The following is a 48,255-nucleotide window of genomic DNA, read 5'->3' as shown; positions in this document are numbered from 1 at the left end:
CCCGAACACGACCGTTAAGCCCTCCAGCGCCGATGGTACTTGGACCGAAGGGTCCTGGGAGAGTAGGACGCCGCCAAGCAACGATAAGAAGCACTACCGATTACAAGTCGGTGGTGCTTTTTTGTATACAATTTTAAGCGCGAATATAGATGCGTGGTGCTGTGAAGAGTATAAACAAGTGCTTGGAGAAGGATGAAATTATCTCCAAAAACGGGCTGAAATGTTGGGTTTGTGCGCGTTGAATAGACAGGGGTGTGCGCTGGGGAGTCGACAGTAGATTTGCTTGCGGTTGTCCTTGACAGCCTATAGGCCCTTTGCTAAACTTGGCATAATATATTTTCGTAAGTGGCTCTAAAGCGCCAAAGGTTGCTTTGACGGAGCTGCTTTTCGTGCTATTACGTCGCAGACGTTTTTTCTTTGGATTCGGGACAAACCGCTTCATCCAGGGGCTCCTGATCTTGCAAGAGAAACAGCCGGGATATGGCCCGACAATCCATTAGACTAAAGGAGGATAATTCACGGTGTGGGAGAGTAAATTTGACAAAGAGGGCTTAACGTTTGATGATGTGCTTCTGGTTCCCCGTAAATCGGAGGTATTGCCTAAAGAGGTAAGTGTGTCCACTCGCTTAAGCGATAAGGTGAAGCTCAATATTCCGTTGATTAGCGCAGGGATGGATACGGTAACTGAGTCGGCGTTGGCTATTGCCATCGCTCGCGAAGGTGGTCTTGGCATCATTCATAAAAACATGCCCATCGAACAACAGGCTGAGGAAGTGGATCGTGTCAAACGTTCGGAGAGCGGTGTAATTACTAATCCTTTCTCTCTGACTCCGGACCATTTGGTATCGGATGCTGAAGAAGTGATGAGTAAATTCCGTATTTCCGGGGTTCCCATTGTGAATGAAGAGCATAAGCTTGTAGGTATTTTGACGAATCGTGATTTGCGGTTTGTGCATGACTATAGTATTAAAATCAGTGAAGTGATGACGCGTGATGACCTGGTTACTGCTCCGGTAGGAACGACTTTGCAGGAAGCGGAAGGCATCTTACAGAAGCATAAGATTGAGAAGCTTCCGTTGGTGGATCAACAAGGCATTCTGAAAGGCCTTATTACTATCAAGGATATTGAGAAAGCCATTCAATTCCCAAATGCAGCGAAGGATGCTCAAGGGCGCCTGCTGGTGGGAGCTGCGGTGGGGATCTCCAAGGATACATTTGATCGTACCGATGCTCTTGTCAAGGCGGGCGTAGACGTTATTACTGTGGATTCGGCGCATGGTCATCACATCAACATCCTTGAAGCAGTAGCTGAACTTCGCAAACGGTATCCTGAACTGACTATCATCGCGGGTAACGTGGCGACAGGCGAGGCCACAAGAGCATTGATTGAAGCTGGTGCATCGGTAGTCAAGGTTGGTATCGGACCAGGCTCGATTTGTACCACGCGTGTTATTGCTGGAATCGGCGTACCACAAATTACGGCAGTTTATGATTGCGCGACTGTAGCCCGTGAATACGGTATTCCCATTATTGCGGATGGCGGCATCAAGTATTCCGGTGAAATCACGAAGTCGGTTGCTGCCGGGGCACATGCGGTGATGTTGGGCAGCTTGTTTGCCGGTACGGAAGAAAGCCCAGGGGAGACGGAAATCTACCAAGGACGTCGCTACAAAGTGTACAGAGGCATGGGCTCCATGGGGGCTATGAAGCAAGGCAGTAAGGATCGCTACTTCCAGGATGATGATAAGAAGCTGGTTCCGGAAGGCATTGAAGGACGCGTTGCTTACAAAGGTCCTATTTCCGACACCATTCATCAGATGATCGGCGGCTTGCGTGCAGGTATGGGGTATTGCGGAACCGGAACATTGGACGAGCTTCGCAATGATACCCAGTTCATCCGTATCACTGGGGCTGGCTTGCGTGAAAGCCATCCGCATGACGTGCAAATCACGAAGGAAGCACCAAACTATTCACTGTAATTAGACCGGTCCATAATTTTCCACATAGAGCAGGGTGAAAATCACCCTGCTTGTCTTTTTTTGCAGATACCCCTGTGATAGAATAGATAAAGCAAATGAAAGAATACGAGGGGAGCTTTAAGGGCATTGAAACTCAAATCATTGAAATCTAAATCTATTACAACCAAGAAGCACTTCCTGCGCAAGAGCGTGGCTTCCGTACTGCTTCTGAACTTGCTATGTTCTTCTCTCGTACCGGCGCTGGCGCTGGCGGAAGGCGAGCAGACCGAAACTGGAGCGAATCAAGCGACAACCACGGAGCAGGCTTCAACGCAGAATGCAGCAGCCATTCCTTCAGTGGAGTCACTGAATCTGGAAGTGAAATCTGCCATCTTGATGGAGGTCTCCTCTGGACAAGTATTATTAAACGTTAATGCGGATCAGCCGTTTCCTCCGGCTAGCATGACCAAAATGATGACGGAATATATTGTTGCCGATCTCGTGAAGCAAGGAAAATTCAGTTGGGACGATGTAGTTACGGTAGGTGAAAATGCAGCCAAAACTATCGGTTCCCGGATTTTTCTTGCCGAAGGAGACCAACATACGATAAGAGAGCTATATATTGCCATGGCGGTGGGATCAGCGAATGATGCAACGGTTGCTTTAGCTGAGTATGTCGCTGGCTCTGAGCAAGCTTTTATTAAGATGATGAACGATGAAGCTAAGCGTATGGGGATGAAAACGGCCCATTTTGCCAACTCTACAGGCCTAGATATTGCGGATATGCCGGAGAAATTCCGTACGCCTGGGGATCAGGAGACGGTGCTGTCTGCGCTTGATGCAGCAATTTTGGCACGTTATATTGTAACCGATCATCCTGATTTTGCCGAGTTTACAGCACTTCAGACTTATCAATTCCGACCGCGTGATAAATCACCAATTATCAATTATAACTGGATGCTGGAAGCGAACAAGAATGTAACAAACTTCAAGCAGTTCGCTTATGAAGGTTTGGATGGCTTAAAGACGGGCCATACCAGCAATGCGGGCAATAATTTTACCGGTACGGCAATACGTGATGGAGTACGAATGATTAGCGTTGTGATGGGGACAGCTACGGATAAGGCTCGTTTTGTCGAAACCCGTAAAGTGCTCGATTATGGCTTCAATCATTTTGAAACCAAGCAAATTGTAGCGGCCAAGACAACGGTGGTTGGCACTGAGACCGTAACCGTTAAGAAAGCGAAGAATACGGCGATTCCGGTTGTAACCGATCAGGCGATCAGCTTTGTCGTGCCGAAGGGTGTGGATACCAGCGCAGTGGAAGCTCAGGTGACGCTGGTGGATGAAGGGGAACTTGTAGCTCCGTTACAGCAAGGTACGAAGGTAGGAACTGTAAAATACACCTTCAAAGCCCCAGGTATGGATCAGGAACTGGAGAAGACAGTCAATCTGATTACAGTGGAGGACGCGGAGAAGGCTGGCTGGTTTAAGCTGATGATGCGGGCCATCGGAGAATTTTTCAGTGATATGTTCAATGGAATCAAGAATTTGTTCTAAATAAAAAGGAAATCTAAAATATTCCGATCACGAAGGGCTTCAAGTAGGATTGAATCCCTAGTAAAAGGGTTGTATATTTAGGGCGAATATTGTAAAATAGTAAGTTAGATTATTATCGGGGGGATTGGACATGGAAACAGGAACATCGCGTGTAAAAAGAGGTATGGCTGAAATGCAAAAGGGTGGCGTTATTATGGACGTCATGAATGCCGAACAGGCTAAGATTGCTGAAGCGGCTGGAGCTACCGCCGTTATGGCACTGGAGCGCGTTCCTTCCGATATTCGGGCAGCCGGTGGCGTGGCCCGTATGGCAGACCCTACGATCGTTGAAGAGGTGATGAAGGTCGTCTCCATTCCCGTCATGGCTAAGGCACGGATCGGTCATTATGTGGAAGCGAAAGTTCTGGAATCCCTTGGGGTAGACTATCTGGATGAAAGTGAAGTGCTGACTCCGGCAGACGAAGTCTTCCATATTGATAAACGTGAATTTACAGTACCGTTCGTCTGTGGAGCGAAGGATTTGGGCGAGGCTCTGCGCCGGATTGGCGAAGGGGCTTCCATGCTTCGTACGAAGGGCGAACCGGGAACCGGGAATATTGTCGAAGCGGTACGCCATATGCGCTTGATTAACAGCCAAATTCGTAAGGTGCAAAACTTGTCCAAAGATGAATTGTATGCCGAAGCGAAAAATCTGGGCGTAGCCTACGATCTGTTGCTTGAGGTGCATGAGAATGGCAAGCTGCCAGTGGTTAACTTTGCTGCAGGTGGTGTAGCTACACCGGCTGACGCTGCTTTGATGATGCATTTAGGAGCTGACGGTGTATTCGTGGGCTCTGGTATTTTCAAATCGGATAGCCCTGAGAAGTTTGCCCGTGCTATTGTGGAAGCAACAACTCATTACACAGATTACAAGCTGATTGCCGAAGTGTCCAAGAACCTGGGTACTCCGATGAAGGGCATTGAGATTTCCAAGCTGTCCCCGGCAGAGCGTATGTCGGATCGCGGCTGGTAATTCCTGAACAGCTTTTATTAGTTATCCATAGTAAATAAGGATACTCACCCCGGCCGTTGTTGACCAATGGCCGGGGTACATATAGTTTAGGCTGCGAGAGAAAGAAGGTTTGTCATGAGAGTAGGAGTGTTGGCGCTGCAAGGCGCTGTTGCCGAGCATGTGCGTAGCTTGGAGAAGGCCGGGGTAGAAGGTGTCGCGGTCAAGCATACGCAGGAACTGGCCGAAGTGGATGGCTTGATCATCCCTGGCGGGGAGAGCACCACCATCGGCAAACTGATGCGCAAGTATGATTTTATTCAGGCCATTCAAGCTTTTTCGGAGCAGGGCAAGCCCGTATTTGGTACCTGTGCAGGTCTGATTGTGATGGCGAAGGAAATCGAGAGTGGTGAAGAAGCTCATCTCGGGTTAATGGATATCAAGGTATCCCGTAACGCCTTTGGACGCCAGAAGGAGAGCTTTGAGACGGATCTTGAGGTAAAAGGACTGGAGGCTCCGCTTCGTGCCGTATTCATCCGTGCGCCGTTAATTACGGCTGTGGGAGAAGGGGTAGAAGTATTGTCCGTTTACAAGGATGAGATCGTTACGGCCCGTCAGGGGCATTTGCTAGTGTCGTCGTTCCATCCGGAGCTGACGGATGATTATTCGCTGCATACGTATTTTGTAGAGATGGTCAAGCAAGCCAAGCAGCCGTAAGCAGACCTTGACTCCTTTGATGGGTTAAGGTTTTATCTGTTTATACGGCGTTTCTATATTCCATAGCAGCCTTTCCGTCCGGAGAGTCTTCCAAAGAGAAGGTCGGCAGGTCTGTGCAGGGATGATTCTAGGAGGGACTACTCATGTTAGATGTGAAAGTAATGAGAAATGATTATGCCAGAGTGGAAGATGCGCTGAAGCGCCGGGGGAAATCGCTGGATTTGATCGAAGGTTTTCCGCGGTTGGATGAGAAACGCCGCGAGTTGCTTCAAGAGAACGAGGCTTTGAAGAACCGCCGGAACACAGTATCGGCGGAAGTGGCCCAGCGGAAGAAGAACAAGGAGGATGCGGACGAACTGATCTTGGAGATGCGCCAGGTCGGCGACCGCATTAAAGAGCTGGATGAGGAAGTTCGGGCATTGGAAGCGGATATTGAGGAACTGATGATGTCCATTCCGAATATTCCGCATGAAAGTGTACCTGTAGGCGCCTCTGAGGAAGACAACGTGGAAGTGCGCCGGTGGAGTGAGCCTAAGTCCTACAGCTTTGCTCCGAAGGCTCATTGGGATGTAGCGGCTGATCTGGGGATCCTGGATTTTGAAGCAGCAGCCAAGGTAACCGGGTCCAGATTTACCTTTTACAAAGGATTAGGGGCCCGCTTGGAGCGTGCGCTCATTAACTTTATGATGGACTTGCACAGCAATGAACACGGCTATGAAGAGATGTTGCCACCATATATCGTCAATCGCGACAGTCTGTATGGAACGGGGCAGCTTCCTAAATTTGAGGAAGACTTGTTCAAGTTATCCGGTGGCAGCGAGTATTACCTCATTCCGACGGCTGAGGTGCCGGTGACCAACTATCACCGTGACGAGATTCTGAACGCGGAGGATTTGCCGCGCAAATATGTGGCCTATAGTTCTTGCTTCCGGTCGGAAGCCGGAGCGGCTGGGCGTGATACCCGCGGGCTGATTCGCCAGCATCAATTCAATAAGGTAGAAATGATTAAAGTCGTTCATCCGGATCATTCGTATGAAGAGTTGGAGTTGATGACGGCCAACGCCGAACGAGTGCTGCAATTGCTTAACCTGCCGTATCGGGTGCTGGCCTTGTGCACTGGTGATATGAGCTTTACATCGGCTAAAACCTACGATCTGGAAGTATGGCTGCCGGAAAGTGGAGTTTACCGCGAAATTTCTTCGTGCTCTAACGTTGAGGACTTCCAGGCGCGTCGGGCCAATATCCGATTCCGTCCAGAGCCGAAGGCTAAGCCGGAATTTGTGCACACGCTCAACGGTTCAGGATTGGCTGTAGGACGAACTGTAGCTGCTATTCTGGAGAACTACCAGCAAGAAGATGGCAGCGTGGAAATTCCGGAACTGCTGCGTCCATACATGGGTAATATTGATAAAATCACTAAGAGAAAATAACTTGCACAATTAGTGCTTTGTGTGGTAGAATCTGATTTGTTACGCTAATCGGATTCACCTTTGGAGAGGTACCGAAGTGGTCATAACGGGGCGGTCTTGAAAACCGTTAGGGTGCAAGCCCACGTGGGTTCGAATCCCACCCTCTCCGCCATATATCGTCGAACCAGAGAGCAGAGATGCTCTCTTTTTTTATGCATAATGACGGCTATTCCATCACACATTAAGCCTGCGTATGAACAAATACCGAGATGTCCATCATTTGTATAAGAAGAGAGGATGAATCTGTTATGACCAAACCCCAGACGTATCAGACGGCCGGCTCCGAGAACGAATCAGACCGCAAGCGTGAGCGGCACGAGGAGAAGAATGGGCAAGAACCGCTGTCAGGCTCCAAGAAAGTAAAAAATAAAAACCATGTTGATCACCATAATCCGCAAGGATAATCTGGTGCTTCATCCGGCAACCCTCAGCTCTTGGCTGGGGGTTTTGGTGTGATTGCGTCGCCCACCGCTCTATGCGTTGCTCATAGCGTTGAATATAGAATTCACAAGACAGGAAGCGGATAAAATGTCATAATAAAGATAGGTGTCTCTCAGAGAGTGAAAGGATCGTGATGCTTATGAACGTAGTGAATCCCAGCCATGTTACGGACTACGACACCGCGACGCAGGTTCGTCAACATAAACAACGCTCCGTGCGGAGTGTATTGTTCAGAACATTGTTTATTGTCATCGGAGCCGTGATTGTTTCGGTTGCATTGGAGCTATTTCTGGTTCCTAACAAAATTACCGATGGCGGTATAACCGGTGTATCCGTCATGACCTCCTATTTATTAGAGTTGCCACTAGGGATTTTTCTCTTTCTATTCAACCTTCCGTTCTTAATTGTCGGCTATAAACAAATTGGCAAGACGTTTGCCATATCCACATTGATAGGTATTACGATTATGTCCTTAGGCACGGCGTTATTGCATCCGGTGGAGCCTTTTGTCACGGATACGTTATTGGCTTTTGTCTTTGGTGGTATTTTGCTGGGCTTGGGGACAGGGCTAGTGATTCGATTTGGCGGATCCCTGGATGGTACAGAGATTGTGGCTATCCTCATTTCCCGGAAAACCCCCTTCTCCGTGGGCGAAGTGATTATGTTCTTCAACTTTTTCATTCTGTTAGGTGCAGGCTTTGTCTTTGGATGGGAACGAGCTTTGTTCTCGCTTCTTGCTTATTTTATCGCCTATAAGACGATTGATATCGTCGTGGATGGATTGGATGAATCCAAATCTGTCTGGATTATCAGCGACCAAATTGACGAAATCGGGGATGCGATCCTGAGTCGTTTGGGCCGTGGAGTTACTTACTTATCAGGCGAAGGGGGCTTCTCGGGGGACCCGAAGAGAGTCATCTTCTGCGTGATTACCCGCTTGGAGGAAGCCAAGCTCAAGGAAATCGTCAATCATTATGACGAGCATGCATTTATGGCAGTCGGAAATATCCATGATGTTAAGGGTGGGCGTTTCAAGAAAAAAGCAATTCATTAACAAGCTGAAACGCAAATCCCAAATGACATGTAACTATAGAAAAGAAGCCCGTAGGAGGGTTTATGTTCAAGAGAAGCGTAATCATTACTTTGCTATTTGCGTTTGCGCTGGTACTTATCGTACCTGGCTGTACCGGTCAAAAGGCGCCCAAGGATACTTTAAGCTTGGCTGTCAGCAAGATGCTGGAGGCGGACTCCTATGTAGCGGAGAGCCGAATTGAAATCTTGAGTATGGAGCTAGGCTCGGAGACCGCTGAAGAAGCGGAAATTTCAGAATCACCAGAATCGTCAGCGATGAGTGCCTTGCTGCCGTGGCTAAAAGACGCTGACATCCATATTCGTCAGGTTTACCATAAGGAGCCGGCCCAATCTGAAGCAGTGCTGGAGATCAAGCTTCAGGGCAAGGTAGCTACTACGGTAACGCTCCCCCTGGTGATCACTCCGGACAAGCTGTATGTACAGTTGCCAAGCACGCCGTTGCTTCCGATGCCGGAAGAGCTTGTGGGGCAGTTTGTGGTCTTGGATTTCAAGGAGCTCGCCCAGCGAAGTGACCAAGCAGCCACAGGTTTACCGGAAGTAAATGGCGAGGAAGTACAGCAACTGGGTTCTTCGTTCATAACGGCCTTGTTGGCTGGCTATGATGGGGATACCTATTTCAGATACGTTGAGGTAGAGCAAGCTACACTACCTGAAGAGGTGCCGGCGAAGCAAGTAGTACAGTTTGCCGTCTCCAATGATCAGGTGCAGCAAGCGCGCGAGGTTCTTAAGGGACAAGTCTTGCCGGAAGTACAAAGTAATTGGAAGCAGCAGGGCTATCCCTTCTTCCCTAACCATTTGGCAGATGGGATGGCAATTCATCAACTAACGATTCAGACCGCTATAGACGAACAGAATTATCCTGTGTACACTACGATGGACGTAGACCTTACCTTGGACATTCCAAGCGCCCAGGAGAGCGCACAGATGACCTTGAGAGTGACACGCCAGTATAGTGAGATCAATGAGCAGCCGGTATTTGAAACCGACATCCCCACAAATACAATGGGTACAGCGGAATGGCTGGAAGCTATGCGTAGCTTTGGCTATTAGACACCATCGACCACTCCAGCTATTGGACATAGCTCGAAGCGAGTAAGCTAACATTATAAAACCTCCAGCCTTATGTTTTTCAATAGGGCTGGAGGTTTATATGTTTTAGTAGAGGGTTTATTTGCTGCGCAGCCTCCGGAAGAAGGTTGTCAGCAAGGAAGCACACTCCTCCTGCATAATGCCGTGAGTGACTTCGGTACGATGGTTAAAGCGCGGTTCCTGCAACAGGTTCATCAATGTCCCTGCGCAGCCTGCCTTGGGGTCAGGTGCCCCATAGATAATATGGGGAACACGGCACTGGACTATGGCTCCGGCACACATAGGACAGGGTTCTAGCGTAACATAAAGACGGCAATGGAGCAGTCGCCAAGCCCCGAAGTGATTACTGGCTTCGCGAATGGCAATCATTTCTGCGTGGGCGGTGCCGTCCCGGGAGCTCTCCCGTAGATTATGCCCACGTCCCACAATCTCGTCACCCCAGACGACAATGGCGCCGATGGGGACCTCCCCAATGGCTTCAGCTTGACGAGCTTCCTCGATGGCTTCAGCCATCCAATGCTCATGAGAGTGAATGGAGGCGGGAGGCTCGGGAATGAGGGGGGATGAGAATGGCATGCTTTAATTCAACTCCTTCAAATTCGGTGATATCCTCATATTTTGTGCAACGAACAAGTATTCGTTGTTAACATGTTGTTAATAACATTGTGCATAAGTGCTGCAATATCCCCAATTTTACTCACATATTATTCAAAGCGATTGTTAATATGTTAATACTTTGTGGATAAATCAACTTGATGCGATTGTGTACAATGACTAACTTTTACTTATTGTAAGAAAGTAATCTGGGGATTTCAATGTCTTTGCAAAACATTACATAACAGGTATGATGAGAGTAGACAGCCCTGGATTCCCATATATATCCACATTTATCTTGGAGGTGGGAAGCCACATGACCATTAAGACTAAGCTCGCTTTAATTATATCTTGTTTTTCCCTGATTATCTTGTCTTTAAATATTGTGCTTAGCTTCTTATTGACCCGTGATAATCTGCATAAAGACAGTGAGGACAATATGATGCTTACGGCCAATCATATAGCGATTGCTGTCGAGCAGAGCCGATCAGTTTACAATTATGTGAAATTGACGCTTGGCGATAAGATGAGTGAGGATATGATTGAGCCTGTCCTGCAAATGACCAGCCCGGAGCGTATTTGGGAGAGATCGCTCACGCGAAATAAGGACCTGCTGGAGATTACCGGAATTGACCCGGGATACACGGATGATAGACGCTGGCTGTTCGGTACATACAACTATAAGAATGATCAGGTAGTGGAAGAGGCAGTCAAAGAGGCAATTGCTCAGAACCGTAGCGTGCTCTATAACACATGGATTGACGGCAAGCATGTACTAGAGAGCTACGTGCCTATTATGGCCAGCATGCAAGAACCCTACGTCATCCGGGTTGTATCAAGTTATGACCCCATTGCAGCGGTAATTACAGAGCAGATTGTGAGCCAGATTCTCGTTTCACTTGGATTACTGGGGTTGTTGATTTTGGCCAGTTATTGGCTGTCCGGCGGGCTAATTCGCCCGATTCGCCATATTCTTGATCAGGTGAATGTCCTTTCCGCTGGCCAATTCGAAAATCGCCTGAAGGTTGGCCGCCGTGATGAACTTGGTTTGTTGGCACACAAGATCAACTCCATGGCCGACAATCTGGGGGAGTATACGGCAGAGCTGAAGCGGAAGAACGAAGAGAATCGCTCCATGAAAGAATACTTGGAATCCATCATCAGTCAGACGGCCGATGCGATTCACGTTACAGATGTGAAGGGGAGAGTGTTGCAGGTTAACTCCGCTTTTGAGAGCCTGTATGGTTGGACCAGCGAGGAAATCGTTGGTTCTGTGCTGAACTTTATCCCATCCTCAGAGCAGGATGGCCGTCCGGTCTGGCAGCATGAAGCGGAAGTGATCAGCCGGTCGGCTTCTGTTCTGGCAGAGACGGTGCGTCTTCGCAAGGACGGAAGCTTGGTTGAGGTGAGCATCAGCGTGTCGCCGGTCTTTGACCAGGAGGGCGAAATTACGGCGTTAATCACCATTTCCCGCGATATGACGGAGCATAACAGAATGGATGAATTGCTGCGCCGCTCGGAGAAGCTTACAACCGTAGGACAGCTTGCGGCGGGAGTTGCGCATGAGATTCGTAATCCTCTAACAACGCTGCGAGGCTTTTTGCAAATGCAACAACGAACTGGGGCAATTAATGTCATGCATACTGACGTGATGTTATCGGAACTCGATCGTATTAATTTGATTGTTAGTGAGTTCCTAATTTTGGCCAAGCCTCAAGCTGTGCAATTTCAAATCAAGGATGTTCGTTTTACCGTGGGTGATGTCACCTCCTTACTCGACAGCGAAGCTCATCTGCGTAATATTGAATTTGATGTACTTTTCTCTCCGAGTCCAATTCTGGTACACTGTGAAGAGAATCAATTGAAGCAGGTGTTTATCAATATCCTGAAGAATGCCATGGAGGCTATGCCGAAAGGCGGGAAGATTATTCTTGATTTGGAGATTGAGGGACAACATGCCATACTGCGGGTCATTGATGAGGGCGAGGGGATTGCCAAGGAGCGGCTTCATAAGCTGGGCGAGCCTTTCTATACGAATAAGGAAAAAGGGACCGGACTTGGACTTATGATCAGCCATCGTATCATAGAGGGACATCGTGGAACGATGGTGATTGAGAGTGAGCTAGGTGAAGGGACCGTTGTTACGATTACGTTGCCGCTGGCACAGCAAGCGGGGCGGGAGGAAAATGAAGTGCAGGCTGATCTCGTCTAATCAGGCGGTTGGCTTAATGAGGAAAGATTAAGAGAGGTTACATATGCGAATTAATAAATTTATCAGCGAGACGGGATTTTGCTCCCGCAGAGAGGCCGATAAGCTTGTGGAGTCCGGCCAGGTGACGATTAATGGAGTTCAGGCCTTGCTTGGTAGCCAAGCGGAGCCAGGAGACGATGTACGGGTGAACGGCCGGCCGATTCAGTCGCAGCGCACCCAGCATGTCTATATCGCGTTAAACAAGCCAGTTGGCGTCACAAGTACGACAGAACGGCATATCAAAGGCAATATTGTAGACTTTGTAGGGCATGAAGAGCGTATCTTCCCCATTGGGAGGCTAGACAAGGATTCCGAGGGGCTGATCCTGCTTACTAGCGACGGGGATATCGTGAACAAAATCCTGCGTTCCGAGGGCAAGCATGAGAAGGAGTATATTGTGACGGTGGACAAGCCGATTACCCCCAGTTTTACCCGAGCTATGAGTGAAGGCGTAAAAATTCTTGGGGAGAAGACCTTGCCTTGTCAGGTAACACGAGTGACCGAGCGAACGTTTCGCATTGTACTGACCGAGGGGAAGAATCGACAAATTCGCCGGATGTGCAGTGCTTTGGGATACGGAGTCCGCAAGCTGCAACGCGTGCGTATTATGAATATTCGTCTCGGTCAACAAAAGATTGGCAGTTGGCGGGAGCTAACGGAACAGGAGAAGCAGGAACTAGGGGATGCCTTGAACTACAATTTAAACTAAGAAGGAACCTGTCATAACCACGCTTCTGTGGGTGACAGGTTCCTTCTTCATATTATCGCTTGGTTTCATTGATTAATGAGCTGCAGTTACGCCTAACTGCTGGCTGTTGTCCGAATACTTCCGGATGATGGATACTTCCACCCGACGATTCTGTGCTCGTCCAGTCGCCGTATCGTTCTCGGCCACAGGATGATATTCGCCATAACCGATGGCACTGAATTTCTTAGGATCCAGATGTTCATTGAACAGCAGAATCTTCATGAAGTTCAAGGCACGGACAGAGCTCAAATCCCAGTTGGACGGGAACTGATACGTGTTAATGGGTACATTGTCGGTATGTCCCGAGACGATAACTTCATAATCGGGGAATTCCTGTAACATGACAGAGATCGCCTTGGCCAACATCCGGGCTTCAGGCTTCACTTCCGCTTCTCCCGAGGGGAACAGAGCATTATCGCTAATTGTAATCATAAGCTGAGATTGATTGAGGTTTGTATCCAAATCCTCCGTCAATCCATTTTGCTGAATATAATTGTCCAGTTGTTGCTTAAGCTCCTCCAGATTTTGCTGTTCCTGGCGTTTCAGCTCATCTTGTCTGGCAATTAAGTCAGAAGAGGACTTTGGCAAGTCAGTCTCACTGTTTGAGGTGTTCAAATTGCTGATCATTGCGTTCTCATTCAGGATGCCGACTCCACCGGTGAACACCCCATTGAACGCCTCGCTCATCTCCTGGAACTTCTGGGCATCGATATTACTCATGCCGAACAGAACGATAAAGAGGGCCAGCAATAACGTCATCAAGTCAGAATAGGGCAGCAGCCAGCTTTCGTCGGCATGCTCTTCATGGTCTTGATGCTTATTCTTTTTGCTCACCTTCACCCGCCCCCTTTTCTAGGATTTTTGCACGTTCGGAAGGGGTTAAGAACACGGCCAGCTTCTGCTGGATCGCGATGGTGGATACGCCGGATTGAATGGACAGCAGACCTTCTACCATCATTAGCTTCACTTCCATCTCTTGTTTGGAGAGACGTTTTAATTTGTTGGAGATAGGATGCCACAGTACATAACCGGTAAAGATACCGAAGACAGTAGCAATAAATGCGCCAGCGATGGCATGAGACAATTTATCAATATCGCTCATATCAGCCAAGGCGGCAATCAAGCCAACTACGGCCCCGAGTACCCCGAGGGTTGGTGCATACATCCCTGCCTGGGAGAACATCAAGGCACCCGCCTTATGACGTTCTTCTGTAGCGGCAATATCCTCCGTCAAGACATCCTGGACGAACTCCTGATCATTACCGTCAATGATCATCCGCATACCACCACGCAGGAAGTCGTCGTTAATTTCATCTACTTTGGCTTCAAGAGCAAGCAAGCCCTCGCGGCGGGTAATCGTAGCCCATTCCATGAACAGGGTAATCAATTCGCCTTTGCTAATCATTTTAGGTTTGACAACCGTCAGCTTGATTAGCTTCGGGAATTTCTTCAACTCCGACATGGGGAAGCCCACGAACAGGGTTGCCGCCGTCCCGACAAATATAATGACAAAAGCCGCGGGATTTTGAACCAGGGATTCGACAGGCGCGCCTTTTAGAAACATCCCCAAAATAAGAGCGACGAATCCGAGAATAAGACCAATAATTGTTGAAATTTCCATTGTACACCTCGTCCTTGAGATAAATTGATTCCTTTCCTTGCCCCTCCCGCATCCTTGCGGAATAGGCGGGTCACGCCACTTGAAACGATGTATCTACTTTATCGACAGAATTCCCTTTTTTTTTAAGTGGTTTTTTCCGGTATAATAGGAATACAGTCTAAATAGAGAGGTTGGAAGGGAGGATATAGCAGTGGGAGTAAAGCATGGCAGAGATTATGAATATATTTTGGCTGATTTGATGAAAGCGGTTAGCCAGATTAGTGATAGCTATCTTTTTTTCGAGATGGAGCCCTCCGAGTGGGATAGCTTGTCTGACGCGGATCGGGAAGAAGTACAAGAAGCACTGGCGGAAGATCTGTTCTTCGCCTTGGGAACTGAGCCGATGATCGAAGTTGGCAGTGCCATCGTTATTTATGATCCGGAAGGACATCGAATCAACTTCTTGTTGGGAGAAGCTGAGTTGACCTCGGTTACGCTAATTTGAAGAAATGCTTGAAATCAGTGGACAGGTCTTTGTATTGTCCATATAGGTACGCATGAAGCTGTGAGGTTGGGAATACAATAGATGAAGAGCGAAGCCGGGACAGACCAAGAGGAATCCTGGTGCGCAGGGAACAGGCTTACATACAGGAGTTCTTGAAGAGAACGGGGAGGAAGAAATATGCCGTTTACACCGCAAGAAGTAGAAGCGCATTTGGAGAAGCTGGAAGGCTGGGAGCTTGAGGAAGGAAGATGGATTTTCCGTAAATATACATTCTCCAGCTTTATGAAGGGGATTGCCTTTGTGGATGAGGTTGCGGCCATTTCCGAGGCCTTCAATCACCATCCTTTTATTACGATCGATTACAAGACGGTTACGCTTCGATTGACCTCATGGGAAGACGGGGGCATCACCGCCGTTGATATTAAGGAAGCGCAGCAATACAATGAGGCCTTCGAGAAGATGTCCTGATTCCAAAGCAAACACCCCCACCTTGGTGCAAATGTCATTAAGATGAGCTTAACTTAATGGCACTACACCTTGGTGGGGGTGTTTTGTCTATCTGTTATTTCTTCTCCGCAAGCCACATGGCTACGTTTGCAATCTCTTCATCCTGCAAGCGATCCTTAAACGCAGGCATCATGCCGCCCTTTCCCTTGGCAATGATGGAATATAACTCTTCGGTTGTCAGTTGGGCCCCGATTTTGTCCAGAGCCGGCCCCGCTCCACCCTGGAGCTGGTCGCCATGACAGCTAATACAGTTGGCCCGGACCAAGGCTTCGGCTTGCTCTGCATTCATCGTGATTTCAGGCAATTGCGGGGGCTTCGCTTCTTCTTCAGTTTGTTCTCGGCTAGGTAAGGTAAACATGAGTACAAGGGCAAAAGCGCCTGCTATAATGAACAAACCGCTCATGATCCACTTTTGCATTTCAATCGTCCCTCCTATGTCAGCTACCTATTATTATAACGGAACAAACTGCCCGTTCATAGCCTTTGTGACAAATTTGGAAACGAATGAATCTTAAAATCGTGCTAAAATGTGCTTTAGCTCACAGCGTATCATCGGTCGAGGAAACTGCGTTAGCTTGAATTACTGAGCTGAAGAGGAATCGCCTTTGTACACCATGCAATAAAATGGCTTGGATACCCCACCGGGAGTCATCTTCTCGTACAAATCGGTAATGGTGAAGCCTACCTTCTGGTAAGCCCGGATCGCCCGAGTGTTCCAGGTGAGCACTTCCAGATCAATTTCATTCTCGGGCTTGCGCCTGCGAGCTTCTGCGACAATTGCTTCAACAAATGACTTGCCCAAGCCATTTCCACATAATTCGGGTTTCAAACCTATGCCCAGACGGGTAACACCTTGTAAGGGGAAATATTGGGCGAACCCCACCAAGCTTCCGTCTTGGTCCAGAACGGATATATACTGTTCAGTTCGTATCACAGGATTGCCGAACTCTACATCGAGCGCTTTCATTTGTTCCCACGGCAGCCAGCTATAGATATCATAAGGAGAATCGTAATGCCAGGTACAAATCTCGGCTCCATGAGCTTCTTCCATCGGTGCAATCTGAAATTGAGTGATTGGTTTATCCATTTTGCCTCTCCTTTAATCCGGCATGTATGAGGTGACAGGACCGTGAATATTCTCGTACCCTCACAATAACGGCATTTGTCAGGCTTGTAAAGGTTTAACCGGAGTGGGCATCGTTTTTTGGCGGGGGAATTTAGCAAATAAAAAACCCGCGAGAATGTTGTAATCAACATCTCCACGGGTCCTAATGTTATGACCTATTCAACATCATCATGATCGGTAGTATCGCCGGTCACTTCTTCATACTTGTCAGTGCTCATAATGCGCTTAGCACCGATATAGCGTTCAGCATAATATTTCTGGCTCAATTTGCTAATGATAACTCCTTTAGAAGTAGAAGCATGTGCAAATTCGCCGTCGCCTACGTAGATACCTACGTGGGAAACTCCCTTACCAGAAGTGTTGAAGAATACCAAATCGCCAGCAATGAGTTCACTTTTATTTACGGCTGTTCCCATCTTATATTGTGATCCGGATTGATGAGGAAGTTTGATGCCAATTTTAGAGAACACATACATGGTAAATCCTGAGCAGTCGAAACCATTTGTTGAGGTTCCGCCGGCAACATAGTCGGTACCAAGAGCTCCGTCAATCGCGGTGTTCAGTTTGGAATCCGCGAAAGCGCTACCTGTTCCGAGGGTGAAAAGCAATGCAAAACTTACTGCTGCTACGGTTAAACGCTTTTTCAAGAAGTTATGCTCCTTCCAGTGCCTACGAGGTTAGCTTAAGGATTCGGTTGAAGGTCCCCTATGATCCCTCTATTGCGAGATCAATTCACCCAAAGTGGTTCCCCCGTTTCCCTGGTGAAGGGAACTCGGCTTTTGATTTCACACCTAAATTTGCCTTAATGGCAGATGGCAACGTGATGCTACCAAAGATGACAAAAGTAATTACAAAACTGTTACTTAAATTGCCTGCTGTTATTGTAGCAGAGGGTAGTATATTTTGGCAATGCTTAATTCACAAGATTAAGAGAACAAATAGAGCACAAGGACTTTGCAAGCTTGCAAAGTCCTTGTGCCCCATGGGTTTGGAGAAGGTAAAGAAATTTTAACTTTTTTGTGTTTTGGCTCTCCAAAGTTGAAATTGAGAGGTAACCTGCCAAACTCTAAAAGTGCAGCGAAAGAGAGGATAGGTTTGCTGCACGATTAATGCGAGCAGACCGGTCCAGATCCAGGATACGGTGCCCATGAGCAGGAATGCCACGAGCGCGAAGAATCCAAGAATCAGCGCGATACCTAAGCCTTGCAAGAGATGGCGAATACCCACCAGCAGGGAGTTCCATGCACCTGATTTGAACAGATAGCCGAACTGAATAAATAATAAGCATTGCCGAACCACCCAGCCGTACAGGAACCAGCCCAGCAGGAGACCAAGTCCGGTGAGCCAAATGGGCAAATGCTCTACGGCACCGAGCAGACCTGGCCATAAAGACCATAACTTGGGGATAATCCACAAGGCCGGAAGCAGAACCAGAATCAGCTCCAAAACATAGAACAGCAAGACCGGCTTGCCAAACTCTTTCATTCCCCGAAACAACGGGAAGCCGGAGCCGCGCTCCTCAGCCGGGGTAAGTCCATACAGGATGCCGGCTTGAATTAAAGGCGTGAGAAGAAGGCGTAACACAATCATGCCAGCCAGCAGCCAGAAGTACCGTTGCACATCGGGATGACTCCACAAATTGACTTGCCCCTCCAGCAGGAACAATATTTTCGCAAGAGGTGTGGGCGGCGGGTTCGGGTACCTCTGTAACAGAGAGGTAATTGCGGTATCAGCAAGCCGATATATAAGCAGTCCCCATAGCAACTGATAGAGAAAAAGAACAATCACTGAGAGGAATTGACTCTTGAGGGCGGTAAAACCCTGACGGACATAACTCATTTCATCCCTCCTTTATAGATGCCTACCAAATGAATAGACCCAGGACTGCCTCCAGCAACTTGGTGACGCTCATATTGGAGCGGGAGAGAAGCGGCTGCGGAATGTCGGCTTTCAGGTAGTTGTTGATTCGCTTATTCTCTACTACCAGCGTGTATTCGGGGTCAATTTGGACCCAATCGACGGGGGCCTTGTATTGGAGCTTAAGCTCTAGCCGATGATCTTCACCATTCCACTCTTTGCGCACGGTATGACCGTCGGTGAAGGTAAATAATAATGGAACCTTCGGATGCGTGGCCCCTTTGCGGGAGAAGGTTATGGCTGACTCATATAAAGTGCTGTTCTCTTGCTGTATTGATGTAATGCGAATGTCATCCACAGAGAAGTCGGCCATTTTATCATCAAATACATATTGGTTAAAATAAGTCTTCCAGCTTCGTCCGCTTACTTGTTCGACGATTCGCTGGAAATCGGCAGTGGTCGGGTGCTTGAATCGGTACTTGTAGCTGTAGGTATTGAGAATGCGCTTCATGGTCTTGCTGCCCACCTGGCGTTCAATATCCAGCAAAATCAATTTGCCTCGGTAATAGACGTTGCGGGCGTAACCGTCCCCTGGCGCATACTCCCAGGCCGGCTGTGTCAGGGACTCGGGAGCAGAGATCAACGTTGATTGAATAGGCAGATTAGGTGCAATGCCAAATTCTTGTTCCATTAATTTATCTTCCGCATAGGATGCAAAGGCTTCGTCCAGCCAGGCTTCTTCAAATTCGTTGCTAGCGATCATCCCATAAAAAAACTGGTGTGCAATTTCATGAATGACGGTGCGTTCAAGCTCATCGTAATCCGGGGAATCGCTGCGAGCCCCGAAGGCTGTGACCAAGGTGGGGTACTCCATACCTCCAGCACCATTGCCCCCCGCCGGGGGAACCACGATCGACAAGGTGGAATACGGATAACGTCCGTACCACTCGCTGAAATTAGCCAAAGCCACCTTGGCAGCGTAGAAGTAGCGTTCCTTCAGGTCCTCATGCGCCGGATCGAGATAGAGCTTGACCCGAACACCTGGCACTTCGGTAGAAGAAAAGGGCTCTTCGGCATAAATAAAGTCAGGCGAGGCGGACCAAGCGAAATCATGGACATCATCGGCATAGAACTGTACGGTCTTCCGCCCCTCTTTGAGAGTAGCTTTCTTTGTTTGAAAGCCGGTGGCAGCTACAGTGTAATGCTCAGGCACATTAATTTTCACACTATAAATTCCGAAATCGGAATAGAACTCCGAGTTGCCATGATACTGATGAAGGTTCCAGCCTTCAGTGTCGCGCCCCCTTGTTCCGGCTGGTTCATATACGCTGATCTTGGGGAACCACTGGCCAGCCATGACAAAGTCATCGGACACACCCATACGGGCAAAGATTTTTGGCAGCTTGACGGTAAATTTGAGGCGTAGCGTCAAGCTCTCTCCTCCCTGCACGGACACAGGCAAGCGAACTTTGGCCAAGGTACGATCCTCAGCATTGCCATCATCAGGTTGTACATATTGAATTCGGTGCAGCAGCGAGATACCGTCTGTAGTTCGCAGCTCAGTAATCTCCATGGAGCCCCAGCCATCCTTGGGCATAGTATCGTTGCGCAGCTTACCGCCCGATTCCTTCATGAAGGTAGAGTTCTCCGAAGCAAAAGCATTGGGATATAGATGTAGATATATTTCGTTAATGGTCTTCTTACCGGGATGTGTCCAGGTCACCGTCTGTGATCCGGATAGGGTTCCCTCTTGTTCATTGAGCGTAGTATCGATGTGATACTCGACCACTCGGTGGCTCAGCACTTCAGCAGTAGGCTGCTGAATGGTCTCGGCCTGGGTTGGGGCAGGAGGCTGCGGTGCTGTCAGGACAGCCTGAGGCTTGCCCGATTTGAGCGCAAGTGAAGCTAGTCCCTCCCTGAAGCCGGGGAAAGCCAGCAGGCTGACCCCAAGGGTCAAAAGCAAGGCGATCATGGATAGGCTATAGATCATAGTACGTCGGGTCATACAATGGATACCTCCCGTTGACAAGCATCTACAGCATGTATATGTTTGCTTTTGGAAGATTATTAGCTAAAATTGATTTAAAGTGTGTGTTCAAAAAGTCGAGTACGAGGCAGATCGTGATTCACGGTCGGAAATGTGGAAAATGGAGGAGAACTATGGAGCAGCCACCTAAGGCGGGCAAGAAAATTTTTGCCCTGAATATTATTAGTAATGAAGAGAAAAGCAAGCATAAAGGTTTTGGTGCCGGTTCCATTGACTTGAACAGCTTGTCCCCGGTCATTATTGACGGTGATGAGGTCTACATTGATATCGGTGCGATGCATGCCAAGAGCAAGGTCGAGAAGGGCATCAAATTCTCGGCGGAACGGGAGACCGTACCAGCGGGACGTCAGGTATGGCTTGTCTGGGTCGCTGTGGACCGCGGGCCGGATGGACAATTTTACGGTGGGATGACAGCCTGCGAGATGTGGATCGATACCGAGGCGCGCCGGGGTTGGAAATTGTTAGCCGAGCATGTCAACAAGATGGATTATGCCCTGAAGCGCAGAGTGATCCTGGACGGCTTGACTGCGGAACATAAAGCCGCGCTCAAGAAGTTGTTGATTGACACCAACGCAGAATGGTGGGAACGTACACCAGACGAACTGCGAGCGGCTTTGGAAGGGTAAAATAGAAACAGCGATCATTCAAGGGGATCTCCCCCGACATGATCGCTGTTTTTTTACTTCTTGGCTATCCCGGTCCACCTACTGGCCCTGGGGTCCGCCACAGACACGTACGGGTTGCCTTGAAGGTAAAACCGCCAAGGCTTTGCCGCGTACTCCTCGGCATAAGCGATGTTAATCCGTGGGGCTTGCACCAAGCCTTCTGCTATGGGTGGCCCGCCTTCCAGCCAGAGCGGCCCTCCGGGCTGTGTCAGCGGCAACCCGTTTTGCGTCTTGTCGATCTGCAGCGCCCGGCACAGCTTGCCAGGGCCGCCGGACAAGTCGACCGGCCGCTTGGCTACCGTACCGCGATAGCGGCGCATCAACGTCTCGTCTGCTGTGGTCAATGGCTCTACGGCCCGGATGAGCACCGCTTGCGGGTTCCCGACAGGGCCAGTAACAACATTTAGGCAGTGGTACATGCCATAGATTAGATAAATATATGCGGTACCACCCTCACCGAACATAATTTCGGTTCTCGCCGTACGGCGTCCGCCATAAGCATGACTGCCCTTGTCCTCAACACCGCCATAGCTTTCCGTCTCGACAATGCGGCAACGGATATCTCCTTCGAGGGTGTGGCGAACAAGAATCTGGCCCATCAGCAAGGGGGCAGCCTCTAGCGCTGAAAGCTGATAAAATTCCGCAGGAAGGGGGCAACCCGGAAGGAAACTGCCACGAACAGCGTCCATACAGAGCCATCTCCTTTTGTTAGACAATTAGGAACCTTCAGTTTGTTATGTCCTATCGTAAAGGGTCCCGCTGCCGTTTGTCCAATATCTCTCGGCTAATCCATCCACCAGCGCTTCAAGTCGCTCCACCATGAGTGGCTTTCCGGACGCTCCTTCTCCGTAGGTGGAGGCAGCGGCTGAGGTTCGGCTTCGCCATGCTCCATACAGAATTCGGTGGGCTCGCTTCCCTGAATGAACACTTCCAGCTTGCGCTCCGGACAATCCTGCGTGGCCAGCAGGCCGGTGTCCGGGTCGATATACACGCTGACCACTCCATCGGGGATGGGGAAAATTTTCGGAGGCACTTTTTTTAAGGCCTCACTAGTGTACTTAGCGAAGATGGGAGCGGCTTTACGTGATTCGGCCGTACCCAGATGCTTGCCCTTATCGTAACCGACCCAAACGGCGGTGGATAGCTCAGGCGTAAAGCCTACGAGCCAGGCATCGGTCCCAGTCGTTCCGGTCTTGCCCGCAACGGGGCGCTTGATCTCGCTGGATACGCGGCTGCCTGTGCCCCCGCTCTCAAAGACACTCTCCATCAGATGGGTGAGTACGTAAGCGGCGGCGGGTTCCACAACTTGCTCGGTTACGGGAGGTTTCGCCTCATATAATATACGTCCCTGGCTGTCGGTGATCTTCAGCACCGCTACCGGGTCGACACTGCGTCCTTGATTGCTGATCACCGCAAAGGCGGCAGCCATCTCGAACGGACTGACCGGAGAGGTCCCAAGCGCCAAGGAAGGCACCGCTTGCATCGGGCTGGTAATCCCCATTTTCCGGCTCATTTCCACGACTTGCTCGGCCCCTACCGTCAAAATTGTGTTGACTGCATAGATATTGTCCGAGGCCGCAATGGCTTGTCTCATGTCGATTTCACCTAAATACTTGTCGCCAAAATTTTTCGGGCTGTAAGTCTTGCGGTTATCATCGTAATGGAACAGGGTGGGCTGGCTGCTGAACTTGCTGGCACTGGTCATTTTCCCACTGGATAACGCAGCCAGATACATAATGGGCTTGAAGCTGGAGCCTGGCTGGCGGGTTGATGCAAACACATGATTATATTGACTTTGCTTATAATTAGCTCCACCGACCAAGGCTTTAACGTGACCGTTTCGTGGATCGATAGAGATTAATGCCACCTCGAGCTCAGGGCTGCCGCTTAATTCGGCGGTTACCGCTACCTCGGCTGCTTGCTGGGCTTCCGGGTCAAGGGTGGTATAGATTTGAAGGCCTCCGTGCTCCAACAGCGCTTCATCGAAGCCGAGTTCAGTGACCACCACATTACGGATGTAATCACGGAAATAAGGAGCCTTGTTCACTGGGCTTGGTTGCTTGGGCGACTGAAAGCTAAGCATAACCTCATAGGCATCCTCTGCTTCTTGCTGTGTGATGCCGCCCGTGGCAGTCAGTGCAGACAATACCGTACGCTGACGATCCTTGGCATTCTTCATATGATTGAACGGTGAATAGTAGGTAGGCCCCTTAGGAACCCCGGCCAGCATAGCGCTTTCGGCCAAATCAAGCTCCTTGGCGGATTTGCCAAAATACATTTGTGCGGCTGCCTCGATACCATAAGCACCGTGACCATAGTAAATTTCATTAAGATACATTTCTAAAATATCGTCTTTGCTATATTTCATTTCCAGTTGAGCCGTGTACATGGCTTCCTTCAGCTTGCGCGACCAGGTGCGTTCATGGGATAGATACAAATTCCGTGCCAACTGCTGCGTTAGCGTGCTTGCTCCCTGGACCATGTCCATCTCTTTGATATTGACGAGAACAGCCCGGGCCATTCCTTTCAAATCAAAGCCAACGTGCTCGTAAAAATGTCGGTCCTCGGTAGCAAGGGTGGCCTGAATTAGCCAAGGAGAGATTTCACTGAGCTGGGCGCTCTCCCGGTTCCTTCCGCCATCGGAGAAGACGGCAATGGTCTCGCCACGGCTATTGATTAGCTGTGAATCCCGATCAGAGCCTGCCAGTGGCAGTTCGGCTTGATATAGATAAAGTAGCAATAAGCCAGCAGCACATAAGCCGGACAAGCCCGTAATAAAGATCAATTTGAACAAGAACCGCCACCGAAAGCGGGATTTACGAGGGTGATGCCGATCGCTGCGTACGAGTCTATGCACGAAGGTTGCTCCTTTCTTTAGATGACGGGCCAATGATAGCTTCTAGTATGGGAAATTTTAGGTCGAGTCATTCATATTGAGCATGTAGGACTTTTAGATGGGAGGGAATGATTGGGAAAACATGACGTTGGAACCATGAGCAATGCCTCAAAAGTATGATAGTATGATTAATGTCACGATTTTATAGGAATAAGGCGGGATTCTTATCAAAATGAATAATCCGACCCGAAGCTTGCTTGCGGGTTTAACGATGATTTTGGTAGCGTTAGCGGTAGGGTGGATGTTCTATGGACCATCGGTTCTTCCTTTCAGCAACAATCCGGAAAGGAAGGCGCTGGAGGACACTGGCAACTCTGCAGGAAGTATCAAGTCAGAAGACTTGCCTGGCCAGGCAGAGAACGAGAATGACGCTTTAAATGATGCGAATATACATACTAGTCAGGAGTCGCCATATTTATTAGATCGGCTACCCTTTGCGGCGGAAGAGGTTACTGCGATTACGGTGGGAGGTCATGGGAGCAGCTATGACGTGCCGGAGGAACGCCGCGCTGTACTGTTGAATTCTTTGCGTTTTACGGATATGGACAGTGCTCTGGCTGAGCCGCTTCCGGCCGCCTCTCGCCAGCCGGTGGTGCTGCAATTTGCGTTGCGAGGCAAGTCATTTGACCTCACTTATGACCTGACGGCCAATGCCTTTGAACATGAAGGGCAATATTATTATGCCGACGACCAGGTATTATTGTTGCTGCAAGGGCTGTTGCGAGAGCGGGAGGAGCTGGCTTCCCTGGATGCGCTGCTGGAGCAAGCCAGAGTGGAGCAAGAGCAGGCGGAGCCTGCGGACCCGGAGGCGCTTGCGCCCGAACGGGCTGAGGTGGCAGGATTGGACTACCTGGGCTGGGAGCAACGGCTGGAACAGGCGGGAACTGACGAAATAGAGTGGACGAAGCCATTTTATGATGATAATACGGGAGAAGTGAAGCAGGCACGGCTATATCAAGACGGGGTGCTGTTGCTGAACCGAATGGTCGTGTTTACGCAGGCCAATTATGCAACGCAGGACGGAATTAAGCCAGGCATCAGCGCTGGCGAGGTGGAGCGGAAGCTGGGTTCTGAGGCCTCGAAGCTTACGAGTCGGTGGAGTTACAAACTGGGGGACTATTTTCGATTCCATGTGTATTACCAGAAGGGGCAAGTGCAGTATGTAGTGCTGAGCCAACCTCTATAAGTGAGTGTTCAAAAATTCGGGTTTTCAGGACCAAGAAGGTTGGATGAAGCCAGGGACTGAGGAGTGGAGCGTACGTAGTGGGTACGTGAGCACCGGAAGGCCCGGCTGAATTCAAGATTCGATGTCGAACCTGCTTCTCGAACTGCTTCGTTCTGGAAAGATGACTTTTTGAACAACCGCTATAAGTCATCTTCTGATCATGTATTATAATAGAACGAAGCCGCCGAATCGGCGGCTTTTTCATATGGGCTGTAAGAGATATCCTTCGGCTTTGTGTGCCGGGCGTATTGAATTGAAGTAAGGAACTGGATATAGTAGTACAGTAAGGATCACGGTTTACGGCAGGTTGATACGATCGGATCATGTAATAAATAGAGGGAATGGAGAATGGCGTATGTCTGAGACGATTCCGGTGAAATTGTTGTTGACCAGCCGCCAAGATGGGGATGAGAAGGTTCAACGACTGCGAGGAAACGCCCTCTTGCGTGGTGGAGCCGTATATATTCGTTATAACGAGCCCGAGCCTGGTCATGAGGGCGCCCAGACGCGCACAATGCTTAAGATTACTGGCGAAGAATTAAAAATTATGCGGCATGGAGGCGTGGAATCGGAGCAAACTTTCCGAAGTGGTCGGCGGTTGCCGGGATTTTACCACTCTGCCTTAACCCGCTTTCAATTATCTACAGATACCGTCAAATTGGATTCGAACTTGACCCACGTAACTGGTGTTGTCAATTGGGAGTATGATTTGTACGTGTATGAGGAATGTTCAGGACGTTTTGATATCAGTTTACATATACAGGAGGACGTTTAATATGCCACACAATCCGTTGGAACAAATGAACCAGTCGCTTAAGGAGGCGGTCATTGAGGCCATTATCGCCGCAGGGCTGGCGCAGCCAGACGAGATTCCCGCTATCGTGCTGGAGGTGCCGAAGGATAAGGCGCACGGTGATTTTGCTACGAACGCAGCGATGCAGCTATCCCGGATCGCCAAGAAGAACCCGCGTCAAATTGCCGAGGATATTTTGGCCCATTTGAATCATGAGAAGGCTGGAATTGAAAAGGCGGAGATCGCTGGACCTGGGTTTATCAACTTTACGCTGGGCAAGAGTTATCTCTATCCGATCTTGCTGCAAGTCTACCGCGAGGGAGAGAACTACGGACGCACCAACCAAGGGAAAGGGCATAAGGTGCAGGTGGAGTTTGTCAGCGCGAATCCTACTGGGAGCCTTCATTTGGGGCATGCCCGTGGTGCAGCCGTAGGCGATGCGTTATGCAACGTGCTCGATTTTGCCGGATATGAGGTTACCCGTGAATACTACATTAATGATGCCGGGAATCAAATCAACAATATGTGCAAGTCCATTGAAGCCCGTTATTTGCAGGAGCTGGGACAAGATGTGCCTATGCCTGAGGATGGCTATCATGGTGAGGACATCAAGGGCTTTGCCAAGGAGCTTGTAGCTGAGCAAGGCGACAAGCTAGTGAACATGAACGACGAGGAGCGTACGACTTTCCTTCGTCAGTTCGGTTTGGAGAAGGAACTGAATAAAATTAAACGTGATCTTGGACGCTTCCGGGTAGGGTTTGACGTGTGGTTCAGTGAGAGCTCGTTGTATGCGGATGGCCAAGTAGAGGCTTCGCTTGCCGAGCTGCGGGATAAAGGGCAAACCTATGAACTGGACGGGGCCACTTGGCTGAAGACGACAGAATACGGGGATGACAAGGATCGGGTATTGGTGAAGAATGACGGAACCTACACGTACTTGACTCCGGATATCGCCTATCACCGCAATAAATATGATCGTGGATTTGATCGGTTGATTAACATTTGGGGCGCGGATCATCATGGTTACATTCCTCGTGTGAAGGCAGCGATGACCGCGATTGGCAAGGACCCGGAGAAGCTGACCGTATTGATTGCACAAATGGTCAGCCTGTTCCAGGATGGTGAGAAGGTCAAAATGTCGAAACGGACCGGTAAGGCAGTTACTATGGTAGATTTGATGGATGAGGTGGGTGTCGACCCGATTCGCTATTTCTTCACGATGCGCAGTATGGACTCGCATCTGGATTTCGACATGGACCTGGCCATCTCGACGTCCAATGACAATCCGGTCTTTTATGTGCAGTATGCACATGCGCGGATTTGCAGCATCTTCCGTCAGGCGGAGGAACAGGGCATCGTGATTCCGTCCGCCGAGGACGTGGATTTGTCCAAGCTGACGGCAGAGCATGAATATGACCTGTTGCTCAAAATTGGCGAGTTGCCCGAAGAGATTAGCCTGGCCGCCGACAACTATGCACCGCATCGCCTGGTGCGTTATGTGTACGAATTGGCAGCACAGCTCCACAGTTACTACCGCGCCGAGCGTGTAATTACGGAGGATGCCGAGCAGACGGCAGCACGTTTGGTATTGCTAGGTGGCGTGCGTGTGGCGTTGGTGAACGTGCTCGCCTTGATCGGTGTAACTGCGCCAGAGAAGATGTAACTTGCGGCTTGAACTGAATTTAAGCCAGCTTATAGAAAATGGCGGGGCCAAAGGAGCGATCCTTAGCCTCGCCATTTTCAGGTTTTTGTTGGTTATCGGCTAGCTTGTAGAGTGTGAGGAAGAACTAGCTTCGGCGGGCTGGCCTGGCCCGGAGCAGGCGGGCAGCGCTCAGCTCGCCAGCCGCCCCCTTGGCTCTGGCACTCGTTGCGGCAGCGCTCAGCTCGCCAGCCGCCCCCTTGGCTCTGGCACTCGTTGCGCCGGGTAGCGACCTGGCGGTGCGGCAGAGCCGCCGCTTGATCTCGCCTGGCTTGAGATCAGGCTTAAGCGCCAGCAGCAGGGCAATGGAGCCGCTGACATGGGAGGTGGCCATGGAAGTGCCACTCATTTCTTTGTAGCCGCCTCCCAGCCAAGCGGAAGTAATCTTCTCGCCGGGGGCGTAAATATCAATGCATGGACCATAGTTGCTGAAGGAAGCTATTTTGCCGTCCTTGTTGGTGGCGCCAACAGAGATGGTCTGGGTATAGCGGGCAGGGTAATCCGCGCCGCGGCCCTTCTTGTCATTACCGGAGGATGCGACGACGATAATACCTGCATTATAGGCCTTGCGAATAATATTTTGCAGCGCCTGGCTATTGCTCTTCATGCCAAAGCTCATGTTTACGATATGCATTCGATTTCGAACGCACCAGTCAATGCCCAGAATAATATCAGAGACATAGGCAGAGCCGTTATGGTCGAAAGCCTTGACGGGGAACACCAAGGAACGGGGCGCAACTCCCATCATCCCCTGCGATCCGCCAGCGGCGGAGATGGTGCCGGCAATATGAGTGCCGTGACCGTTATCATCAAAAGGCAGGTTGACCCGGTTGAGCAGGTTAATGCCTCGGGCCAGGGAATGGCGCAGATCCGGATGATTGAAGTCTGCTCCTGTGTCAATAACCCCAATTCGGATGCGATAGCCCGTAGACGCAGACCAGGTTTCCGGGGCACCGATTCGCCGGACACCCCACGGAATGGTAGGCGTCTTCCCTTTACTTGCGGAGGCCGGACTATGCACACTGAGCTTACTATCTTCTTCGACCTGTAGGCCGAACCGGGAACGGGCAAAGTCCCCTCCTGTACCAAGGGGGCAGATTAGCGCTTGCAGCAGCGGTGAAGTGCGCACATGCCGTAATACCGGGTGCCGCTGCTTCTGCTTGGATATTTGTCGTGCGCATTCAGCATAGGCGGCCGGATGTGCGAAGCGGATGATGGAGCGTCCGCTCTTTCCGGAGGTGTCGACTTGATCGTTCAAATAACGAAGGAATCCGGAGTAGTTCATCGATAAGTAGCCCCTCCTGACGAAGCGTGTTGAAGTATATTATGACGATCCGATTTTCCTTGAATGGGAAAGCGGCCCTGTTCTTCAGGAAATGGGCCATAACCAAAGTTTAGGCGCAAAAGTAGCGTGTCAAAGCGGCGGATCAGACATAAAATGAAGGGAAGGCCAATTCGGCTTTCACCAGATCCGGGAGGGTAGCGTAACTTTTCTCGGTGAAGGATACAGTCGAGGAGCGGGGAACCCAGGTTCTTCGCTCCTTTTTCATGTCCCAAAACGTACTGAGAGTAAGGGGAGAAGCCGGACGAATTTTTAAAACTTGCAATTTAGTGCCAAATAGGTTTTACTAAGTTGTGATATGAATAGGTTAGTGAAGGAAATCACCCGTTTTCGGGATGAAGAAAGTCCTTTGCTCCATAGTGAAATAGTGAACATTGCGTGAGAGGAAGTGTCCGTAACGTGAGTACCCCGCTTAATTTGAAAATTGACCCAGAGAAGGTTCAGGAAATCCCCATGGTGGATCTGGCCTTTATGATCTTGAAGGCGGCCAATACGCCGTACTATTATCGTGATCTGATGAATGAGGTCGCCAAGCTGCGCAGCATGAATGAAGCTGAGATCGACGAAGCGATTGCACAGCTCTATACAGAAATAAATATTGATGGCCGGTTTGCCTGCGTTGGCACCAACCTTTGGGGCTTGAAACGCTGGTATCCGATCGAGCGTTCGGAAGACCCTATCGGGAATTCCAAGCGTCCGCGTATCATCAACGATGAAGATGATGATCTGGAAGACGACGATTTCGTGGAAGAAGAAGATAATTACTCCTCCGGCGATGAAGAAGATTACGATGGCTTGGACGATGATTCCGAAGACGAGCTGTTCTCTGAGGAAGACGAGGAAGAGGTAGAAGAAGACGAAGAACTGCTCGGTGACGAGGAGATCGACGAAGAGGACGAAGAGAAAGACGATGAAGACGAGGATAACTTCGAGGAGAACGAAGAAGATTAATCCGAAGCAACAGATCATGAAGAGGTGGCCCTTGGGCTGCCTCTTTTTTACGTTTACCCTTTAATATCCTTTGGTTCAGATCGTTGACAGCTTGCTTAAGAGCATTATATAATGATGAAACTGATAATCATTATCAAGTAGATAACGCGGCTTGATACATAAAATACATTCAAGATAAGGAAGGTATGCAAATGTTCGCAGCAAAAAGATTTTCATTTACCGCTCTCATTATTCTAGTAGTTCTTATGGTGGCTGTCGTAGGTTGTGGAAGCAAGGCCTCGAATGCTCCTGCTACTAACGCCGGCAATTCAGCCAATACAGAAACTCCGGCAGCAGAAAACACAGATTCAGCCGGTGAGGCATCGCAATATCCGATCACAATCAAGCATGCACTTGGTGAAACGGTGATTGAAAGTAAGCCGGAACGCGTAGTTACAGTGCAATGGGCCAACCATGACGTGGTGCTTGCTCTTGGAGTTGTACCTGTCGGCTTCTCGGCAGCGAACTTTGGCGTACAGGATGATAGCGGCTTGTTGCCTTGGACCGCTCAGAAGCTGGAAGAACTCGGTGTGAAGGACCCGAATGTCTTCCAAGATACGGACGGCCTTGATTTCGAAGCGATTTCTGATGCTGATCCAGATGTTATCCTTGCCGCTTACTCGGGCATCACACAAGAAGACTATGATCTGCTGAGCGAGATTGCTCCCGTTGTAGCTTATCCAAATGCTCCTTGGGCGACCACTTGGCGCGAGCAAGTTACACTAAACGCTACTGGTATGGGTATGGCTGCAGAGGGTGAGCAACTGATTAAGGATACCGAGGATATGGTGAAGGAAAAGCTGAGCCAATATCCGCAAATCGAAGGTAAGAAAGTTGTATGGGTTAACTTCTCCGCTAAGGATATGTCCCAACTGCACATCTATACGCCTGTAGATTCCCGGGTTTCTTTTTTGTTCGAACTGGGCATGGAATACCCCGAGAGCATTACAAGCCAAATTACAGACCCTTCCAGCTACTCTCTGAAGCTGAGCGCTGAGAATGCTGAAGCTCTTAATGATGCTGATCTGTTGGTGGGTTATGGTAATGATGAATTGTATCAAGCGATCAAAGCCGATCCGCTCCTGGGCAAGATTCCTGCGATTGAGCGCGGTTCTGTAGCATTTATCGATAGTGATACACCGTTGGTGGCTGCTGGTACGCCGAATCCACTTTCCATCGCATTTACGATTGACGAATACTTGAAGTTAATCGGAGAGGCTGCCGACAAGGCCAATGAATAGTTCTTCCCTCTCTAAGCATAAAGAAATACGCTTGTACCTGCCGAAGCATTTTACGAAGGTTCTGATGATCTGTATCGTACTGCTTGGTGTATGCGTGATTGCCTCGCTAGTCCTGGGTTCCAGGCTAGTGAGGTTCCAGGAGCTGATGGATGGCTTATTCCATCCGGATATTGACTCCTATGGAGCGAATATCGTGCGTAAGAGGATATCTAGGACCGTATTTACGTTGTTTTGTGGGGCGGCACTTGGGGTTGCGGGATCGCTGATGCAAGCGGTCACCCGCAATCCCATTGCTGATCCAAGCATCCTGGGTGTGAACACAGGGGCATCCTTGTTTGTGGTTTGCGGTATTGCATTCCTGAACATCAGCACCGCCGGGCAATATATTTGGCTGGCTCTCGCTGGTGCGGCCATTACGGCAGTGTTCGTATTCGGCATAGGTTCTATGGGGCGTGGCGGTGCCACGCCCATTAAGCTTGTTCTGGCGGGGGCAGCCACGAGTGCGGCCTTGTCCTCGCTGGTAACGGCGATTATGATTCCGCGTTCATACGCGATGGATCAGTTCAGGTTCTGGCAGGTTGGGAGCGTTGGCTCCGCAAATTGGAACGCGATAGTTACGTTTATTCCGTTCCTGGCTGTCGGTATCCTGATTGCGTTAATCACAGCCCCGGCATTAAATGCGCTGGCGCTGGGAGATGAAGCGGCTACTGGACTGGGTGTGCGAACCGGAGTGCTCAGGCTGGTCGCAGCGGCAGGGGGTATTTTCTTGTGTGGTGCCACTACGGCACTGGCAGGGCCCATCGGCTTTATAGGGCTGCTGTCGACCCATGTTGTGCGTCTTATTCTTGGGCCTGATTTACGGTTGGTTATTCCGATGTCAGCCATTTCAGGGGCCATTATTCTAACGTTATCAGATGTGTGCGGGCGATTACTTGGTAACCCGGGAGAACTGGAAGTCGGTGTGGTCACCGCCTTTGTAGGTGCTCCAATCTTAATCATATTAGCCATGAGAGCGAAAGTGCGTTCATTATGAGAAATCAATCCATTGAATTTATTATGGCCGGCAGACGTAAGCGGCGGCGCCGCTGGAGCCTTGTAACGGGTCTGCTGGTCATGCTGTTGGTGATCCTTTGTTGTGCCATGTTGTTATTGGGCAACACGATTTATCCGATACAAGATGTCGTTCGGGCCCTTTCGGGGGAATCTATTAAAGGGGTGTCCTTTGCGGTCAATACGATTCGTCTGCCAAGGATGCTGGCTGGACTATTTGCCGGATTTGCCTTTGGTATTGCCGGCCATACCTTTCAAACGATGCTGCGTAACCCCCTGGCGAACCCGAATGTGATTGGGATTACTTCCGGTTCAAGCGCCGCGGCGGTGTTCTGCATTACCGTCCTTCATGCTAACGGAGCAGTTGTGTCCGCAGCCTCGGTGCTGGCTGGCTTGGCTACAGTCACAGTGATTTACTTCCTCTCCAGAGGGCGTGTCTTCTCTATCGGACGGTTAATTCTGATTGGTATTGGCCTTCAGGCTATGTTGGATGCCGTCATTTCCTATCTTCTACTCGTGGGTGCGCAGCAGGACATACCAGCGGCAATCAGATGGCTGACAGGCAGCCTCAACGGTTCTCAGCTTGACGAACTGCCACCATTGATGATAGCAGTTATGGTGCTTACACCTGTGGTGGTTGTGCTTGGCAAGCATCTTGATCTTCTCGAACTGGGAGAACAAGCGGCTTCTTCGCTGGGAGTCCATACAGACAAGACGAGAGTGGCGCTTATTCTTAGCTCTGTAGGTATGATCGCTATGGCTACGGCTACCACGGGCCCTATTGCCTTTGTGGCTTTCCTGTCGGGCCCCATTGCCAAGCGGTTAGTAGGAGCAGGCTTCTCCAATGCCATTCCTGCGGGCCTGGTAGGGGTTAACCTTGTTCTGGGAGCAGATCTTATCGGACAGTTTGCTTTTGAGACAAGATTTCCCGTGGGTGTGATTACTGGAATTCTGGGAGCACCTTATCTGGTCTTCTTGCTTATCCGAATGAATCGAAGGGGAAGTTTATGATGAAACCAACACATACCTTTAAAACCGAAGCGGCTGTAGCAGGGTACGATCATAAGACGGTCATTCAAGGCGTCAGTCTGGTAATTCCCAACAATAAGATCAGTGTAATCATTGGGGCTAATGGCTGCGGCAAATCCACCTTGTTAAAGGCTATGGCCAGACTCATCAAGCCTACCTCAGGGGAAATTACTTTGGATGGCAAGCCGGTCAATAAGATACCTCCCAAGCAATTAGCCCGGGTACTGGGCCTGCTGCCGCAATCTCCTATTGTTCCTGAAGGAATCTCGGTAGCAGACCTGGTTGGTCGGGGGAGATTCCCTCATCAATCCTGGCTTAGTGGCTGGCGAAAACAGGATTACGAGGCCGTCGCCGAGGCGATGGAGATTATGGACATTACAGAGTTGGCCAACCACCATATCGATGAGCTGTCGGGCGGACAACGGCAGCGTGTATGGATCGCTATGGCGCTTGCCCAACAGACGGATATTTTATTGCTGGATGAGCCGACAACCTTTCTCGATATTACCTATCAGGTCGAGATTCTTGATTTGCTTACCGACCTTAATCGCAAACGTGGAACTACTATTGTGATGGTGCTCCATGATATTAACTTGTCTGCCCGCTATGCCGATCATATCTTCGCCCTTCATGAAGGCAAGCTGATTGTGGAAGGTGAGCCGTCTGAGGTCATCACTAGCGAAAGGGTCAACCAGATCTTTGGATTGAACTGTACGGTCATCAAGGACCCGGTATCGGGTTCGCCTTTCGTTGTGCCAAGAGGAAGGTATCATGTCCAGCAAGAAGCAACCTCATAACATAACAGACTCTTGGACAGCGGTGTCGGGCCGCTCCAGAAGCTGGGGTTAGTCTGGTTTCTATCGTTCGCCTGATTTCTCCGTACAATCCGACATGTGACCGTATTTTGAAGGAAAGGCAAATGGGCCTTTACTTGACTTGACACGGGCAGGGGTAACGGGTAAACTATTGCATGGGCTTATGATTTAAACCTATAAAATATGAATTTTTGAAAAAGTGCCCCGACCTATTCGGGTGTCACTTTTTTTGTTTTTATAGCCGTTTTGGCTATGCTTTAAAGAACATTGGGTTACGCTAATGATCTATAAGTTTCCTGAATTTCTGGATGTTGGCTGTTTTTATCGACACGTACTACTTTAGGGGGTTTTTGGTTGTGGCAAAATATATTTTCGTGACAGGCGGGGTTGTATCTTCGCTGGGCAAGGGCATTACAGCGGCTTCGCTCGGGAGATTGCTGAAGAACAGAGGCTTGAAAGTAACGATCCAGAAATTCGATCCATATATTAATGTCGATCCGGGGACAATGAGTCCTTATCAGCATGGTGAGGTATTTGTGACGGACGATGGAGCCGAGACGGACCTTGACCTGGGTCACTATGAGCGTTTCATTGATATTAACCTTTCCAAGAACAGTAATGTGACGACGGGCAAGGTGTACTCCTCAGTCATCGGCAAAGAGCGTCGCGGCGAATATCTGGGCGGAACCGTTCAGGTTATTCCTCATATCACCAACGAGATCAAGGAACGGGTATTCCGTGCAGGCCGGGAAGCGGGTTCTGACGTTGTAATTACTGAAATTGGGGGTACGGTAGGGGATATCGAAAGCTTGCCTTTCCTGGAAGCTATCCGCCAAATTAAGAGTGATATCGGACGCGAGAACGTGATGTACATTCATGTAACGCTTATTCCTTATATCAAGGCAGCCGGCGAAGTGAAGACCAAGCCGACTCAGCATAGCGTCAAGGAACTTCGCAGCATCGGTATTCAGCCGAATGTGATCGTCTGCCGGACCGAATATGAACTGTCGGATGATATGAAGGCGAAGATCGCCCTGTTCTGTGACATTGATCCAAATGCTGTCGTGGAATGCCGAGACGCTGCTACCTTGTATGAAGTACCGTTGAATCTTCGCAATGAAGGCTTGGATGAGATTGTGGTCAATCATCTCAAGTTAACAACGCCAGCTCCGGACATGGGTGAGTGGGAAAGCCTTGTAGAGCGCATTAACAAGCTGGAGAAGACGGTGGAGATTGCCATTGTAGGTAAATACGTCGCTCTGCACGATGCTTATTTAAGTGTGGTTGAATCCTTGTCACATGCCGGATTTGCTGCAAATGCGGATGTGAAAATTCGTTGGGTCAATGCCGAGGACGTTACCGATGAGAACGTAGATGAACTCCTTGGTGGTATCGGCGGAATTCTCGTGCCGGGCGGCTTTGGTGATCGGGGAATTGAAGGGAAGATCACGACGATTCGTTATGCTCGTGAGAAGCGCATTCCGTTCTTCGGCATCTGCCTGGGAATGCAGGTAGCTGTTATTGAGTATGCCCGCTCGTTGGCGGGGCTGGATGGTGCCAATAGTTCGGAGATTAATCCTGGCACGGAATATCCGGTTATCGACTTATTGCCAGAGCAGAAAGATATCGAAGACCTCGGCGGGACGATGCGTTTGGGCCTTTATCCGTGCAAGCTGACGCCAGATTCTCTGGCTATGCAATGCTACGATGATGAGTTGGTTTACGAACGTCATCGCCATCGGTACGAATTCAACAATGCCTATCGTGAAACGCTGGAACGCGAAGGCTTGCGTATCTCCGGGACATCCCCGGATGGACGGCTTGTTGAAATCGTGGAACTTCCGGATCATCCATGGTTCCTGGCTGTGCAATTCCATCCGGAATTCACTTCTCGTCCGAACCGTCCACAACCGCTATTCCGCGAGTTCGTGAAAGCTTCAATCACCCATCTGTCCTAAGGTGTAGCAAGCTCTCCTGACCACGTCCAAGCAAGATTTGCTCAGCAAAATAAGCTGTCGATTTATTAAGGTTCTTTTTTCCATTAGAGAAGGGATTTACAAATCGAAAGCGAATTATTGTATGTATGACCAGGATTGCTGGCGGTCTTGTAGGAGGGTATCACGGTGGAGGAGAAGAAGGTATTAGTTGTCGATGATCAGAACGGTATCCGCATTTTGTTAATGGAAGTGTTCAGCAGTGAAGGGTATACCACATTTCAGGCAGCTAACGGGAAGATGGCATTGGAAATTGTCCGTAGCGACTCGCCTGACTTGGTGCTTCTTGACATGAAAATTCCCGGAATGGATGGTTTGGAAATCCTCAAGCATATCAAAGAGGTGAATCCAGACATCAAGGTCATCATGATGACGGCCTACGGAGAACTCGATATGATTAAGGAAGCAACGGATCTTGGAGCCTTGATGCACTTTACGAAACCCTTTGACATTGATGAAATGCGCGCAGCAGTCAATATGCATCTCAAGGGCGGCGCGCGCCTTTAAGGCATAATCGGCAACAGAAAAGAGACCTCTATGAGGAGCAGGCGTAGCACTTCGTCCGCCCTTCTCATAGGGGTCTTTTTGGAGAAAAAAGAAACACAGCCCGTTCACACATCCCCGTGAAACGTTGAATAGTAATTTTGACAGGTTGTGTTATAATAAAAAAGTGTGTGAATGTCGGCTAAATAAGATAAATCCCATATCCTTAGGAGGATTGAAACCAATGCCATTAGTATCGATGACAGACATGTTGAACAAAGCCCTCGCCGGTAAATACGCAGTGGGTCAATACAACATTAATAACCTGGAATGGACACAAGCCATTCTTGCCGCAGCAGAAGAAGAGAAATCCCCAGTAATTCTGGGTGTTTCCGAAGGCGCAGCTCGCCATATGAGCGGTTTCTACACCGTTGTTAAAATGGTAGAAGGCCTGTTGCATGACATGAAAATTACGGTTCCTGTTGCGATTCACCTCGACCATGGTTCCAGTTTTGATAAATGTAAGGAAGCGATTGATGCGGGCTTCACTTCCGTAATGATCGACGGCTCCCACCATCCGATTGACGAGAACATCGCCATGACGAAGAAAGTGGTTGAGTATGCCCATGCCAAAGGCGTATCTGTAGAAGCAGAAGTAGGTACGGTTGGCGGTCAAGAAGACGATGTTATCGGCGGCATTCAATATGCTGACCTTGCTGAGTGCGTACGTATCGTTAGAGAAACGGGTATCGATACATTGGCTCCAGCTTTGGGTTCCGTACATGGTCCTTACCTCGGCGAACCAAACCTCGGCTTCAAAGAAATGGAAGAAATTCGTGATGCAGTTCAACTGCCATTGGTACTTCATGGCGGGACAGGCATCCCTACTCACGACATTTCCAAAGCAATCTCGCTTGGTACTTCCAAAATTAACGTGAACACTGAGAACCAAATCTCCTTCAGCAAAGCGGTACGTGAAGTATTGGCTGCTAAGCCAGATGCTTATGATCCACGTAAGTTCATCGTTCCTGGCCGTGATGCAATCAAAGCTACCGTTGTTGGCAAGATTCGCGAATTTGGTTCCAACAACAAAGCCTAAGTTAGGCTATGATTTTTTTCCATGCTGCACTTTGTTAGACAATAGTGGGCATGGTTTTTGGAGGGCATCCATAAAAGTAGAAGGCTGCCCACTTAAATAGGGTGACATGGAGAGCACACCGCCTAGACGGTGTCTTTCCATTTCTACCGCTAAATTAGGTTGAGCTTATGTACCGACGCAAATAAGTAGGGGGATTCTGGACTTATGGAGAAATTAATGATCCGTGGCGGACGTCCGCTACGCGGCAGCGTCTCAATCAGCGGCGCCAAGAATAGTGCAATCGCGCTGATTCCGGCTGCCATCCTGGCAGAATCCGAGGTCGTACTGGATAACTTGCCGGTACTCAGTGACGTGGCGGTATACTCGGAAATCCTGGAAGAGTTGGGTGCGCAGGTGCTTTGGGAAGGTAACCAGATGCGTATCAATCCTGCGGATATTCGCTCAATACCGATGCCTAATGGACCGGTAAAGAAATTACGGGCTTCCTATTATATGATGGGAGCCATGTTAGGAAGATTTAAGGAAGCTACGATTGGCTTGCCTGGCGGGTGCAATTTTGAACCCCGTCCGATTGATCAGCATATCAAAGGTTTTGAAGCTTTAGGAGCCACTGTGACGAATGAGCATGGGGCGATTCATTTGCATGCCAAGGAACTGCGCGGCGCGAAGATTTATCTCGATGTCAGCAGCGTAGGAGCAACCATTAATATTATGCTGGCGGCTACCCGAGCCAAAGGCGCCACAATTATCGAAAATGCGGCCAAAGAGCCTGAAATTATAGATGTAGCTACTTTGTTGAACTCCATGGGTGCGGTCATCAAGGGGGCCGGCACGGAAACGATTCGTATCGAGGGCGTTGCCGAACTGAAGGGATGCCGCCATTCCATTATTCCAGACCGGATTCAAGCCGGTACATATATGATTGCTGCCGCAGCTACACGCGGCGATGTTATCATCGATGGTGTTATACCCAAGCACTTGGAGGCGTTAACTGCCAAGTTAATTGAAATGGGCGCAAGCGTTGAAGAATTGGATGAGAGCATCCGTGTAATCGGGCGTTCATCCTATGAGCATGTTGATGTTAAGGCCTTGGTGTATCCAGGATTTCCTACGGATATCGGATCACCGATGACCAGCTTGTTGACGCAGGCTGACGGCGTGAGCGTCTTCAGCGATTTGGTGTACAGCAACCGATTTAAGCATGTACCTGAGCTTATCCGCATGGGAGCGAAGATTCGTGTTGAAGGTCGTTCGGCGATTATTGACGGGGGCGTGCTGAATGCTGCCAAGGTAAAGGCCGCTGATCTTCGTGCAGGTGCTGCGCTAGTTGTGGCGGGCCTGACCGTGGCAGAGGGAATTACTGAAGTCACCGGTGTAGAGTTGATTGACCGGGGATATGATCAGCTAGTTCCTAATCTGCGTGCACTAGGTGCTGATATTTGGCGGGAAGCAGAATAACTTTCTGCTTTTCCCGCATAAGCCTGGCACAACAGGGAATACTGTGTCAGTAAGTCTATCATTCTGCTGTATTTCATAGATTCCAAAAAAATTGAATAGGTGGTATTTTATTATGGATCTGCAAATTGCTGATTTGGAAGGGATGAAGCTGACGGAGCTGTATAAGCTCGCCAAGCAATATCAAATTCCTTATTACGGTCAGTTGAAGAAGAAGGAATTGATTTTTTCGATTCTTAGGGCGCAGGCCGAACAAAGCGGATTGATGTTTATGGAAGGCGTACTCGAAATTTTGCCTGAAGGTTACGGCTTTCTAAGACCCATCAATTACTTGCCAAGCACCGAAGACATCTATATATCTGCTTCCCAAATTCGTAAATTTGATTTGCGTACCGGAGATCTCGTCTCCGGGAAGTGTAGAACTCCTAAGGAAAATGAACGTTACTTCGGCCTGCTTCAGGTCAATGCGGTGAACGGAGAGAATCCGGCAGTCGCGGCGGAACGCCTCCATTTTCCGGCACTAACTCCACTTTACCCACAGACTAAGCTGGTGCTCGAAACTTCCCCAAATCACTTATCTACCCGCATTATGGACGTGCTTGCTCCGGTTGGGTTAGGACAACGCGGCTTGATTGTTGCTCCGCCTAAGGCAGGGAAGACCTTGCTGCTTAAGGAAATTGCCAACAGCATTTCAACCAATAATCCCGAGATCGAACTGTTTGTGTTGCTGATTGATGAGCGGCCTGAGGAAGTTACCGATATGCAACGTTCAGTGAAGGGCGAAGTCATTGCCTCAACCTTCGATGAGCTTCCGGAGAATCACATTAAGGTAGCGGAATTGGTATTGCAACGTGCATTGCGACTGGTGGAGCACAAGAAGGATGTCGTTATTTTACTCGACAGTATTACACGTCTGGCACGGGCATATAATCTGGTTGTTCCTCCTTCAGGACGTACACTCAGCGGGGGGATTGACCCGGCGGCTTTCCATCGTCCAAAGCGTTTCTTCGGGTCTGCCCGGAATGTAGAGGAAGGCGGAAGTCTGACGATTCTGGCTACTGCATTGGTAGATACAGGTTCGCGTATGGATGACATTATATATGAAGAGTTTAAGGGCACGGGCAACATGGAGTTGCATCTGGACCGGAAGCTGGCGGAACGCCGCATATTCCCGGCTATCGACATTCGCCGTTCTGGTACACGCCGAGAAGAAGTGCTGTTGAACAAGGAAGAACTGGATACAATTTGGGCTATTCGCAAAAATATGAACGACTCCTATGATTTTGTCGAAGGATTCTTGAAGAAGCTGCGGGACAGCAAGACGAATGCGGAATTCCTTGCTTCGTTCGATGCTTCCGGTAATGCGTCTTCCAATAGCGGAGCGCGACGTCCGGTACGCACAGGAAGCGTGTCTGCACGAACGAACTCTACATCCTCGGGTGCGGGGAGCACGAATGGCAATAACGCCTAATAGTGCGTGTTCAAAAACTACCTTTATTGATTAGCAAATAGAAGCAAGAGGAGAACAACATGTACTTAGTGTATGCAGATGAGCAAGGACAGGTCTACGATCATCCCTCGCTGTACGGGCTTGCCCGCAGTGCGGATATGATTGTAGAGATCATGGAGGATGAATTAATCCCGCTTCCGGAGGGGGCGACCCTGGTGGGGTTGCCATCTACTCGGCCGATTGGTATGGACCCGAGTACCGGTGAGATGAAGCCCCTCCCTGGCAATGTGCAGGCGGTAGGCGCTCTGCTTCCGCAAGGCTATACCCGTCTTTGCCTGCCGGGGTACGTGAAGACAGATAAGGACTATAAGCTTCCTTTGTTTGGCTATTCCGCGGTTGTCTGGAAGGACGGACAGTTTTACGTTACCGCCCGGATGTCGGATGATCCGGAGAAGTGGAATCCGCTCAACTGCGATCCACTCGAACTCAAGAGTCAGGTCAAATCTTATGTTTCTCGTTACCCGGAGAATCGTCTGTATGAGCATTTATCCAATTGCGCGCTGGGATATGAGTGCTTGACCGCCTCCAATACGTTCTTGAACCGCTGGGAGGGGGCAGTTCCTGTCTCCTATTCCTGCAATGCGGGTTGTTTTGGCTGTATTTCGGAACAACCTGATGATAGCGGCTTTGTATCGCCGCAGACGCGTATGAATTTTCGTCCGCGGGTGGAAGAACTGGTGGAGATCATGATGGAACATCTGACTACTCCGGATTCGATTATTAGCTTTGGCCAAGGCTGTGAGGGGGAGCCCTCTACGCAGGCCAAGTTGATTATTGATTCAATTCGGGAAGTTCGGCGCCAGACAGATATGGGCTATATCAACATTAATACGAATGCGGGCTTAAGCGACCATATTCGTGGTATCGTGGACGCAGGCCTGGACCTTATGCGTGTAAGTACCATCAGCGCGTTGGATGGCCATTATAATGCGTACTACAAGCCACGTGGGTATACGCTTGCTAATGTGGAGAAATCACTGCGTTATGCTGCCCAGCAAGGTGTGTACACTTCTATTAATTATCTGATCTTTCCCGGAGTTACGGATCGGGAGGAAGAAGTGGAAGCTATGGTCGAATTTATTCGACGTACAGATGTGAAGCTCATCCAGCTTCGCAACCTCAATATTGACCCCGAGAGCTACCTGGAACTGATTCCTAAGGCAGAGGGCGAAATATTAGGTATGAAGCAAGCTATTGAAATTTTCCAGCATGAATTGCCTGAAGTCGTAATTGGCTCCTACACCCATGTTCCTCCGGCTGAACTAGCTCGGGTCAAGGTTCGTGGCTAAAACAAGCAATTGCGTCAAGAGATGGGCCGTGCTATAATTCGTTTGTGTGTCATTATAACTCTGTGCACGATTGAGGCTCAGGGCGGAAAGAGGTGAAAGTGATGAACGAAGCAATTCAACCGAAATATCACGTAACTACGGTAACATGTGCTTGCGGAAATACCTTTGAAACAGGTTCCGTGAAGCAAGACCTGCGCGTTGAAATTTGCTCCAACTGCCATCCATTCTTCACAGGTAAACAGAAATTCCTGGATGCTGGTGGACGTGTGGATAGATTTAAAAAGAAATACGGCATCTAAGACTTACGTTGAACAACTATTGGACGAGAACGTCCCTTGCCACCCAGTGGCAAGGGACGTTTTTTTGTATTCATAGCTCTTCATTCTATTTCTTGAACTCCACGCCTTGCTTGAGGCTGGTCCACTCTTCATTCTTGATGATCCCTAGGCGCCATAAGGCGATACCCTTGAGGTCATGCCGTTTGGCTAATCCCACGAGCGTCTTGACGGAGGTCTGATCCTCACTGTTCAAATTCATTCCCAGGATCAGCTTGTTCTTGGAGGTTTCCTTGAGCGCAAGCCGAATCGCTTCGTCAACCTTATCGGCAGGCTGCGGCTTATTGCTATTGTCACCCGGCAAATAATCGTAAGCCATGATGACCAATTCATCCGCAAGCACGCCCAGAGCCTTATAATCATATCCTTGATATGATGAGTTCAGTGGATGCAGTGCCAAGGCCAGCTTCAGGCCCGAGTTCCCGGCTTGCCGGGCAAGGTCCTTAACAAAAGAGGTGAAGGCTTGTCGTGTGGCTGCTTTGTCTGTGGTTAGACCCAGACCTTCAAAGTCTAGCAAAATGCCTTGAAAGGATTTGTCTTTTGCCGCATTAATCATATCCTTTATGGCTTGTTCGCGAAGGGTGGCATCCTCAATGATTTTAGTCAATTCACCTTGAGCATCTCCGGCATAGACCATAAGATAAGGCAGAGTGCGATCATTGGCCGCCTCCTTAACGAGCGAGTCGGGGGTAACATCCCCGGCAGCCTGGGGAAGCTTGTAATCATCCCCCGTTTGTGTGAATTGGCCGTTCTTGTCAATGCGGCTCCAGCCAAAAGCGACGGCATCCAGGCTTGGAATAACAGCAACCTCGGAGTAAGAAGAAATAGCATAGAAGCCAAGTGTATACATACGCTTTTGCGGCGACGTAATGGAAACGGTGCGGGTAGCTTGGTCCCAGGCAACCCCGGCTCCAAATTGCTGACTAAAGAAACTTAGCGGAATCAGTGTGTTTCCATTAACAGAACGTGGGGCAACAGCCAGTGTAACGGAGTTATTGTTCACTTTGGCGGTACTACTATCTAATGTTAACTCGACCCGTAGCGCTTTGGCTCCTTCTCCCTTGACGGCGGAGATGGATTTCGTCGCTTGATTCCAGGTTACGGAAATACCTAGGGCTTCAGAAATAGATCGGAATGGCACGAGGGTAGTCCCACTCACGATGATCGGATCTCCGGAAAAGGCCAATGGATATCCGTCCAGTAAGATTTGGACAGGAGCGGCGGCACTGGAATGAGATGGTTGAATGCCGGCGATGCCTCCAGCCAAGAGCGTGGCAGCCAACAATAGTTTTCCAATCTTCTTCATGATGTTCTCCTCTCTCATGGTATGGCATCTGTTTCCTATTCTACTAATATATCAAAATAAGGTGTCGAAATCTAAGTAGAGTTGTAAGAAATCGGAAGATTCGGACCCCTGCCTAGCGGCGGTTGCAATTTAAACAGGCATGAGATATACTTATTTTCACCGTGCTAGACGGGGAGGTAGCGGTGCCCTGTAACTCGCAATCCGCTATAGCGAGGTTGAATTCCTGTTAGAGGTCTTGTCGATGTGAGGTTTGGTCTTTATGGCTGGCGTTGATGGACGGGTCCTCCGCAAGGAACGCCTGTGAACCTGGTCAGGTCCGGAAGGAAGCAGCCATAAGCAGTATTGTTCCTGTGCCGGAGGGTTACCTGTCCTGAGCTATGGCATGAAGGTGCCGCTCGGATCGCAATGATCAATAATGGGTGCACGGTAATATTAGGATAATAAGCATACATCTTTGTCTGAGGACAAGGGTGTTTTTTTTGTACATAGACCAAGAGGCTATAGTATAATAAGGAAACGACATCCGTCGTTTAAGGAAAGGAAGAGGTGCCGCATTATGGAGCATATTGCGCTGTACCGTGCTTGGCGGCCACAGTCGTTCCAAGACATGGTGGGGCAGCAGCATATCGTCCGCACGCTACAGAACGCCATCCGCGAGCAGCGGTTGTCACATGCGTATTTATTCAGCGGACCGCGAGGAACGGGTAAGACCTCAACAGCCAAAATTTTGGCCAAGGCCGTGAACTGTGAGAAGGGACCGGCGGCGGAGCCTTGTAATGAATGCGATGCGTGCCGAAGAATTACTACTGGTGCCGTGATGGATGTGCTAGAGATCGATGCTGCATCCAACCGCGGGGTGGAAGAGATTCGCGATCTGCGCGAGAAGGTGAAATACGCCCCTACGGAAGTGCGACAGAAGGTTTATATTATTGATGAAGTTCATATGCTGACTACGGAAGCATTCAATGCGTTGCTGAAGACGCTAGAGGAACCTCCACCACATGTGATGTTCATCTTGGCGACAACGGAACCTCATCGGCTTCCGGCTACAGTAATTTCACGCTGTCAACGCTTTGACTTTCGCCGGGTTTCATTGGAGGAGCAAAGCGCTCGGCTACGGGTGATTTGTGAGCAAGAAGGCATAACAGCCGAAGAGGAAGCCATTGAATACATCGCACGCTTGTCCGATGGGGGAATGCGTGACGCGTTAAGCATTCTGGATCAGATTGCCTCCTTCTCCGGTCGGCAGGTCTCTTATCAGCAAGTGCTGGATATGACCGGGGGAATTGCTTCGCAGCAATTTGCCGAGCTTGCGAAGATCTTGCTTGCCGAAGATGTTGGCGGCATGCTACAAATGATTGAGGGATTTATGCAGGAGGGCAAGAGCGCAGATAAATGCATGGAGAACCTCCTCTACTATTTCCGTGATTTGTTAATGGTTAAGCTGGTGCCGAAGGCGGACAAGTTAACGGAACGGGTATTGGACCCGAAGGACTTCGTTGAGATTGCACAGTCTTTCTCCAAACCTCAGCTATTTCGCATCATCGACACCTTGAATCATTACCAGACAGAAATGAAATACGCTGTGCAGCCGCAAACGCTGTTTGAGGTGGCATTGTTGAAGATCTGTACGTTGAATGGTGAACAGGTTACGGAACAGCCCGCACAGGCCCGTGCCGCTCAGTCGATCGATGCATCTGAGATGAACCAGCTAAAGCGGCAGATCTCTGAACTGGAAGCCAAGCTGGAACGAGCGGTTCAAGGGGGACTCTCCGCCTCAGCGGGAGGGAGTACCTCGGCATCCACCCAGCGGCCTTCACGAAGCCCGGCTCCGAGAGTGGCTTCCAAGGCCAAAATTCCTTCCGGGATGGAGCAATATCTTGCGGCCCGTACCAGTCCTGAATTTATGGAAATTCAGAACAAGTGGAATCAGGTGTTACAAGCGGTTAAGGAAGAGCGGGTAACCATCCATGCCTGGTTCATGAATGGAGAGCCAGTCTCGATATCCGAAGACACGGTGCTGGTTGCCTTCAAGAATGATATTCATCGCGAGACCACGGAGAAAGCGGCAAACAAGCAACTCATTGAGAGTGTGTTGGAGCGCAAGCTTGGGGCCCCGTACCGTCTGGTCACGATGATGATCAAGGATTGGAACGATGCCATTCAGGGTACCGCGGAGCAGCCTGGCGAACCATTTGCCTTGGAGCCTCCTCCCGAAGAAGGCGGAGATAGTAAGGAACCTTGGGTTGATGAAGCCCTGAACATCTTTGGTGATGACCTGGTTGTCATCAAGGAATAACCATTACAAGAAGTAGCACGAATTATTCAGATCATTCAAAAGGAGATGTGAACAACGTGAACAATATGAACCAAATGATGAAGCAAGTGAAGAAAATGCAAGAGCAAATGCTGAAGGCACAAGAAGAGCTGGCTACCAAAACCGTGGAGGGCAGTGCCGGAGGTGGTGTGGTGACCGCTGAAGTCAACGGTCATAAGAAGCTGCTCGCCCTAACGATCAAGCCGGAGGCTGTAGATCCGGACGATGTAGAGATGTTGCAGGATTTGGTGCTCACTGCTGTGAACGATGCTTTGACCAAGGCCGAAGAGCTGGCTAACCAAGACATGGGCAAATTTACGGGCGGAATGAAAATTCCAGGCCTGTTCTAATTTTGTAAGCTGAAGGAGAGGCCCCATTGTATTATCCCGAACCGATCGCAAAGCTGATCGATGCGTTTACCCATTTGCCCGGAGTTGGTCCCAAGACGGCCGCCAGATTGGCCTTCCATGTGTTGCGCATGAAGGAGGATGATGTCATTGATTTCGCCAAAGCGCTGGTTAGCGTGAAGCGTAATCTGCATTATTGCTCGGTGTGCTGCAACATTACGGACACGGACCCTTGCCGTATTTGCCAGGATAAGACTCGCGATGCGTCGGTGATTTGTGTTGTGCAGGAATCCAGAGACTTGGTAGCCATGGAGCGAACGAAGGAATTTAATGGCTATTATCATGTGCTGCAGGGAGCTATCTCCCCGATGGAGGGCTTAGGTCCGGAGGATATCCGGCTTAAGGAACTGCTCAACCGGCTGAGCGATGAGCGGGTCAAGGAACTCATCCTGGCCACCAATCCTAATATTGAAGGGGAAGCAACAGCGATGTATATTTCCCGGCTGGTGAGGCCGTTTGATATCCGCGTCACCCGTATTGCTCACGGGCTGCCTGTTGGCGGCGATCTGGAGTATGCGGATGAAGTAACTTTGTCGAAGGCGCTGGAAGGGCGCCGGGAGATTAATTAAAGAGAATAGTTAGAGCCTGTAAGATGAACTTTGAGCCTTTGGTGCAAGCCGGGGTTTGAGGTTCTTTTTTTGCGACGACAAGGTTCTAAGTTTGTCCCCATCTTGATACATATGGAATAAACCGTAGGGAGGGGACGAACGATGAAAAGGTGGAAATGGTGGGCTGCTAACCGAACGGACATGCTGTACAAGGGAGAAATGCTGGAGCACAAGCGTGAGCTTTATGGTGAGGTGATCAAGGCTCTTAAGGAATGGGAGCAAGCTTACACTGCTTTTCAGCAGGCGGTGGGACCGGATGAGGTAGATGTAGCCATCTATACTCTGGAGGCGGCTGAGCGAAGATATCAAATTCATTTGAAGGCGGCTAAGCAGGCCAAGCTGGATTGGGATGCTTTTCGATACGGCTCGTTTTTTGGAGAGAGTTCATAATCCTATAATTGGGAGGAAACAAAGGTGAAGTTAGTGCTCGCAGGGGTTCTTATCGTATCGTTGGTATTGTTGTTGTATATCCTGTTCTCGCGCAAGCTGGGGTTTGCCTGGATTACACGGCTAGGCCTGCATTTTGTACTTGCTGCTCTAGGTATCTACGTCATAAATTTCTCGGGGCTTATTACTGAAGTCTATATTCCCTTAAACCTGGTGACGGTAAGCACAGTGCTTGTGCTAGGGTTGCCAGGTGTAGCATTGTTACTGGGCTTAAAATTAATCATGATTTGATGGTTGACTGGTGTTTGTGATCTGTGGTACATTATAAATCGCTTCTCCGCTGGGACAAGCTTGCACGCGAAGCTGTACAAGGCTTGTGAGAAAAAAAGCTTGACTAACGGTAGCTCAGTATGATACCTTATAAAGGTCGCTGCTGAAACGAAGCGATGTTAAAAATGAAGGTTTGATCTTTGAAAACTGAACAACGAGTGAGTAAGAAATACAGAGAACGAAAGTTCTCGTCAGCAAGTTTACATGAGCAAGTCAAACACTTTATTGGAGAGTTTGATCCTGGCTCAGGACGAACGCTGGCGGCGTGCCTAATACATGCAAGTCGAGCGGAGTTATTCGGGAGCTTGCTCCTGAATAACTTAGCGGCGGACGGGTGAGTAACACGTAGGTAACCTGCCTGTAAGCCTGGGATAACTAACGGAAACGTTAGCTAATACCGGATACGCAAGTCTCTCGCATGGGAGACTTGGGAAAGACGGA

At 49.5% G+C, this 48,255-nt stretch carries 45 protein-coding genes, 1 tRNA gene, 2 rRNA genes, 1 other RNA gene and 1 riboswitch; of the genes, 37 read left to right on the top strand and 12 right to left on the bottom strand.

Annotation, left to right across the window (positions count from 1 at the left end; all coding sequences use genetic code 11):
• The 10 genes from rrf to BN3279_RS00200 form a co-directional block, all read left to right on the top strand.
• Positions 1–79: ribosomal RNA gene (gene rrf / locus BN3279_RS24500) — 5S ribosomal RNA — on the top strand; the annotation flags it as partial.
• Positions 80–521: 442 nt separating this feature from the next.
• On the top strand, positions 522–1,979 hold the full coding sequence (guaB, locus tag BN3279_RS00235) for an IMP dehydrogenase (RefSeq protein WP_059048696.1): 1,458 nt from the start codon (positions 522–524) through the stop codon (positions 1,977–1,979).
• A 141-nt stretch (positions 1,980–2,120) separates the two neighbouring features.
• Complete coding sequence (locus BN3279_RS00230) at positions 2,121–3,518, top strand: D-alanyl-D-alanine carboxypeptidase family protein (RefSeq protein WP_059048700.1); 1,398 nt, start codon at positions 2,121–2,123, stop codon at positions 3,516–3,518.
• A 130-nt stretch (positions 3,519–3,648) separates the two neighbouring features.
• Positions 3,649–4,530 (top strand): pyridoxal 5'-phosphate synthase lyase subunit PdxS, encoded by an 882-nt coding sequence (pdxS, locus tag BN3279_RS00225; RefSeq protein WP_059048695.1) that lies wholly within the window; start codon positions 3,649–3,651, stop codon positions 4,528–4,530.
• A gap of 114 nt (positions 4,531–4,644) precedes the next feature.
• Positions 4,645–5,223 carry a pyridoxal 5'-phosphate synthase glutaminase subunit PdxT gene (gene pdxT, locus BN3279_RS00220; protein WP_059048694.1) on the top strand — a complete coding sequence of 193 codons (579 nt, stop codon included), beginning with the start codon at positions 4,645–4,647 and terminating at the stop codon, positions 5,221–5,223.
• 143 nt (positions 5,224–5,366) lie between these two features.
• Positions 5,367–6,653, top strand: coding sequence for a serine--tRNA ligase (gene serS, locus BN3279_RS00215; protein WP_059048693.1), 1,287 nt, complete (start codon positions 5,367–5,369; stop codon positions 6,651–6,653).
• 62 nt (positions 6,654–6,715) lie between these two features.
• A tRNA-Ser gene (locus tag BN3279_RS00210) sits at positions 6,716–6,804 on the top strand.
• 136 nt (positions 6,805–6,940) lie between these two features.
• On the top strand, positions 6,941–7,096 hold the full coding sequence (locus BN3279_RS23550; RefSeq protein ID WP_089153410.1) for a small acid-soluble spore protein P: 156 nt from the start codon (positions 6,941–6,943) through the stop codon (positions 7,094–7,096).
• Positions 7,097–7,272: 176 nt separating this feature from the next.
• Entirely contained in the window at positions 7,273–8,187 is a 915-nt protein-coding gene (locus tag BN3279_RS00205) for a YitT family protein (protein WP_059048699.1), read from the top strand.
• A gap of 62 nt (positions 8,188–8,249) precedes the next feature.
• Complete coding sequence (locus tag BN3279_RS00200) at positions 8,250–9,275, top strand: DUF6612 family protein (RefSeq protein WP_059048692.1); 1,026 nt, start codon at positions 8,250–8,252, stop codon at positions 9,273–9,275.
• Positions 9,276–9,392: 117 nt separating this feature from the next.
• Here BN3279_RS00200 and tadA read toward each other — a convergent pair whose 3' ends face one another.
• On the bottom strand, positions 9,393–9,890 hold the full coding sequence (gene tadA, locus BN3279_RS00195) for a tRNA adenosine(34) deaminase TadA (protein WP_059048691.1): 498 nt from the start codon (positions 9,888–9,890) through the stop codon (positions 9,393–9,395).
• Positions 9,891–10,224: 334 nt separating this feature from the next.
• Between tadA and BN3279_RS00190 the strand changes: the two genes are divergently transcribed.
• Together BN3279_RS00190 and BN3279_RS00185 are read left to right on the top strand one after the other, a co-directional pair.
• Positions 10,225–12,120: an ATP-binding protein gene (locus tag BN3279_RS00190; RefSeq protein ID WP_059048690.1), complete on the top strand. Its 1,896-nt coding sequence runs from the start codon at positions 10,225–10,227 to the stop codon at positions 12,118–12,120.
• A 43-nt stretch (positions 12,121–12,163) separates the two neighbouring features.
• Positions 12,164–12,868: a pseudouridine synthase gene (locus tag BN3279_RS00185; protein ID WP_059048689.1), complete on the top strand. Its 705-nt coding sequence runs from the start codon at positions 12,164–12,166 to the stop codon at positions 12,866–12,868.
• Positions 12,869–12,940: 72 nt separating this feature from the next.
• On the opposite strand, the gene motB is transcribed toward BN3279_RS00185, so the two are convergent.
• On the bottom strand, positions 12,941–13,741 hold the full coding sequence (gene motB / locus BN3279_RS00180) for a flagellar motor protein MotB (RefSeq protein WP_059048688.1): 801 nt from the start codon (positions 13,739–13,741) through the stop codon (positions 12,941–12,943).
• Positions 13,725–14,528 carry a flagellar motor stator protein MotA gene (gene motA / locus BN3279_RS00175; protein ID WP_059048687.1) on the bottom strand — a complete coding sequence of 268 codons (804 nt, stop codon included), beginning with the start codon at positions 14,526–14,528 and terminating at the stop codon, positions 13,725–13,727. The genes motB and motA overlap by 17 nt, the downstream gene beginning before the upstream one ends.
• 190 nt (positions 14,529–14,718) lie before the next feature.
• On the opposite strand from motA, the gene BN3279_RS00170 reads away from it, so the two are divergent.
• Together BN3279_RS00170 and BN3279_RS00165 are read left to right on the top strand one after the other, a co-directional pair.
• Entirely contained in the window at positions 14,719–15,012 is a 294-nt protein-coding gene (locus BN3279_RS00170) for a hypothetical protein (protein ID WP_059048686.1), read from the top strand.
• A 177-nt stretch (positions 15,013–15,189) separates the two neighbouring features.
• Positions 15,190–15,480, top strand: a complete 291-nt coding sequence (locus BN3279_RS00165; protein ID WP_059048685.1) for a 4a-hydroxytetrahydrobiopterin dehydratase — start codon at positions 15,190–15,192, stop codon at positions 15,478–15,480.
• A gap of 94 nt (positions 15,481–15,574) precedes the next feature.
• Here BN3279_RS00165 and BN3279_RS00160 read toward each other — a convergent pair whose 3' ends face one another.
• The 5 genes from BN3279_RS00160 to BN3279_RS00135 form a co-directional block, all read right to left on the bottom strand.
• On the bottom strand, positions 15,575–15,937 hold the full coding sequence (locus BN3279_RS00160) for a c-type cytochrome (protein WP_059048684.1): 363 nt from the start codon (positions 15,935–15,937) through the stop codon (positions 15,575–15,577).
• A gap of 162 nt (positions 15,938–16,099) precedes the next feature.
• Positions 16,100–16,606 carry a GNAT family N-acetyltransferase gene (locus tag BN3279_RS00155; protein ID WP_059048683.1) on the bottom strand — a complete coding sequence of 169 codons (507 nt, stop codon included), beginning with the start codon at positions 16,604–16,606 and terminating at the stop codon, positions 16,100–16,102.
• 194 nt (positions 16,607–16,800) lie between these two features.
• A complete protein-coding gene (locus BN3279_RS00150) occupies positions 16,801–17,292 on the bottom strand; it encodes a C40 family peptidase (RefSeq protein WP_059048682.1) in 492 nt (163 codons plus the stop codon).
• Between the two features lie 4 nt (positions 17,293–17,296).
• Positions 17,297–17,433: riboswitch (cyclic di-AMP (ydaO/yuaA leader) on the bottom strand.
• A 220-nt stretch (positions 17,434–17,653) separates the two neighbouring features.
• Positions 17,654–18,484 carry a hypothetical protein gene (locus BN3279_RS00140; RefSeq protein ID WP_059048680.1) on the bottom strand — a complete coding sequence of 277 codons (831 nt, stop codon included), beginning with the start codon at positions 18,482–18,484 and terminating at the stop codon, positions 17,654–17,656.
• 22 nt (positions 18,485–18,506) lie between these two features.
• On the bottom strand, positions 18,507–20,507 hold the full coding sequence (locus BN3279_RS00135; RefSeq protein ID WP_059048679.1) for a M1 family metallopeptidase: 2,001 nt from the start codon (positions 20,505–20,507) through the stop codon (positions 18,507–18,509).
• Positions 20,508–20,662: 155 nt separating this feature from the next.
• Between BN3279_RS00135 and BN3279_RS00130 the strand changes: the two genes are divergently transcribed.
• Positions 20,663–21,175 (top strand): YwhD family protein, encoded by a 513-nt coding sequence (locus tag BN3279_RS00130; RefSeq protein ID WP_059048678.1) that lies wholly within the window; start codon positions 20,663–20,665, stop codon positions 21,173–21,175.
• Between the two features lie 53 nt (positions 21,176–21,228).
• Here BN3279_RS00130 and BN3279_RS00125 read toward each other — a convergent pair whose 3' ends face one another.
• Positions 21,229–21,903, bottom strand: coding sequence for a DNA-3-methyladenine glycosylase (locus BN3279_RS00125; protein WP_059048677.1), 675 nt, complete (start codon positions 21,901–21,903; stop codon positions 21,229–21,231).
• A gap of 95 nt (positions 21,904–21,998) precedes the next feature.
• Positions 21,999–24,071 carry a transglycosylase domain-containing protein gene (locus BN3279_RS00120; RefSeq protein ID WP_059048676.1) on the bottom strand — a complete coding sequence of 691 codons (2,073 nt, stop codon included), beginning with the start codon at positions 24,069–24,071 and terminating at the stop codon, positions 21,999–22,001.
• Between the two features lie 211 nt (positions 24,072–24,282).
• Here BN3279_RS00120 and BN3279_RS00115 point away from each other — a divergent pair, with 211 nt between their 5' ends.
• The 3 genes from BN3279_RS00115 to argS all read left to right on the top strand — a co-directional run bounded on the left by BN3279_RS00115 (position 24,283) and on the right by argS (position 27,791).
• Positions 24,283–25,296: a hypothetical protein gene (locus BN3279_RS00115; RefSeq protein ID WP_232436719.1), complete on the top strand. Its 1,014-nt coding sequence runs from the start codon at positions 24,283–24,285 to the stop codon at positions 25,294–25,296.
• A gap of 394 nt (positions 25,297–25,690) precedes the next feature.
• Complete coding sequence (locus BN3279_RS00110; protein WP_059048675.1) at positions 25,691–26,110, top strand: YwiB family protein; 420 nt, start codon at positions 25,691–25,693, stop codon at positions 26,108–26,110.
• A 1-nt stretch (position 26,111) separates the two neighbouring features.
• Positions 26,112–27,791, top strand: coding sequence for an arginine--tRNA ligase (argS, locus tag BN3279_RS00105; protein ID WP_059048674.1), 1,680 nt, complete (start codon positions 26,112–26,114; stop codon positions 27,789–27,791).
• 124 nt (positions 27,792–27,915) lie between these two features.
• Here the strand turns inward: argS and BN3279_RS00100 are convergent, their stop codons facing one another.
• A complete protein-coding gene (locus tag BN3279_RS00100; RefSeq protein ID WP_059048673.1) occupies positions 27,916–29,112 on the bottom strand; it encodes a S8 family peptidase in 1,197 nt (398 codons plus the stop codon).
• Positions 29,113–29,568: 456 nt separating this feature from the next.
• Here BN3279_RS00100 and rpoE point away from each other — a divergent pair, with 456 nt between their 5' ends.
• The 12 genes from rpoE to rpmE all read left to right on the top strand — a co-directional run bounded on the left by rpoE (position 29,569) and on the right by rpmE (position 42,423).
• Entirely contained in the window at positions 29,569–30,120 is a 552-nt protein-coding gene (gene rpoE / locus BN3279_RS00095) for a DNA-directed RNA polymerase subunit delta (protein WP_059048672.1), read from the top strand.
• A 191-nt stretch (positions 30,121–30,311) separates the two neighbouring features.
• Positions 30,312–31,400, top strand: a complete 1,089-nt coding sequence (locus BN3279_RS00090; RefSeq protein ID WP_059048671.1) for an iron-siderophore ABC transporter substrate-binding protein — start codon at positions 30,312–30,314, stop codon at positions 31,398–31,400.
• On the top strand, positions 31,393–32,433 hold the full coding sequence (locus BN3279_RS00085; RefSeq protein WP_059048670.1) for a FecCD family ABC transporter permease: 1,041 nt from the start codon (positions 31,393–31,395) through the stop codon (positions 32,431–32,433). Before BN3279_RS00090 ends, BN3279_RS00085 begins: the two co-directional genes overlap by 8 nt.
• Positions 32,430–33,461: a FecCD family ABC transporter permease gene (locus tag BN3279_RS00080; protein WP_059048669.1), complete on the top strand. Its 1,032-nt coding sequence runs from the start codon at positions 32,430–32,432 to the stop codon at positions 33,459–33,461. The genes BN3279_RS00085 and BN3279_RS00080 overlap by 4 nt, the downstream gene beginning before the upstream one ends.
• Positions 33,461–34,276 (top strand): ABC transporter ATP-binding protein, encoded by an 816-nt coding sequence (locus BN3279_RS00075; protein ID WP_059048668.1) that lies wholly within the window; start codon positions 33,461–33,463, stop codon positions 34,274–34,276. Before BN3279_RS00080 ends, BN3279_RS00075 begins: the two co-directional genes overlap by 1 nt.
• Before the next feature lie 374 nt (positions 34,277–34,650).
• Complete coding sequence (locus BN3279_RS00070) at positions 34,651–36,252, top strand: CTP synthase (RefSeq protein WP_059048667.1); 1,602 nt, start codon at positions 34,651–34,653, stop codon at positions 36,250–36,252.
• 165 nt (positions 36,253–36,417) lie between these two features.
• Positions 36,418–36,795, top strand: coding sequence for a response regulator (locus tag BN3279_RS00065; RefSeq protein WP_059048666.1), 378 nt, complete (start codon positions 36,418–36,420; stop codon positions 36,793–36,795).
• A 220-nt stretch (positions 36,796–37,015) separates the two neighbouring features.
• Positions 37,016–37,870, top strand: a complete 855-nt coding sequence (gene fba, locus BN3279_RS00060) for a class II fructose-1,6-bisphosphate aldolase (RefSeq protein ID WP_059048665.1) — start codon at positions 37,016–37,018, stop codon at positions 37,868–37,870.
• 204 nt (positions 37,871–38,074) lie between these two features.
• Positions 38,075–39,328, top strand: a complete 1,254-nt coding sequence (locus tag BN3279_RS00055) for a UDP-N-acetylglucosamine 1-carboxyvinyltransferase (protein WP_059048664.1) — start codon at positions 38,075–38,077, stop codon at positions 39,326–39,328.
• Positions 39,329–39,440: 112 nt separating this feature from the next.
• Entirely contained in the window at positions 39,441–40,796 is a 1,356-nt protein-coding gene (rho, locus tag BN3279_RS00050) for a transcription termination factor Rho (RefSeq protein ID WP_059048663.1), read from the top strand.
• Positions 40,797–40,855: 59 nt separating this feature from the next.
• Positions 40,856–42,124 (top strand): radical SAM family protein, encoded by a 1,269-nt coding sequence (locus tag BN3279_RS00045; RefSeq protein WP_059048662.1) that lies wholly within the window; start codon positions 40,856–40,858, stop codon positions 42,122–42,124.
• Positions 42,125–42,225: 101 nt separating this feature from the next.
• Positions 42,226–42,423 (top strand): 50S ribosomal protein L31, encoded by a 198-nt coding sequence (rpmE, locus tag BN3279_RS00040; RefSeq protein WP_018753735.1) that lies wholly within the window; start codon positions 42,226–42,228, stop codon positions 42,421–42,423.
• An 85-nt stretch (positions 42,424–42,508) separates the two neighbouring features.
• On the opposite strand, the gene BN3279_RS00035 is transcribed toward rpmE, so the two are convergent.
• Positions 42,509–43,765, bottom strand: a complete 1,257-nt coding sequence (locus BN3279_RS00035; RefSeq protein WP_059048661.1) for a stalk domain-containing protein — start codon at positions 43,763–43,765, stop codon at positions 42,509–42,511.
• A gap of 159 nt (positions 43,766–43,924) precedes the next feature.
• Here BN3279_RS00035 and ffs point away from each other — a divergent pair.
• From ffs to BN3279_RS00005, 7 genes are all read left to right on the top strand, one after another.
• An RNA gene (gene ffs / locus BN3279_RS23260) (signal recognition particle sRNA large type) lies at positions 43,925–44,192 on the top strand.
• Between the two features lie 129 nt (positions 44,193–44,321).
• Positions 44,322–46,064 (top strand): DNA polymerase III subunit gamma/tau, encoded by a 1,743-nt coding sequence (dnaX, locus tag BN3279_RS00030; RefSeq protein ID WP_059048660.1) that lies wholly within the window; start codon positions 44,322–44,324, stop codon positions 46,062–46,064.
• A 56-nt stretch (positions 46,065–46,120) separates the two neighbouring features.
• Entirely contained in the window at positions 46,121–46,432 is a 312-nt protein-coding gene (locus BN3279_RS00025) for a YbaB/EbfC family nucleoid-associated protein (RefSeq protein WP_018753732.1), read from the top strand.
• A 26-nt stretch (positions 46,433–46,458) separates the two neighbouring features.
• Positions 46,459–47,058, top strand: a complete 600-nt coding sequence (recR, locus tag BN3279_RS00020) for a recombination mediator RecR (protein ID WP_059048659.1) — start codon at positions 46,459–46,461, stop codon at positions 47,056–47,058.
• Positions 47,059–47,199: 141 nt separating this feature from the next.
• The gene (locus BN3279_RS00015) at positions 47,200–47,487 is read left to right on the top strand and encodes a DUF2508 family protein (RefSeq protein WP_059048658.1); all 288 of its coding nucleotides are present in this window, start codon (positions 47,200–47,202) and stop codon (positions 47,485–47,487) included.
• A 24-nt stretch (positions 47,488–47,511) separates the two neighbouring features.
• Positions 47,512–47,775 (top strand): pro-sigmaK processing inhibitor BofA family protein, encoded by a 264-nt coding sequence (locus BN3279_RS00010; RefSeq protein ID WP_059048657.1) that lies wholly within the window; start codon positions 47,512–47,514, stop codon positions 47,773–47,775.
• Between the two features lie 261 nt (positions 47,776–48,036).
• Positions 48,037–48,255: ribosomal RNA gene (locus BN3279_RS00005) — 16S ribosomal RNA — on the top strand; the annotation flags it as partial.

The organism is Paenibacillus senegalimassiliensis, from assembly GCF_001486585.1.
Taxonomy (GTDB): Bacteria; Bacillota; Bacilli; order Paenibacillales; family Paenibacillaceae; genus Fontibacillus; species Fontibacillus senegalimassiliensis.
Note: the sequence above shows the minus strand (reverse complement) of the source record. Positions and strands in the feature narration are given on the sequence as shown.

What these genes read in the sequence shown, in the direction of transcription:
- pdxS (WP_059048695.1), top strand. Translation starts at nt 3,649, where the DNA reads ATGGAAACAGGAACATCGCGTGTAAAAAGAGGTATGGCTGAAATGCAA.
- pdxT (WP_059048694.1), top strand. Translation starts at nt 4,645, where the DNA reads ATGAGAGTAGGAGTGTTGGCGCTGCAAGGCGCTGTTGCCGAGCATGTG.
- serS (WP_059048693.1), top strand. Translation starts at nt 5,367, where the DNA reads ATGTTAGATGTGAAAGTAATGAGAAATGATTATGCCAGAGTGGAAGAT.
- BN3279_RS23550 (WP_089153410.1), top strand. Translation starts at nt 6,941, where the DNA reads ATGACCAAACCCCAGACGTATCAGACGGCCGGCTCCGAGAACGAATCA.
- BN3279_RS00205 (WP_059048699.1), top strand. Translation starts at nt 7,273, where the DNA reads ATGAACGTAGTGAATCCCAGCCATGTTACGGACTACGACACCGCGACG.
- BN3279_RS00200 (WP_059048692.1), top strand. Translation starts at nt 8,250, where the DNA reads ATGTTCAAGAGAAGCGTAATCATTACTTTGCTATTTGCGTTTGCGCTG.
- tadA (WP_059048691.1), bottom strand. Translation starts at nt 9,890, where the DNA reads ATGCCATTCTCATCCCCCCTCATTCCCGAGCCTCCCGCCTCCATTCAC.
- BN3279_RS00190 (WP_059048690.1), top strand. Translation starts at nt 10,225, where the DNA reads ATGACCATTAAGACTAAGCTCGCTTTAATTATATCTTGTTTTTCCCTG.
- BN3279_RS00185 (WP_059048689.1), top strand. Translation starts at nt 12,164, where the DNA reads ATGCGAATTAATAAATTTATCAGCGAGACGGGATTTTGCTCCCGCAGA.
- motA (WP_059048687.1), bottom strand. Translation starts at nt 14,528, where the DNA reads ATGGAAATTTCAACAATTATTGGTCTTATTCTCGGATTCGTCGCTCTT.
- BN3279_RS00165 (WP_059048685.1), top strand. Translation starts at nt 15,190, where the DNA reads ATGCCGTTTACACCGCAAGAAGTAGAAGCGCATTTGGAGAAGCTGGAA.
- BN3279_RS00160 (WP_059048684.1), bottom strand. Translation starts at nt 15,937, where the DNA reads ATGCAAAAGTGGATCATGAGCGGTTTGTTCATTATAGCAGGCGCTTTT.
- BN3279_RS00155 (WP_059048683.1), bottom strand. Translation starts at nt 16,606, where the DNA reads ATGGATAAACCAATCACTCAATTTCAGATTGCACCGATGGAAGAAGCT.
- BN3279_RS00140 (WP_059048680.1), bottom strand. Translation starts at nt 18,484, where the DNA reads ATGAGTTATGTCCGTCAGGGTTTTACCGCCCTCAAGAGTCAATTCCTC.
- BN3279_RS00135 (WP_059048679.1), bottom strand. Translation starts at nt 20,507, where the DNA reads ATGACCCGACGTACTATGATCTATAGCCTATCCATGATCGCCTTGCTT.
- BN3279_RS00130 (WP_059048678.1), top strand. Translation starts at nt 20,663, where the DNA reads ATGGAGCAGCCACCTAAGGCGGGCAAGAAAATTTTTGCCCTGAATATT.
- BN3279_RS00125 (WP_059048677.1), bottom strand. Translation starts at nt 21,903, where the DNA reads ATGGACGCTGTTCGTGGCAGTTTCCTTCCGGGTTGCCCCCTTCCTGCG.
- BN3279_RS00115 (WP_232436719.1), top strand. Translation starts at nt 24,283, where the DNA reads ATGAATAATCCGACCCGAAGCTTGCTTGCGGGTTTAACGATGATTTTG.
- BN3279_RS00110 (WP_059048675.1), top strand. Translation starts at nt 25,691, where the DNA reads ATGTCTGAGACGATTCCGGTGAAATTGTTGTTGACCAGCCGCCAAGAT.
- argS (WP_059048674.1), top strand. Translation starts at nt 26,112, where the DNA reads ATGCCACACAATCCGTTGGAACAAATGAACCAGTCGCTTAAGGAGGCG.
- BN3279_RS00100 (WP_059048673.1), bottom strand. Translation starts at nt 29,112, where the DNA reads ATGAACTACTCCGGATTCCTTCGTTATTTGAACGATCAAGTCGACACC.
- BN3279_RS00090 (WP_059048671.1), top strand. Translation starts at nt 30,312, where the DNA reads ATGTTCGCAGCAAAAAGATTTTCATTTACCGCTCTCATTATTCTAGTA.
- BN3279_RS00085 (WP_059048670.1), top strand. Translation starts at nt 31,393, where the DNA reads ATGAATAGTTCTTCCCTCTCTAAGCATAAAGAAATACGCTTGTACCTG.
- BN3279_RS00080 (WP_059048669.1), top strand. Translation starts at nt 32,430, where the DNA reads ATGAGAAATCAATCCATTGAATTTATTATGGCCGGCAGACGTAAGCGG.
- BN3279_RS00075 (WP_059048668.1), top strand. Translation starts at nt 33,461, where the DNA reads ATGAAACCAACACATACCTTTAAAACCGAAGCGGCTGTAGCAGGGTAC.
- fba (WP_059048665.1), top strand. Translation starts at nt 37,016, where the DNA reads ATGCCATTAGTATCGATGACAGACATGTTGAACAAAGCCCTCGCCGGT.
- BN3279_RS00055 (WP_059048664.1), top strand. Translation starts at nt 38,075, where the DNA reads ATGGAGAAATTAATGATCCGTGGCGGACGTCCGCTACGCGGCAGCGTC.
- rho (WP_059048663.1), top strand. Translation starts at nt 39,441, where the DNA reads ATGGATCTGCAAATTGCTGATTTGGAAGGGATGAAGCTGACGGAGCTG.
- BN3279_RS00045 (WP_059048662.1), top strand. Translation starts at nt 40,856, where the DNA reads ATGTACTTAGTGTATGCAGATGAGCAAGGACAGGTCTACGATCATCCC.
- rpmE (WP_018753735.1), top strand. Translation starts at nt 42,226, where the DNA reads ATGAACGAAGCAATTCAACCGAAATATCACGTAACTACGGTAACATGT.
- BN3279_RS00035 (WP_059048661.1), bottom strand. Translation starts at nt 43,765, where the DNA reads ATGAAGAAGATTGGAAAACTATTGTTGGCTGCCACGCTCTTGGCTGGA.
- dnaX (WP_059048660.1), top strand. Translation starts at nt 44,322, where the DNA reads ATGGAGCATATTGCGCTGTACCGTGCTTGGCGGCCACAGTCGTTCCAA.
- BN3279_RS00015 (WP_059048658.1), top strand. Translation starts at nt 47,200, where the DNA reads ATGAAAAGGTGGAAATGGTGGGCTGCTAACCGAACGGACATGCTGTAC.